This is a genomic window from Paenibacillus sp. Lou8.1 (genome assembly GCF_024213565.1).
Classification (GTDB): Bacteria; Bacillota; Bacilli; order Paenibacillales; family Paenibacillaceae; genus Paenibacillus; species Paenibacillus polymyxa_B.
Genome location: NZ_JANAVN010000001.1, coordinates 57,672 through 115,342 on the forward strand (window position 1 = coordinate 57,672; position 57,671 = coordinate 115,342).

A 57,671-nucleotide genomic window follows, 5' to 3' on the forward strand; every position below is an offset into this window, starting at 1 on the left:
CGGTGCGCCGCACCCGGCTGCTGGCCATGGCAGTGGGTGTGCTGCTGGCGGGTGGAGCGGTAGCCTGTGTGGGGACAATTGGCTTCATCGGGCTGATTGCTCCGCATATCGTGCGTACGTTGATTGGGCACCATGTACGCCGCTCCATTGTTCTGTCGAGCCTCTTGGGAGCAGTAATGCTGGTGCTGGCTGATACGATTGGCCGGACAGTGCTTGCGCCGACCGAAATTCCTTCCGGATTGCTGATTGCACTAATTGGTGCTCCGTATTTCCTGTACTTGATGTATCGCTCCAATAAGAGTAAGTCAGTGTAATTGAATATGTACTTGAACAGGCTGCTTCCCAACGGATTTTCCGTGGGGAAGCAGCCTTTATTATTTTTCTACGTAATCATTGGACTTTATATTTACAAATCTAATAAAATAGATATAATGTTTTATATGGAACCGTCACTGATTTATAAAGCATTGTCAAACGAAACTCGTCGTCTAATTATGCTGTGGTTAAAAAAACCAGAAGAGTTTTTTGATGAACAGGCTTATCTAAAGCAAGGACTTAATTTTCAAATTGGTGTATGTGTGGGAGATATTCAGGCTAAATCGGGACTTGCGCAGTCTGTGATTTCAAGTTATTTATTAACGATGCAAAAATCCGGTTTGTTAGAGTCTGAGCGTATTGGGAAGTGGACGTACTATCGTCGGAATGAAAAAACAATCCGGGAATTTGCCGAGTACGTTCAAAAGGAACTATAAACTGAAAGGAGGTTTTTTTTCACATAATATATCTACAAATCTATATATATAATTAAATTGGAGGCTTATACTTAAAATGAAAAAGGTTAACCCGTTACTTATTATCATTCTGGCTTTAGGCGTATTCGGCATTATTACAACGGAAATGGGGATTATAGGCGTTCTCCCTCAAGTAACCCAAAAATTCAATGTATCAGCTGCCCAGGCTGGTTGGCTCGTCAGTATTTTTTCTTTAGTTGTTGCCATTTCAGGTCCGTTCTTGACCTTACTCGTTTCCGGCATGAATCGTAAAGTCATTCTATTAACCGCTGTATTCAGTTTTGTCATTTCTAATATTGTCTATGCCTATACCACTCATTTTGAGGTCATGCTCATTTTTCGTGTTCTTCCTGCTATTTTTCATCCTGTCTTTTTTTCGGTCGCTCTCGTGACTGCATCTCATCTTGTCCCCCCTGAAAAGAGTAGTAAAGCCGTCACCAAGGTTTTCGCTGGAATTACAGTAGGATTTGCGTTTGGCGTGCCTTTGACTTCCTATCTTGCTGAAAAGATATCGTTAGAAGCTGCTTTCTTGTTTGGAGCTGTCGTAAGCATGATTGCATTTGTGGGAATACTCGTATGGCTTCCTTCCCTGCCCGTTCAGGAAAAGATGTCTTATGGCAAACAGTTTGGTATATTACGTAAACCTCAATTGTGGTTCAACATTGTGACTGTTATTTTTATCTTTGCAGCTATGTTTTCGGTGTATAGCTACTTTGCCGAATATCTTGGAGAAGTAACTCTTATGAACGGGTCATGGATCAGTATGATGTTGATGGTCTTTGGAATCGTCATGATTTTTGGAAACTTTTTATTTGGAGGATTATTACATAAAAATCTGACCAAGACCGTCATCATGTTCCCATTGCTATATATGGTCATTTACGTATTCACTTATGCTCTGGGAGCTTCTTTCCTGCCGATGATTGTGGTTGTGCTCATTTGGGGGACCGTGCATTCCGGGGGGCTTATTATTAGTCAAACATGGTTAACCACTGAAGCAAAAGAAGCTCCAGAGTTTGGTAACAGTCTATTTGTCTCATTTTCTAATCTGGGTATTACGATAGGGGCTGCTATGGGCGGGTGGTTTATCTCTCACTTGGGAATACACCAGCTCATCTGGAGCGGAATGATGTTTGCACTGCTGGCGTTTTTATCTATGATTATAAAAATAAAATTGTTCAATTCTAATGCAACGGAAGTCAACGTGCATTAAAATATGGAGAGATATTAGAAGAGTACTCTAGACGATGATGACCATAAAATGATGCATGGGGTGATGTTGATTGCATTTCGTATGGACTTCGATCTTAATGACATTCGTAATCGTTATCGGGATTTTGGTGTTGCTCATTTGGGGAGTGATATCCTTAATTAAGCGTTTTCGCTAATCGCAATGAAGGAGTAGACATCTCTATGTACAGGTGTAACCTTGCATCAATACGTTCAAATTCTCAATTATAACGGGCATACTCAGCGATCAGTAGAGCTTTTAAATGAGGAGATTTTAGATTTGGAAGGTGCAGGGTACCGGATTATACATGCTGAACCTTATATTCAGATGGCGGAAACACTTCTTCATCAGAGCAACCCTGTATTAGCTCATGAATATCTCCAGAAGGCATACTTGATTGGAAGTGCAAGAGCATTTCGGAACCAGCCCAAGCTTTATCAAGAAATGGCGAAAAGTAAAGCTCTGGATGAACAGGATATACTACTTCAATTTACGGCGTTATATGTGAATGCCAAACTTCTAACCGATTTAAAGGATAATTAATAACCAATGTAATGAACCTCATACAGTCTGAGATAAAATGCTGATCTGGATACGACGGACTAATGGGCTTCAATATTATTTATGGGGAGGACTAATGCATTGAAATTAAAAGAAGTGCTCTTAGGCACCCACAGTTTCGAAGCGATGAAAGCTTTTTACGGCTCTCTCTTGGATTTGCAGGTTGTGGAGGAAAGCTCTTTGCGGTTGTCGTTTCAAGTAGGAGAATCAGTTCTTGCTTTCCAGGAATCCCCCCATATGGAGAATGGATTTTATCATATTGCGGTTACGATTCCAACGAATAAATTCATAGAAGCAAAACAGTGGGTAATCGACCGTGGGATTTCATTGATTTCAAGACCCCAAGAAGATGATGAGTTTTTTTTCGAAAACTGGAATGCAACAGCGCTTTATTTCTATGATCCAGATCATAACCTTGTTGAATTCATTGCCCATCATACACTCGATAATGCAGTCGCTGAAGCTTTCGGACCCAACTCTATACTTCGTATAAGCGAGATTGGTCTTCCGGTCGATGATGTTCCAGAGGTATCTAGAATAATTACCGAAACGTTCCAACTTAATTCATGGGGAGGGGCTGGACAGAAATTCGCACCACTAGGGGATGTAGAAGGATCATTTATAGTCATAGATAAGCAACGGCCTTGGTTTCCTGATGATAGGCTTCCGACCGTGTTCAGCATCAGTGTCTTGTTTGAAGGTCCATACTCTGCCAGTCTTTCACTGCATAATGGTTTGTATGAATTGAGATCAGACGGATAGTGCTTCCCATACCCCCGGATTTCTGGAATAAAGCTTACGATGGGGTGGAAATCCGGGGATCATAATACATACAGGAGAGAATATATGAATATTAGACTACTTCATTCAAATGAAAAATATCCAATAGAGCTTTTGTTACTAGCTGATCCATCGCACCAACTTGTTGAGGAATATTTAAAAAGAGGGGAGTGTTATGTAGCAGAGATTGACCATCATATTGTTGGGGTCTATGTTCTTTTACCTACAAGACCTGAAACAGTTGAGTTAGTGAATATAGCAGTGTCAGAAGGTATGCATGGTAAAGGAATAGGCAGACAATTAGTAACACATGCAATTGAAACAGCCAGGGCACAAGGTTATAAAACGATGGAAATGGGTACAGGAAACTCTAGCATTGGGCAGTTAGCTCTCTACCAAAAATGTGGGTTCAGAATTGTTGGTGTAGATCTAGATTTCTTTGTCAGACACAACTATCTAGAAGAAATTTATGAGAATGGCATACAGTGTAGAGATATGATTCGTATGTCTCAGGATTTATAGAGCTTAAATTCTTTGCAAGCCCATCAAAGGTATCTTAAGTAAGGTTCTGAAAGGTATATGATATTGTGCCAAAAGATGGTACAATAAATTGCGGAAAGGCTATACAATCATTGGATTGCAATAGTCCTTTTTTAATAAGTTGATATCCTACTAAGTTCCTGATAAGGGGTGGTTACTTTGTACAACACAACAACCACGATACTCACAGAGATAACAAAACATATGAAAGATAATGATTTAATACTAAGTGATTTAGCTAGAGAGGCAGAAATGAATCCGGGCACCATGAGCAGTATTATTAATGGGAACCGCACTCTTTCAGTGGATCAGCTAGACCGAATTACACAGGCGATGGGGCATCCCGTTGGTTATTACTACGAACGGTATGTGTCTGAGTATTTAACAGAGGCTAATCCGAATTGGCGTCGAATGAGTCCTTTTATACATAATTGTGCGAAATTAAACAAACTGGACTGCATTCATGATGTGGTCAATCTATTGATGGACAAGTTGGGTTATTCAGAATCCTTATTTGAGCTTGCTGAAGAATTATTTCATGAAAAGATGTACCAAGCGGCAGCCATACTTTATGAAAATGTAGCTTTAAGTGAGAAAAAACAATACTCAGAACGCCTCGCTATGTGTCAGTACCGCTTGTTCCATACGAGACAAGGAGACAATCAAGAGAAAAATTATGAGGCGGCAGTTCAATTTGAAATATATGTTGAACGACTAGATGAGATAGATCAGTTAGAAGCGTTAAAAGATTTGGCGAATACATACCGTTCGTTACGTAAATGGGACAAAGTAGAACTGTTCGCTAAAGCTTTGGGAGACAAAGCTAAGATTCAATACAAACTGGAACAACAACGGCATCATATGAAAAAAGAAAATTCAAAGAAACCAAGTTTTCCTCTGTTTGCTTATTGGGCATTCTCACATTTACTTCGTGCAGAAGCTTGTGAAGCGAGGAAAGACTATGAGCAAGCACTCCAGCACACTTATGCTTATGCCGATTTAAGTTGGGTGAAAGATACGGATGAAACTGCTTTGAAGTGGAAGAGGCAGTATGAAGAGTGGGCTGTGGGGAATACCTATTTGAATAAGATTCTTGCAGGCGAGATAAACGTTCTATCTGATTATGTAGTTTATATTTCATCAAGAAAAGATGAGATTCTTCCGGCACTCGATATTATCGTCGATTCGGCTAATAGATACCACATTGATGTAGATGATATTTTAAAGCAATTCAATGAGGACATTTCATCTTTTCTGGAGCAACAGAAAGTTGAAAGCTTTTATACTAGACGATTCATAACAGAACGTTTTATGCATTTTTCCAAGGAATTATCAGTCTACTATTTGACCAAAGGAAGATTTTCTGATGGTTTTAAATTTTTAATAAGTTGTTTGGAAAAATCTACATTAATCAATAATAAATCGTATATAATTAAGTGTATGCGGCTGTATGAGTCTTATCGAGAGCATGCATCAACTGAGATAAAGACAGCGTACAGAAATTTGATTAATGAGGTGGAAAAGGATGAAACATAAAATAATTTTAACCGTACTGGTAACGAGTTTTATGTTATTGACAATAGTATTCCCTCGAGCAGGCTATCAAGACATTGAACATGACTATCAACCTGCACAGCATGGGGAAATGTAATTATTTCTAACAGGAAAAATATGTTTGGTATTTAAAGTGATTAAATGATATATATTGCTAAATTCAATGGATAATGGAACAGGTTAGATGGAATGATCCGTCTAGCCTTTTTATTGCGTGTTTTGCTGTATATAAGCAATATGAGGAAATCTTCTTTTGAGAAATATATGTAAAAAGTGCAAAAATGTTATGTGTGCTGTTGTAAACAACTGAAGGGTATATGACTTTGTTCCAACAGAAAATGATGGGCTAAAGTAATTCTTACTAACTGTTTCTCATTACATGGTTTAATTATGTATCATATGCCGAGTCTACGTTGAAAGGGTGGTTTATCTATGGAGATCACACCTACGATTAGAGCAGAAGTTCAAACCTATCTGATAAGAAAAAGCTTAACCATGACCGAGTTTGGTCACATTATTGATTTGAATGTAGGAACAGTTAGTGGCATTGTGACGGGCAACCGACCTATTTCTGTTCACCAGCTAGATCGGATCACTATGGGAATGAATTTACCATCGGATTATTTTTATGAACGTTATATTGATGAATGTATTGAAGAAGAACCGCTTAACTGGCGAAGAATCAGCCCTTTTTTGTACCGGTGCGCGGAGTTAGGGCGACTTGATTGCTTGCGAAGAGTTGTAGGTATGTTGCTAGATAATCCTGTTTATCTTCCTTCACTTTTTGAAGTAGCCGAGGATTCTTTTAAAAAGGGTAATACTAGAGCAGCGGCGTTCCTTTATGAAAACGTGTCAGAAGGGGAAAAGTATCAGTATTCAGAACGATTGGCGGTTTGCCAGTATCGATTGTTTACGATTCGTATGGGAGACGATCAAGAGAAAAACTATGATGCAGCCATTCAATTTGAGCCTTACGTTGATCGATTAGATGAGGTAGATCAGTTAGATGCCTTAAAAGACTTGGCGAATACATACCGCTCGTTACGAAAATGGGATAAAGTAGAACTATTCGCTAAAGCAATGGGAGACAAGGCAAAAATTCAATACAAACTGCAACAACAGCGGCATCATGTACACAAAGACAATTCGAAGAAACCTAATTTTCCTTTGTTTGCGTATTGGGCATTCTCGCATTTACTTCGTTCACAAGCATGTGGTGAGAGGAAAGACTATGAAAAGGGACTTCAACACATTAAAAAATACGCTGATTTAAGTTGGGTTACTGATACAGATGAAGAAGCTTTGAAATGGAGAAAAAAGTACGAAGACTGGGCAGTAGTAAACACGTATGTTAATAAGCTTCTTTCTGGTGATAAGAGCGTTCTTTCTGATTATGTAGCTTATATTTCTTCAAGAAAAGATGAGATTCTTCCCGCACTTGATATTATGATTGAGACAGCTAACCGATACCATTTTGATGTAGATAATATTTTAAAGCAATTCGAAGAAGAAATCATCTCCTTTCTGGAGCAGAAAAAAGTTGAAGGATTGTATACTCAACGATTCACAACGGAGCGATACACTCATTTCGCAAGGGAATTGGCGATCTATCTTTTGCGCAAGGGGAGGTTTTCAGAAGGCTTCACATTTTTGTGTAGCTGTTTGGAAAAGTCTGCTGAAGCTAATAATAGAATACAAGCAATCAGATGTATGAGGTTGTTTACACATTTTAAAGAACATGCATCTGCTCATACGAGAGCAGTCTATGGAAATCTGATTAAAGTGGTTAATGAAGATGAAGAGTAAGTTGATTCAACCCTCCTAGTATCCAGTTTTATGTCAGTAGCATTAGTAATTACGATCTAGCTGGACAATAAAGAGGAATGTTGGAATAAAATAGTTCAATTATAAGATCACAATAGACCTAGAAAATTAACTATGATCAAGAGGTTAGATGGAATTATCCGTCTAGCCTTTTTCATATCGTTTGTTTTGCTCTACATAAATAAGCTTCTAGAAGTGACTTAGCTTGGACTTTTATCTGTAAAAGGTTTATTCGACCATTGGAAGATTATATAATGTGGAAAGTAGTATTTAAATAACAAGACATATTGCCTATTCCCTTCATTTCCCTTATGATAATTGCACTACTACCTAAGAAGGAGATACATATGAAAAAAGCTATTCTACTATTATTAATGTTTGTTGTTTTAATTCCATCACAAGCATTGGCAGCAACATCTACAAAAGCAATGTCAACAAGTGAAATCGAAAAATTATACTTTGAGAATTACAAAGATCGTGTAAAAGAAATTAAAGTTGCACAAAAAAAACTTAATGTTGTTCTGGGGGCAGAGGTTCGTGAGCTAACTCAAAGATTAAATCAAGCATCTGCACGTTATAAAAATGAAGTGAAAAATAAGTCTAGTAAAGCGGTAATAGCTCAAGCCAAGGCTGAATGCGATAAATTAAAGAAGCAGCTCAGCGTGGCGAAGGTGGAACTAAGTAAAAGTATTAAAAATTACAAGCGAGAAAGTGACCAAGTTTTAAAGGATATTGCAAAGCAGAAAGCAGACCTTATAAAATTCATTAAGAATCACACAGCAGGAAAAGATAAACTTACAGAGTCTCAATTTAGCAAGCAAGTTAATGGAGGTATTATGTCGATTGACGGCTCATTTACTGGCATTTTAAAAATGTTGACGGAAGCTGAATAATGGTGAGTAAAGGCAGCAGGTATCACCTGTTGTCTTTTTAATTTAGGCTTAGAATGGAAGTTATTGTTGGAGACTTTGGATTGCTGTGAAATGGGGACAAAGAGGATATATGGATATGGATGAAATAAATTTGTTCGTTTTTATATAATGAAGTACGATTAACGAGGAGAAAAATGTATGAATCGTAAGTTTTTTATCATGGCTTTAATAAAAGGTATTTTCGGGTATTTCCCTTGTGGGCTGGGAGTTGCAGTATTATTGGAGGCTTATAGCAGATATAGTCTAAGAGGTTTTTTAATTGGAGCTACATTTTTCCTTATCGGGGGATTAGTGCTTTACTTCACAAGACGCTATGAATCATCAGATTGGTTACTTTAGATAAAGCAAATATTACATTAGAAGGAGTATATGATGTTATCACCAAAACAAGAAGAGAGCCTTAGTAAATTTATGAGTAAAATTCTTAGGCATACACCAGAACAGTTTGGAATTAAGTTGGACCATGAAGGTTATTGCCACGTGCAAGACTTAATTTCAGCAATTAAATCAGAGAATAGATGGTCGGATATAGGAGAAGCAGGGATTGATCAAGTCGTAACTAATTGTCCAAAGAAGCGGTACCACATGGTAAATGGATACATACGAGCGAACTACGGGCACAGTGCAGGAAGATTAGATTACAAAGAATCCATTCCGCCAACTGCTCTTTATCACGGAACAAATAGCAAAGTAGTTGATAAAATTATTACCGAGGGAATTAAACCAATGGGGAGAAAATATGTTCATCTATCTGAGACACTTGAATTTGCAACATTGGCAGGTAAGAGACGTGGTGAATTAGTCATTCTTGAAGTCGATACAGTAAAAGCGCTGGATAATAATGTGAAGTTCTATATCGCTAACAATGGTGTTTGGCTTGCCGATTTTGTGCCTCCACAATATTTTAAAAAAATTTAACACTGATATTTTCGTTTATATTAAAAAGTCAGTTGCATTACTTGAATCTGTTAGTGAATCTATTATTTCTATAAAATTGGATGCTATCAAAAGAGTGAAGTCAAATAATTTACTTTGCAAGGCATTTATACAATACTTATGACATAGTAAATCCGTTTATATCAGTTCATTTGTCACATAATATAAAAGGAAATTTCAGGATAACAGGTGGATATCCCTAAACATCTCCTTCTGATAAGATTATTTCCATCTAAATTAAAATGGACGTGATCAATTGGGGAGAATATTGGTTCCACCTGATAAGCTAATGGAAGTGGCTGACCAGTTCTTGCATGGTAAACACGAAATGGAACGTATGTTGAATTTACTGAATGGAAGAATTGATTTTGTCCAACAAGGTTGGTCTGGTGCTACCCGAGAGAGGTTTTTCCAAGATTTTCAGGTCTCTAGACAATCCATGGGCGTGACACTTGAACGACTTTCTACGGTTGCACAAGAACTCATTTTTATTTCAAAAAACTTCACACAGGTAGATGGAGAAAAAGTTGTACTGGATGTGCCAGGGAATGGTGTGCCTGTTAAAACGGCATCAAGCGGCGAAGGTTGGCTACATAAAATTTTTGAACAGATCGGAAAAGCGGAGATCACCAAGGCTGAAGCCCAGATGGAAGCTAGCAAGCTTCAAGGAGAAATTCTGTGGGATACTGCTCAGGGAGCGAAAGGTGCTATTCAGGAAGATTTAACCTTGGGGATGCTGCCTGACAAAGACCGTGACTATGATCATCCAATGGCAGCTAAAGTAGGTGAAATTCTTGGTCACGTAGCTACAACATTGCAGGGAGCTGGTGAGGTAATCGTTGGAACAGGTGGAGAAGGATTATCAGTTGCTGTTTCATCCACGGGAGTTGGTAGTATTATCGGAATACCTGGATTGATTGGCTCAGCAGCTTTAGCGGCACATGGAGGTACAACCGCAGTTAAAGGCGCAAGCGGAATAGGGAAGAGCTCAGCGGAATTGTGGCAGATGGCGAAAGGAGAAGGTGGAGGTTCATCTAATTCTACTCCATCTTCGGGAGCTAAGGCAGAAAAGGCTCCACATGTAATCGAGGGAACTCACAATAATAATATAGGGAGTATAATTAAGGAAGGAAATAAGACGAAATATACAAACCCTGCTGGCAATGAATTGACATGGGTTGATCAACATCCCAAAAATATTAACCGGGATATTGAGAACTTTATGAATAGCTCAGATGTAGGAAAGGCAACTGAAGCAAAAGTAGCTGGCTTTTTAAAAGAAGAACGGGAAGTCACTGGTTTTGGACAAAAAATTTTAAAGAAAGATGGTCAATTTGCAGGTGATTTAGATGTAGTTACAAAAAATGAATTAATTGAGGTTAAGGCTTCAATCAAAGCAGTTAAAGAAGGACAACTTGAGAAAATGACAATTACGACTGATAAGCTTTATTTTAATCCAGAACAGAAGAAAGTTATACTTTATATCGATAAGCCTTTGGGCAATCTATCTCAAAGTAATATAGAAAAATTAGATAATATCAAGAAGCTAGGAGTAACTGTTGTAAATTCCTTAGAGGAATTAAGAAAGGTGGTTAAGTGATGGGAAGTTCGGCTTTTATTTTAATAGAACGAGAAAAATATACACCTGAGAAATTACTAGGAGATGCAATCGTAGCTGCCTTTCATGCAGATGCTGGATTATATTTTGACAATGATAAAAAATATAAGAACGAACAGTTTTTTTCAACAACTCTAAATATATCTTATAACCCACTGGGTGCTGAAAATAACCAGCAGTTTATATTCTATATTGACGGAATTGATAATTACGAAATTAATTATGAGCATGATGAAGATATTAGTGGATTAGATTCAAGCTTGTCCTTGTATCAAGTAGGATGTATTGAAGATGTTTATGGTGTTGAAGAGCTGATTTTTCGATTTATATATGAATATCTCAAGCTAAATCCTACTGACTATTTTTGGATTCCTGATTACGATTGGGTCTACAGTTGGGAAGATATGCAGAAGTTCAGATCTCTGCCCTATGATCCAAACTGGTGCTATAAAAATCCTAAATCAATATAATTCACAACGATTAATGAATATCTATAAGCTTGCTCCTTTAACAATAAAATGGGAGTGAGCTTTTTTCATTTTTCATAGTAATTTATCTGATAAAGAAGATAATTTGCATGCACCTAAGAATTAAGAGGCGGGTTTAACAGGAGAGTCTTCAATCAGGCTACTAACTTAGTGATATGGGTAAAGTATACGGAAGGTGCGTGAATGTTATGAAGTATGATACATTCTTAAAATTATGGAAAGAACAAAATAGTCTAATGAGACTATTGTTCTGCGAAAATAAAGTGTTAGACTGAAAAACAAAGCATTAGACCGTGAAAAATAAAGTTGTAGACTGGCAGCCGGCATTAGCCAACGGGCAGGATAACGCAACCATTAGATGGACTTATGGTTCTCATATGATACAATTTATCCCAGAAGTATCTTCGCGGGTTCATGAAAAGCAGCGGTGATGAACTAATAGGAGACCAACACAAAAAAGTGGTAGTTTTATAGATATGCAATAGTCTACTATAGGATCTTATTCCTCGGTTCGTCTAGCCGATTGTAACGGAGATTCATGAAGTGCCTGGAGGGATGGAAATAAAAGTGTTGCCTGACAATGGACAGAGCGGGACTGGAAGAGCGAAAGTGGAGTGGCAAAGCCCATAAGCGTAGGTCACAGCTCATAATACGAACGGAGAACTATAGCTTAACCAAGAAATTACTGGAAAGTGCGGAAGATAATTTGGATCGCAATTCGCTGAAATCGAGCGGAGATTCACTTCGCAGACAACTGGTGGCACTACGCGCCGAATGGAACTTGGTACTAAAAGGAGGGGCAGGACACATGCAAGAAGAACAGGAAATATTCGCGGGCGACGGATATAACAGGTCGTACGCAATGGCTACGGGTATGCCGATTTTGAATCTTAGGGGTAGCATACCGCGTGAAAGTAACGGCCAACTACCGTTTCCGTGGGTGACAACGGGCATCAGGATTGATAAAGAACAGATGTTGGAAACCGTTATGAAGCAAAAGACACTCGAGTATTTGTTTAATATGCAATTCAGTAAGGAGGAAATGACCGACCGCAATTTGGTTGTAGGCTGTTATGAATACAGGAATCCAAATGACAAGGAACAAATAATGCTATATGCGCTGGTTTCGTTGAAGGAATTTCTCGCGAGATACGGCGATGAACGGGCATTGGAGATTCTGATGCGAGTTGGCTGCACATACGAGAAGATTATGGAGGAATGTGATGAAGCCATTAAAGAACACTTTGCAGTGTTGCGCCGGTCACTTCATTTAAATAATTTGAGGGACAAATATGATGTCGTTTACGAGTGGAGTGAAGAGGAAGGGGTAAAGACGTACATAATCAGATACACCAAATCGAGTTATACGAAGATTAAAGCTAAATCATTCGAAGAGTTGACCAAACTCTATGATGAGCAACGGAAGAAGGATGCGAAGAAGACGTTCGCGACTCTGGAACCGTTAGAAGCATTTATGCAAGCATAAGAAAACCGCCCCTTTACGGGGCGGTCAGAGTGTCGAAAAGTCCTCTGGACTTTCTCGACACTCTGAGGGGATGTAATTCATCCCCTCTTTTCTATGATAAATTGTGTAATATAAATCCTCCTGTGTTTTGCCAAAGTAAAATTATTTGACTTTGCCTCTTTTGCTGAATACTGGTTTCCCCTATCTCTTCCATGTTCAATCCCATAAGTTTTCTCTAGTTCAACAATACAGAAGCGAATGCTCATATGGCTTTATGCATTAATATGAGAATTATTAATGGCAAACAAGCCATATAAAGTTACCCGTATACATTTTATCATTGATCTTTTCCTGCAAACTTGGGATGGTCAATTAATTAGTCACAAAACATTAGCTCTGGTCAACAAAAAGGCTATGTAACATGAGTTCAGAGTGATATGTAAACGAATGTTGAAAGAGGCGGAAATGAATGTTATTTTTAACATGCAAGAGTACGCATTGAATGAGAACTAAATGAGAAAGACTACCTTATAAGTAAAGAAGGTAGTCTAGATTAAAGAAATGTTAATTGGAAGTTGTAATGTTCACATTTAATGTCCCATCTATTTTTTTAGCGTCAACTTTAGCTCCCAATACTTCAGAAACAATTCGCAGTGGAACTTGAATACGAGTTACCGGACTCTGTGGTGCAACAGACAAGGTTTTCTTTTCACCGTTGACATATGCAATTTTGCTACCGACCGCTAATTTAATTACAGTTCCATCTTTTGATTCGATGGTGACTTGTTGTAAAGATTTGTTCCAATCTATTACTTTTCCTCCTAAATTTTCAGAAACAAAACGAAGAGGAACAAAAACTGTTTCTGTAGCATTGTCAATATAGGGAGGCACATCTGAATTAGCTCCAAAATTGATAGGAACACTGTTTACCTCTACATTAATTGTATAACTATAAGGATGTTTGGCGCTAACTGGAATGCTTAATACAAGTGAAAAAATAAGAAATACAGAGACTGTAAAGAACCTTTTCATGATGTATTTCTCCTTTTTTAATTCGAAGTATAATCAATTTACTGAAAAGAAATATCTTTCTGACTGCCCCGATGTAGTATAATCTATTTTTCCTCCATTAGTCCATACATCATTGCTTTTAAGCTGAGACACTACTTGGGTAAACTGAACTGGAACTATTGTTAGTTAGAAATTTCATATTGTTCCAAATAGCAGGTGTAGTGTATCCAAAGTGGAATGGGCTGGTGGTTGAAGTAGGGGAACCCGTAGCTATTGTAGTTAGCTGTTTAACTGACCTACCTGTACTTCCTAACCCATTAAATCTAACAACATAAATCCGAGTTATTCACCATGGCTCCAATATCAATTTGAATATAATTGTTGGATGGATAAGGGAATCAAGCAGTTACAAAATGTCCATATAAAAGATATTTCAATTGGAGAAGAGGAATGACTTAAAGACTATAAAAGGCTACATGAAATATCCTGGGTGAACAAAGAGGAGGTGTATGTAATAACCATGATACACATGGAACCCGTACAAGTGGGTGAGCAAACATTTATCGGAGTCGAGGTCAAACTGCATAAAACAACGCTGCTGACTATCTCCAACTCCGTGGTTACTCATGTGTGGCGCGTCTAAGATATGGCTACTTCAGGGGATTTAAAATCTTCTTTATTTAAGCCTAAAATCAAGCAGGACAAGCTTTCATAAATATTTGCTTCGAACCGTTAATTAAGAAAAGCCGTTGCTTGGACGGCTTCTTTAACCTTGAAATTATTCAGGTAAAATCTACTTATTTCCTCTTATACATAAAAAAAGTAATTGTATACACCACTCCAGCAAAGAGGCTTAGTAGAAACGAGGTTGATAATGTTCTGAAAATAAAAGTAGAAGTGGGTACCGTATAAAATTCAAACATACCGTTGATCGGAGTACTCGTTGTTGTTGGCCCTTTAATAAAGGAATAGTATATTCCTACAAAAAAACCGTAAGACAAATACTTAATTAGATTTTTTTCAAATTTACTCATTTGTTAGCCTCCAATAATGTTTTTGGAAAAGTAGAATTCTTGTACTATGAAGCCATTCAAAGTAATGTAGGAAAAGTCTATAAATATAGCGATCTTAAAAATCTTTGGTAAGGATGTTTATTGATATTATGTCAATTATATTGTTTTAAATCAAGAAAAAGGAATAATGATGTAATCATTATTACTCAATCTTTGGTGTTAGCCCTATGGATAAAACCCCTGAAAATCTAGGTACACAGCGTCTAACATTAACATTACGTTAAATCCAGTCATAACAAGGCTTATGACAGTTTGTCAAAAGTATAAGGAAAAGAAAACTACTTATAATCAGGAATTTTATTCTTTTTTCTTCGTGATTCACTAAACCTGGAATGACGTTCAATAAAATGTACAACATATAAGCTTAAAAAATTGGTCTAGGCTCTTTGCATGTCTATGTGAAGCAAAGGTTACAAAGAGGAAGGCAAAACAAGAAGGAATGTGTATACAGGAGTCAAGAAGAGTCATCCCCCATGAATATGAAGCTATTCGCCTAGCAATAGACGTTTCTTTGTTAACAATTTACTATACTTATCCAAAATATATGGGAAATTATCCCTATATGTTGTATTATAAGATAGTGTGAAAAAGAGCCAAAGTAGCTAAGGAGGAACATTGTTGTCTATATTTGTGATAGTGTGTGTCGTTGTTGTATTGATTGCTTTGGTGTTGCTACGCTTATTTAAGAAGCCTAGAGTTCAGGAACCGTATAAAGTAACGCAGAATATTGACCCTTATAAAATTGGCATTAACGAAATAGACCGTATGGAGGATGGCAAGGACTTTGAAATGTATCTGTTCAGGCTGTTCCAGTGTTTAGGCTATGGTGATGCGTATAAAACACAAGACAGTAGAGATTTTGGAACAGATTTGGTATTTACGGACAGAGAGGGCTACCGTAATGTCATTCAGGCTAAACGGTATGCAATAAGCAATCCTGTTGGTTTGAGCGCAGTTCAGGAAGTGTATAGTTCTATGCGATTTTACAGAGCTAAGAAATCTATTGTCATTACTTCAAGCAAATACACAACTTCGTGTGAACAGTTAGCCAGTTATAATGGAGTAAAGCTGTTGGATCGCAACGATTTAATTAAAATGATTGAGCTATTCAAAGAACAACAGCACAGCAAGGTAAAAGATATTATTGAAGCAGAGCCATACTTGAGTTTGGATTCATGGGATGATTATAGGAATAAGGATAAGATTAAGGATCGTAAGGCTGAAAAGCTTATCGCTTCAGGTAACTAGATACTGGTGACTCTTGTAGTAAAACCATGATTTTATTAGGGTGCATAAGAAAGAAATCTAGTGGAGGATTAAGCGTGGAAATTATAACTAAATATTTGCCTTTAGTCGGAGCTGGATCTGTAGTCGCACTAGCCGTACTAATTTTCAAAGCTATTGCGTTAATTAACTCAACTCCTCTTGAAAAGCTATTGTACAAGAGTAACAAGAAATATATGATAACACCACTGTCGATTGCTCTAACTGTTGCTTCTACTGCTATACTAATTGTCATCATGGGTTTTTTTACAGGTGATATCAAAACTATAAAAGACTTCAAGGGGATAATAGGGACTGACCCCCGTTTGTGAGACAGGGATCAAAACACCTTTCAAGTTTAAGCAGCCCGTCGCTGTAATCTACCGGCGACTGGTTATTTAGTTTCGTTTGAATCCGAATTGAGTTATAGTAGGTGACGTAGTCTCGAACGGTCTGTACAACGATTGCAGTCGTTGTACAGATGAGATATTCAAGGTAGAACGTTTCAGACTTTAGTGTGGAATGAAACGATTCGATGGGGGCATTATCAGCGGGCGTTCCTTTTCGGGACATGCTCATGGTAATGCCTTTTCCCTTTACTGCAGCTTGATAAGCCTGTGACGTATATACGCTTCCTTGGTCGCTATGAAGCAGCATGCTTGTCCGTTTTGGAAGTTGATTCAGCGTATCCAAAACCAAGGACGTGTCTTGCTTGTCCGCTATACTGTAAGCCACAATCTCCCCATTGTACAGATCTAGAATGCTAGAGAAGTACAACATTTTTCCGCCAAACGGTAAATAGGTGATGTCCGTGACGAGCTTTTGCAGGGGCGCCTCTGCATGGAATTGCCGCTTCAGCAGATTTTCTGCCGGATAAGCGGGCTGCCCAGTGATCTTTCGTTTTTTCATCCTCACGCGGCACTGTAGCCCCTCACGCTGCATAATCCGCTGAACCCGTTTGTGATTCATTCTTTGCTCTGCCCGAAGGAGTGCGGTGATTTTCCGGTAACCATACCGAAATTTATGATGGATGCAAAGCCCCCGGATTTTCTCCACCGTAGCATCTGTGTGCTCTGTCTTCACGGCTGCTTTCCAGCGGTAGTAGGTCGCTCTTGCGATCCCGAGCCATGTACAAGCCTCAGACACCATCACTTCGTCTCGAATGGATTCGACCCAAGCAACGGCAACTTCTGGTTCCACCTCCTTTCCAGTTCCTTGTACTTTTTTAGTAGGTCCAATTGCTGCTTCAGGAATCGGTTCTCCGCCTTTACTTTTTCAAGCTCCGAAGAGTGCTCCGGACCTTTTCCGTAGCTGTATTGTTTACCCACAGGTTGCTCCAGACGATGTACTTCGCCTTTTCGATACCACCTCATCCATGTTTTTAGTTGTGTCTTATTCCGTATTCCCAACTGCTCCATAACCTCTCTTACCGGAACTCTTGCCAATCTCATTTCAATAGCTTTCATCTTCACTTCTACTGGATAGCTAACTCTCGTTGCCAACGTAAAAACACCTCCAAGGTTATCTCCATATCTTACGACATGGCTTGATTCTCTTGAAGGTGTTTTGATGTGTCTCACGTTATGGGGTCAGTTCCATATTAGGAGCTTTAATTCTTAGCTTTTTATTATGTTTAATTATTTATGTGACTTTATATTTTGTAGCAAAGAGGATAGGAAGAGTATACTATTTCACAGATAATATAAACGGGACAGATATTGAGCTTTACTTATTAAAAACTACTGATGAGGGTTATATTTTATTGTCTGATAAACCAGACATTTATTCTAGGGATGGATTTAAGATATTAAAGAAACAAGAAGACATACTCAATAAGAAGATTTATTCAAAGACAATCAATTCATAGTATTGGAGATGATGATCTAAAAATGAATCAAAACCAGCATTACACAATGACCTACACTCTGAACAGCGGCATCAAAGGAAGTGTAAACCTATTCACCAAACAAATATAGGACTGGATAGAATCTTATCGTGTAGGCAGTAAATATGTAACAACAGTAGGCAGAGAGCATTTTGGATTGAATCCTGAGCTTGTAGCAGATTTTAAGGTACATAATGAATATTCTGAGCAAAGGGAACATGTAACAGCATTACAATCTACAGTAACAAGTAAGGCCAGTGAACAGTTAACAAATGCATATAGTCAGCATAAGGTATTGATTCAAGTAGAGTGTAAATGTGGAGCTTCCTATATAGAGAAATCAACATACAGAAAGAACAAATGGGGCTGTAAAGAATGTGGTGATATTGTATTCTTGGATAGCAAAAAGGGTATGGTGGATACGAATAAAGGAAAAGCATGGTATATGACAAATAAGTATTTCGTTGAGAGGTAAGGAGGCTTCTTTGAATTTGAGAGGTTAGATTTGAGTTTCTTCTATTATATATATGACATGAACCAACTTGATAGAGTGAAAACTGATGAAAATAACACTTCCATTCCGCGATTCTTGTTACGATTACGATACGTGTTTGCTGTTTTTAAAAACATAGATATTTAAAGGATTTCTTAAATTTTAATTGCACACAATTTATTAGGTGAAAGTCTTAAAATCCCTTGATGTACCAATCTTTTTTGAAGATTTTTCTCCGATACCAACGATTGAAACCACGATGCAAAGTAATTCTCCACAATTCCCTTTATTTATCTGTATTTTCACTGTTTTCTCGATACGGCAACGATGTAAATATATTCAGGCATAATTTTGAACCATAATGGCTCAAAAAGTCATATGGAATATAGTATTTATGCACATATGAGTAATTTTCACGATTGAACTTCGATACGGGTGTAGTTACAGGCTATCTCTACAGTGCCTCCAAAGTTGGTGAAACCCTCATATGGTTGACACAGCGTCAACTTCCTATCCACTTTACTGAGAACATCAAAATATTACTTTCAAACTATGATTACAAGTAGCTTGAAAAAAGTAGATCAAATTGACTTTTGTTGAATCTATGTATATAATTTGAATATATTGGATAGGGATTTTTATCCAAAAGCTTAGAATATACATTTTTAATCAAAATTAGAGATTATAGCACATGTATAGATCGCTCAAATCTATATTTACCATTACATACTTTTTTAACATAAAGCTCTGTATTTAGCCTTAAAAAAATTGATTGTTATTGGACGGTTACTCTGCCGGACATAAACAATATATTCGCAATTGCTACTTCTTACTTAGAAGGTGATTGCGTAAGCTCGTATTTCTATTTGACTTATGGAGCTAACTAACTAAATTTAACATACATCATCCTCCAAAAAATAGACATACGAGACTCTGTCATATGGAGGGACAAGAAATGAAGTATGGATAAACATGTAGACAAACTTTGAACGGAGTATTCTCTTATATCAATTAAATCCCATTTGGAGGTATAATCATGAAAAAAGTTCTTAGTTTAGCTTTTTCCGCTAGTCTTGCTCTAAGTATCCTTCTTCTTCCCAGTGCAAACATTTATGCAGCCGATGAAACATCGCCTTCCTTCAGTGTTAATGACAATTCTTATCAGAAAATGAAAGATGCTGGAATGAGTGATAATGATATTGAGTTACTCCGTAAACATAATGAAAATGATCTTCGTATCATAAAAAGCGGGGAATTGGAAGAGAAGGCATTGAATGACCAAAAAACTAGCCAATCGCTCACTGATAGCTCGGAGAATCCTAGGTTAGCAGCATCAAGTTTAGGAACAGTTGGTGATATTTTGGTTGCCTATAACGCAAGTTCGTGGGGTATTGATTTCGGATATCCAGGACATGCTGCTATTGTTTCCTTACTAAGTGGTAAAACAGTAGAATCGTTCCCAGCTGATGGAGTTCAATATCACACAAATGATTGGAGAGGTCGCTCAAATGTTTATGGAATGAGCGTTAAAGGGGCTTCGGGTTCCCAATATAGAGCAGCTGCACAATATGCAGCTAATCAAATTGGAAAACCCTATAACTGGAATTTTGTTAATCCATGGACAGAAGCTAAATTTTATTGTTCACAGTTGGTATGGAAGGCTTGGAAAACTCAGGGGATTGATGTTGATTATATAACAATTGATCCTATTGTTACCCCAATGGAAATAGCTAAATCCGGTAATACTTCAATTTACTATAGTAACTAACAAACCTAATCACTCACAGGAATATATATTTTTTCCTGTGAGTGATTTCACTAAGGGGGGACATTATGCTCTTTAAAAAAAGAATAAGAATTATTGTTGCAACTTTATTTTTACTTGGATTAGCAGTTTCAACGTTTTGGTTTACTACAACACATCATTCATTGAAAAATATAACAAAATCAGAGACATTTACTGTTGTTTATTCTAATGCAATGGATGACGGTGCAGAAATTGTGAAATACAGCAATAAAGGCGAGATTTTAGACAAAAAAAACTTAGTTAATGCCCAGTCACTTTATTATTTTGCCAAAGTAAAGAATGACTATTATTTAATGTCTGAACGAAAAAATAGACATTACATACTTAATCAAAATGGAATTCTTCAACCATTTTTTGGACCTAATAAGTATGGAAAAGATAGGAATATCGGAACTTCATTTTTAAAAGAAAGCGACAATCATCTATTTTTCTCCATGAACGTGGGTATTAATCCGAGTTATTCTCCCACACAGTACACCAATGAATTGGTTTATTTCGATAAAAAAAATTTGAAATATAGAAATATTCTTTTGAATGGATATTTATTATCAACCGTTGAATACAATAATATGGCATACACTTTATATGTGAACAATAATGATAATTCTGTAGGTATTTATGTCATTGATTTAAAAACATCAAAGAAGATCAAACAATTCACTATAGAAAATCGTTTACATGGTTTAAAAGAATACTTTCCGGTAGGCCAAAATGGAGCATCACTACAAATATTTAAAGGCAAGCTTATTGTATTTCTTGATGGCAATACATCTGATACACAATTTCATCCTATAATGCAGATAATTGACCCTAAAAATGGTAAGTTAGAAAATGAAACATCATTGTCAGATACTTCATTTTTGTTTTATGACAGCCAAATTTACAACGATAAATTATATATTCTCTCTGAAGACTTAAATTATACTATTTTCAATGACCTCAACAAAAATCCTAAAAAGTTGAGATTAAAACAAAGCAATTCCGTCTCCGAAAAAATACAAAATGAGAAAGGAGTAATATCTGGAGTACACTATCTTGCAGGATCTGTTTTTGTCCTATATGATTATGTCAAAAATTCTCCTGCTGATAGAATAAGGGAAATAAGAGAATATGACTTATTGACAGGCAAAGAATTACATGTCATTCCTCTAGCATTTAAATCAAACAAGGAAATGATTCGTTTTTTTCTGACTAATTAACTTTAAGGAGTGATTATTATGATTTATTGGTTATTTCCAAAACTTAATCCCCTCCTCCCTACTTTTATATTTTGCCCCATTCTGGCAATCTTGATCGGAGTATGTTTCGCCTATTTCAAAGGAAACATCTACTTAGGATTAATACTAGCCTTGTTACTGCCTCTTATATTTATTGCCACTAATTTAGAAACCATTGCAGTTAATATAGATGCTTGGCTTCTATATGGTTTTATCTACGCAATTATTACGTTTGTGGCTTATAAGATGGCGTTTTCACAGTTAGGAAAAACGAGTTAATTTTTTCACACTATTATCAATAGTCACCACGACCAACTTTTCGCACACTAACTTAGGTATAACAGGCAACGATGCATCTCTAGAGTTCAATCCAGTTTATTTGCTAATTGGAAATCATTCCGGAAATGATGGGTCTGGTTACCCGATTAAAATTTCTGGGAATGGATATGCAAATTAATTAATGAAGGGTTAGGGAAGAAGTGAAGGCTAAATTGAAATTTTTGGGGTTGGCTGCCCTTACTGTTACGTTTGCTGTAGTTATTGGTAATAATATTTTTGCTAGTGACGATGCTTCTGAAGAAATGAAGGGCGTTACAAAAGCAATAGTCCCTGATAGTGTATTAGAAGAACTTAATCATCCTGATAAAATTTATACTAAAGATGGATTATTTATAAAAAAACCGCAATCTCTCCATGATGAAGATAAATTCAATCAAGATGAAGTAGTCTACGACGTTTCAAAGGCTACTGATGAAACTAAAGCAATCATTCAATATGACGCTACTTACATCAAGGAAGAAGACAGTAAATAGATTTGTGTACTAAAGCATTTGAAAAGTTAAGTTGTATAATTGGAATATCTAGGGCGACTTCGGTTGCCCTTTTTATTATGCTCAATTTAGCCAAGGTCTTTTTCAACACTATGTCATAAAGTATACCTTTTGCAATAGAGGTCTATTATATGTCATAAGTGGTAATGGTACATGTCAAATAGTATATAAAATATTTTGAAATGTTTCATATGTATTCATATACATTTTGACATACTTTTGCTATAATATAATCAGTGAAATAGCAAAGGATGATCCATATGAGTGAGATTAGACACTATGGTTACATAAGAGTATCGACGAAAGATCAGAACGAAGCTAGACAATTGGAAGCAATGCAAGGTTTAGGTATCATGGAACGAGATTACTTTATTGATAAGAAAAGCGGCAAGAATTTTGATAGACCACAATATCAAGCATTGAAGAGTGTACTTAGAAAAGGCGACATTCTGTTCATCAAGGAACTAGACAGACTTGGACGGAATGCAGAAGAAATCAAACGTGAATGGCAAGATATTACGCACGAGATAGGCGCACACATTGTTATTCTTGATATGCCTATCCTTGATACTAGACAATACCATAATGGCTTGGAGAAAGTTATATCCAGTATTGTGCTTGAATTACTCAGCTACATGGCAGAACGTGAACGTGAGAAGATAAACGGTAGACAATCTGAAGGTATAGCAGCAGCAAAAAATAATGGTGTGGTATTTGGTCGGCCTAAACAGGCAATAAGTAATGACTTCATTGCGGTTTATAAGGAATGGAAGGACGGGAGCATAACAGCAGTTGAAGCAATGAAGCGTGTAGAAATGAAGCCTAACACATTTTATCGTAGGGTAAAGGAATATGAGCAACAGAAACAAGTAGGATAAAATAATAATCATGTGTACACTACGTACACACTCACAAGCCTAGTGTAAGCATGCTAGGTTTCTTTGTTTATTAATAACCACATATTAGGATATGTAATTTGAATAAGGGGGGATAGTTTACACCTAAAACGCCTATTAAATTACCTAATAATGCAGCAGCACATCTCCCCCCACACTGAAGTTACTTTGCTTATGATGGTTAGGCTTATGAACAATTTTCTCCGATGTCGGGGAATTTAAGTAGCGCAATCACGATATATTCTAAATTTATCTCTAGATGAAGTCAAAGTGGAGTATCGAAATTTAGTGGAAATGGGGTAATGGTATGAAACGCATAATCAAAGGGTTGTTCGCGAGTACCTTCTTATTGGTGTTAGTAGCAAGCACACAAATAATGCACATTCAAGATTTTAGTATGTCACAGCCAATTTCTAAAGGTGGTATCTCAGTATTTGGTTGGCATATTGGAAGTTAGTACATTTTAAATAGTGTGAAGCGTTTGTTCAAATGAAGAATATTAAGTCACATTTAAGGGTTGGACGGGATTATCCGTTTAGCCTTTTTTGTGTGTAAACAATTGATTGGAGGTGTGCTGGATGGATATAGGTGAATTAGTACAGTATTTAAATCGGATGAGTTCTAGCATTAGTGAAATAGGGGATAAAACTAGTTCAGGTTTACAGGACATTGAAACTAGATTGAGCAACTTAGATAGCACTCTTACTATGACTAATGTTTTACTCATCATTCTAATTATTGTTGTTGCCCTAAATACATTTCTAAAATGGAAAAACTCAAAGAATTAGTCATCAGCTCATTAAATATGTTCATTCATGAATGCCCCTATAGATGCCAGAAAGCTGCGGCGATCTGGTTAGGGGCATATTCTTATAGATTGAGTATAGAAGCTACTAGTACATGAAAAAGACTGCGAGCCTTAAATACAATCCAGTATTTCTCAAAAAATTAGAATAACCAAGCAACACCTACATAATTGTAAAAACTTCTAACGTCCATAGAGGGATAAGGTGCTACGTTGATTCATGTAACTTATAACAAGGGATTATAATACTTTTGACATAGTAACCTGTCTATTGCAGCCCATTGGTCACATAATATAAAAGGAAATATCAGGATGATAGATGGATTTCCCTAAATCAACCCTTCTGATAAGATTATTTCCATCAAAATTAAAGTGGGCGTGATAGAATGGGGAGAATATTAGTTCCACCTGACAAACTGATGGAAGTTGCTGATCAGTTCTTACACGGAAAGCATGAAATGGAACGTATGCTGAATTTTTTGAGTGGACGAATTGATTTTGTCCAACAAGGTTGGTCTGGTGCTACCCGAGAGAGGTTTTTCCAAGATTTTCAGGTTTCTCGACAATCCATGAGTGTGACGCTTGAGCGACTATCAACAGTAGCACAAGAACTTATTTTTATTTCAAAAAACTTTACACAGGTGGACGGGGAGAAAGTCGTATTGGATGTGCCGTGGCTTGGTACCCCTGTTAAAACGGCATCCACAGGTGAAGGTTGGTTACATAAAATCTTTGAACAAATTGGACAAGCTGAGATCACCAAGGCTGAAGCTCAATTGGAAGCTAGCAAACTTCAAGGAGAAATCCTTTGGGATACTGCACAGGGAGCAAAAGGAGCTATTCAGGGGAATTTGACATTGGGGATGCTGCCTGATAAAGAACGAGTTTATGATCATCCCATGGCAGCTAAAGTAGGAGAAATTCTCGGGAATGTAGCTACAACATTGCAAGGGGCTGGTGAGGTAGTAGCTGGATTGGGTGGAGAAGGATTATCAGTTGCTATATCATCTACAGGCGTAGGGAGTATAATCGGAGTACCCGGATTAATTGGATCGGCAGCGTTGGCGGCGCATGGAGCTACAACTGCGGTTAAAAGTGCAAAAGGAGTAGGAGAAAGCTCAGCAGAATTGTGGCAGATGGCGAAGGGAGAAGGTGGAGGCTCAGCTAAATCTACTCCATCTTCGGGAGCTAAGGCAGAAAGTGCGACTCCTACTGAAAGTAAGGGGAGAAATCAGGAAGAACTAAAGCAAAGATTGTCGCATGAACGTGAATTGAAAGCAGACAAGAAACCCGAAAATCGTATGGAAACATTAGCTCAAGCTGAAAAGAAAATTGCTGAACATAAAATGCAGATGGAAAAACTAATCGACAGTGATGGGAACTTTAATCTTAGTAATGGAGTAATAGAAAATGGAAAAATAAGCGAACACCAACTACAATCTTGGGTTCCATCAGGAGCAAGTAATAATTTTAGACCTGATCCTGGTATTATTGAGAGTGGTTATAAGTATAATTTTAATTATAATGGGACAAAGGTTGAAATAAAATGGCATTCACCACAGCTTAACCTGAGCAGCAAGCTTTCTCCATCTGAGCTTGCTACAAGCAATTCCTATAACGGATGGAGCGCACAAATTAAAATAGGAAGAAAGTATTTGGGTACTGACGGGAATTTGTATAGAAATAATCAGCAAAATATTACCCATATACCAGTTGATCTTGGGAGGTAAACAATGAATTTGAATGAAATTAAACAGTTGCCTGATACTATGTCTAAAGAACAGTTAGAGTCCTATATTATTCAATATTTAGACTCCATTGAAAATTTAGGGAAGATAAATATTCTTGAAGCGTTGGAATGTTTTTCAGAATTTGCTGACAGGAAGACTTATACTTACGAATTGTTAAGTGATTCGTTGAGAAAAAGATTAGACAGCTTTGTCCAGAAAATATGGGATGATACATCTTCAGAGTTAGTAGATGTATATTCTTCAGTTGTTGTCAATCTGAACTTAAAAAGTAGCTATAACTTGATGAAAGAATCTTTAAACAAAGATTTGGATGAAGATGTAAGGGAAATCATCGAGGAAACTGTAAATGAAATTGGTGAAGATATAGAGGTTCCATTTAAAATGAACTAATATATGAGTTCAGAGCTAGATATACATGATCTCAGACGACATTGATTTGCCTCCAAGCTTGCTCGTTAAACATAGGGAGTGAGCTTTTTTCATAGCTAGCCTATTTGCTACACCTTGCTCCAATATCAATCTGAATTTGGTCAGTAATTATTTCAAGGAAGGATGAGGAAGGAAAAGTATGAGAAAAGCAGTTATATTTTTATTGTCTTTTTCATTATTTTTTGTTTTTGGAGGAATCATACAAGCAGCAAGTGTTAGTGATTCAATAGCCAAAAAAGCAGACCATGCGTACAACTCAAACCTTAAAAACACTGCTTTAACAATCTCATATAAGCAAAAAGGGAAACAATTTAATTATAAGTTCCGATATATACCTATAAAAGATTTGTTTGGTGGTTATGTCGATTCAGTTTCATGGGATGCTAAGAAGAAGGTAGCGCTTGTAGGAAATCAAGGTAAAGTGTTTGTATTGAATGTCTCGGGGAAAGAAATAACTCCTTTAAGTAACCAAATAGTTGCACCGAGAGAATGGACACGTATTTCAAAGGGGAGCGTTGAAATAAAAGCATCAGTTATCGCTTATGTTTTTGATAGATACGGTAACACTTATAAAGATAAAGAAAGAGAAGCTTGGAGAGAAAAACTTGATTTTTTAGATATAAAGGAAACGGATGGTTTACCTGGTATAAGAGATGGCTATCTTCATGTTTCTCTAACATACAATGACAAATGATATCAAAAAAGGTGTAGTCAACTTAATGACTACACCTTTTTTGATATTTGTGGAATATTTTTCCCCACAGTTATACACATCTTTAATTGTACATATAGTCTGGTTACAATTTTATCAAATAGGTTACATCTGAAAGACAACTGTAGACAGTTTCGAACTCTGGTATTCAAGCTAAGGGCTGACATGTAGGAAGTTTGCACGTTTGTATAAATAGTATGGGATGCTTGTTCGTCTTTAATCTTGAAAAGATGTGGTTATGAATGTTACAAAAATGGTACTTCTAATCATTGCGGCTAGTTTTTTGTTTATCGTTATTATACCTGTCCAGTCGAATAGCCATCAGGTTAATCCATACTATGACCCAATTGGTGGAGCATTAACGTAAATGAAATTTGAATGAAAAAGTTTTGAAATAATGCAATCCTAAAATGGGTCTAATTACAAACTCAACAGGTTTACCGTAGAGGATTTTAATAATTCCTAATACGAGTTAATGGGAAGCAAGGCAGATCATTAAATCAAAAAAAATTAAGTGAAGGTTAGACGAGACTGTCCTTCTAGCCTTTTTTGTATGTATGGTTGAAACGTATTTATGTTTTCCTCGAAAATATCTCAAAAATAAAGCCCTCCTTTTATAAGGAAGGCTCTTGCCTTTAGAAAGCTGTGATACAGCATTCACAACAATCCAATTGTATAGAATAGAGTGCATAGTCAAGGTCTTACGTTACTGATAAATTGATAATATCCCACAATAGCAAAAAAAACATAAAATAAAACAATCGCTAAGACGGAAAAGCCAGCTATCTTCCAAGCCTTCTTCTTATTCATGTTACCTCCTTGATTATTGAATTATTGGGAAGGCACATGCAGATTATTGACCGCCCACAGGTTTAAAAGGAAAAAGACGATAAAAATCGCTAAAATAACTCCAATTATGATGAAAATAGTTTTCTTTTTCATTGGTTTAAGTTGATTACCCAACCATCAAGTTGAGCCTTGCTATTACCATAGGTAAAAGGCAATTTACCAGTAAGAATAACTACTGTATTTTTCAACTTCAATAAAAACACATCCTTTACCATGTTTTTTAATCACCATCTAACCGTAACATAAAAAAGGAACTATTTGTATGTTTTTATAAATAAAATTGGTTGCCATGATAAGAGGAAAACCAAAATAATTTTGGTTTGGCAAAAACTCAAGAGGATATTGCCAATGATTTGAACATAACAACTCAGCAGCTACATAACTATAAAAAACTCCTAACGTTGATCCCTGAGTTGCAGGATATGGTTGTCGTTACGCACTATAAGGCCTTTAGACATAGGTAGAAAGGTTAATTCTTCACATAACAATTAGGAATTAAGATGGTTTTCCATAAATTTGAATAGTGTTGTTATGTCATAACGAACTCAAACAGATGTATATTATGACAACAATTAAAGTGACACCTGAGCAGCTTATGACTGTCTCCAATCAGTTTGAGTTAGCACAGCAAACGGCAACTCAAATGAATAGTCAATTGATGCAGCAAATTTCTTTTATGGAGCAGTCATGGGATGGTACAACTAAACAACAATTTTATAGTCAATTTCAAGTCTCTCAGAAGAATATGAATGACTTTGTTACCCTGACGGATTCTATTGCTAGGGAATTACGTCACCATGCAGATAAATTCAGATTAGCAGATCTGATGGAAGCAGGTAACATTGACGCAAGTTGTTTACCACCTCCACCTAATTCATGTGCTGTTCATGGAATGACATGCTCAATTTCGGTACATTTGGAGTAACAGGTATGATTCAAGGGGCATTTAATCCAAACAATGCGTGGTCAAAGGAACACTGGGCTAATATGATCGGTACTGCTGGATTACTTGGAGGAGTTAGTTCAGTAATTAAACCTAAAATTGGGTTATCGGGGTCTGTAAAATATACTCCGTTAAAAGATGGAACTACCCGAATAATAGAAGGTGCGGACAATACAAGAAAAATTATAGATACTAATGGCCTGCGTAATGAAGTGCCTTTAACTGAAGCACAAATTGGAAGTTTAACTCAGTATGCAAAAAAAATAGGAATGCCAGAAGAAAATATCCGTGTAGCGGGGCCTAATGATACTTCTCCTACAGGATTATTATTCGATACGATTCTTAATATAAATAATGATGTACTTCCTTCTAATGCCACAGGTAAATTAGCAGCTAATAGCCGGATTACTGGTCATGGAACAATAGCTCATGAAGTTGTCGGGCATTATGAAGCAGGACTAGCCGGAAAATCCTTTCAAGTTATGGATGATGAATTTAATGTTATAACTAGGAACTTTGCACTTGACGAAGCTCAAGCAAGTATCCGAGCTGCAAGATTTGCTCCTGACTTGACTCAATTAGAAAGAATCATGCTTTTAAGAGATGGAATTACTAGATTAAAAAACGAAGGTATCAAAATTAGGGAAGTTAAAGATATACTGTTCATACATGAACGTTAGTTAGAATGGAGATGTTCTTTTGGAGATTATGAAGTTAGAAGAGATTATTAAAACACCCAATAAAGGAATCATTTTAATTGGAACAAATATTGAATTAGATAAGCCGGATTATACCAATTTGAAAAGTTTGATAGGTTCAAAAATACAAGTAGATAAGTTAGATGGGACGAAATGTGAACTGGACGTATTGGATATTAGCATTTCTTTTTCCATTGCTAACCTTCCACTCATTGGTATTAGTGTAAAGGATTCGGAAAATATTAAAGATATAAAAAAGGGGACAAAAGTAGTGCAATTACTGTAGATTTATAATGTATTGCGATTTTCATAAAATAAATTAAGGCATCTGAAAAAGTGGAGTATGCGAATCGCATACTCCTATCTTTATTTATAGTGTTGTAAATATAAACAATGAACTTACGCCTACAAAATATTTAAACAACTAAACGAAAAGAACATTGTACTGAATTTTGCCCAAAGTTAGGAGGCCCCCTCGAGTTATAGTTATTCACCATGATATTTTGAACGTATCCACGGGCGTCCACACTTACCCGGAAATGCTGCATAAAATATCCCGGGTGAACAAAGAGGAGGTGCATGTAATAACCATGATACACATGGAACCCGTACAAGTGGGTGAGCATACATTTATCGGAGTCGAAGTCAAACTGCCTAAAACAACGCTGCTGACTATCTCCAACTCCCGTGGTTACATCATGTGTGGTGCACTGGATGTTGGACTGCTCAATGAGCGGCTGGCGGATCGGAAAATTCTTGCCGCACGAGCTGTGGGGGTAAAAACGCTGAAAGAATTGTTGGAAGCGCCGATGGAATCGGTGACGACAGAAGCGGAGCAACTGGGGATTAAGCCAGGTATGCCAGGATACGAAGCACTTTTGAAACTGGTGTAATGAAGCCTATGTGCATATGTTGCATAAAAGTAGAGGAACAAGAACCGAAAAAAACCGGACTTTTTGGCTCCGGTTTTTTTCTATGAGAAGTTCTATTCTATCGAGAAGAATTCTTTGAATTATATACGAACTATATGATCTGCAAGAACAATTATTCGGCAAACAAATTGGTCAGGCTCTCGCTAAAGGGTGCTTGTACAATTCCTTTTTCGGTAATGATGGCGGTAATGTACTCATGAGGTGTAACATCGAAAGCTGGGTTGTAGACTTTGATGCCCTGCGGGGCGGTCCTTTTACCAAAGCTTTCGGTAACTTCCTCCGCAGAACGCTCCTCGATCGGAATATCTGCGCCTGTTGCGGTCTGCAAATCAATGGTAGATAGTGGGGAAGCGACATAAAAAGGAATGCCATGCGCCTTCGCTAGCACAGCTAGACTGTATGTGCCGATTTTGTTGGCCACATCGCCATTAGCAGCGACTCTATCTGTGCCGACAATAACGGCCTGTACCCATCCTTTGGACATCACCATGCCCGCCATATTGTCGCAGAGCAGGGTGACATCAATGCCTGCCTGCTGAAGCTCGAAAGCGGTCAGGCGCGCACCCTGCAGCACGGGGCGGGTTTCGTCAGCAAATACTTTGAGGTGGATGCCGTTCTCCTGCGCAAGGTACATCGGCGCGAGCGCTGTTCCGTATTTGGCTGTCGCCAATCCGCCTGCATTGCAGTGAGTGAGTACGCCCATCCCGTCCTCGAACAGAGGTAAAGCATGGATGCCGATCTGGCGACATACTTCTTCATCCTCTGCCTGAATGGCTATGGCTTCACGCTCCAGCCCGGCATTCCAGTCTTCGACCTGGCCTCCGCCAGCTTCAACGATGAGTTCCCCGGCCCGCTTCTTCATGCGGTCCAGAGCCCAGAAGAGGTTCACGGCTGTCGGCCGTGAGGTAGCCAAATGTCCGCACACGGCATGTACATGCTCCAGCCACCCAGCAGCGTCGGTGCCGTCGTAGGCGGTAGCTCCTAGCACAACGCCGTAGGCCGCTGCCATCCCGATGGCGGGCGCACCGCGTACCTTCATGGCATGTATGCCATCCCATACTTCATCGGCCGTGAATAAATCCAGCATGACAATCGTTTCGGGCAGCAGACGCTGATCCAGCATGGACAAATGGTTACCTTTCCACACCAGCGAAGATAGAGCCTGCCTGGACACTGCAGCTTTCCCGGAGGTTAGGGGTGCCGAATCTTTCTTTTCACTCATATTCATTAAGCTCCTTTAGTTTGGGCAGCTGTTGCTGTCCGAACAATGTCTCCCAGTTTCCGAATCGAATGAAGCTCGCGATTGCGAAGAACCAAGGATTTACCGATAGATAACGCCAGACGTTCCGCAGCTTCCTTGATAGCAGGATCGGCAATGGTGTCGATATCTGCCACATGCGACAGGCTGATGATACGGCGAATCACTTTGCACCCTGCAAAACCAATCGTATCTTGCAGTACTTTCTGGAGATACAAGTCCTGATATCCCGCTGTACGTGCCATATGATCGGTGACATGCTCGTCCCACAGTTTACGGAACCTACCCTCAAACTGCTCCCATACCTGAATGGCAGTCTCCAGAAGCCAGTCACGTCTTTCCTTTAGAGCTTTCTCGCCAGAAGTCCATCCGGGCTGAGCTGCGTAGTTCAACAGCAGATTGGCGATCACCGCTCCGATGTCAAAGCCCATGGGGCCGTAGTAGGCAAATTCAGGATCAATGACTTTAGTCGATTCGGTCGTTACGAAAATGCTGCCAGTATGAAGGTCACCGTGCAGAAGCGCTTCGGTTCGTGTCAAAAACTTTTCTCGCAGCAAAGCCACTTCCAAGTGAAGCACTTGATCTGTACGTAGCACCTCTGCTTCGTCTTCGATGTAGGCACCATAGTTGTTATTATCTGAGAACCGATACGGTTCATCCAGAATCAGATCTTCAGTTATTTTGCAGAGATCTGGGTTGATAAAGCGTTTAACCAGGTCTTTTTTGTCCTGCTGATTCATGCCCAAATCTGAGGTGAAGAAGAGCGTGCGTGACAGAAACTCCCCAATATGATTAGCGAAATATGGATAGGTGTTTCCTTCTATTAGTCCCTTGCGCATGATGGTGTGTGAGCTAAGATCCTCCATCACGGTCAACGCAAGCTCATCGTCATACGCCAGTACCGCAGGAACCAATTCGGGGCAAATATGGTGTTCCTGCTGAAGGGCCTCGCGTTCAATACGGGCACGATCCAGTGAAAGCGGCCAGGATTCACCCACAATTTTTACATAGGGAAGTGCCTGCTTGGCAATGATACTCTTGTTAGATTCAGAATCCGTAATATGAAAAACCAGATTTAAGTTACCATCACCGATTTCTCGGCATTCCAGACGGGCTTCCTGACTAAAAAATCCGGGGATGTTCTTCACGAATTCGATTGCTTCTTCAGTCGTTAAAGGATGATATTGGGACAACGAAGTCACCTCCATAAATTGTGCGCATGTAAATAGTTAAAAAATATCACAAGATTAAACCAAGTATTTTGATAGGATAGAGAAAGTATAACGAAAATCATTGAATTTTTGTACATTTTTTTTATGGGGATTGAAAGAGGAAGAAAGGAGTACTCTTCTTTTTGTTTCGACTCCGTATAGAGAGGGTAAATATGAGACAGACGTCCGGCAGGTGATATTAGGATGCCCGCTGGAGTCTTACCGTCAGCAATGACGGTGATGGATACGTAAACGTTCCTGAAAATCAATTTGATGAAAAAGGAAGGGATTATGATGGCTAAAACAACAAGTAACTCGAAAAATACGCAAACCAAATCGGTGGAGGAACTTTTAAACCGTCAAGTCGCTAACCTCAATGTGTTATATGTAAAAATTCATAACTATCACTGGTATGTGAAAGGCTCCAGTTTCTACACACTCCATGTTAAATTTGAAGAGTTATACAATGAAGTGACATTGAAAATGGATGAAATCGCCGAGCGTTTGCTCGCGTTGAAAGGTTCTCCTTCCGCAACGTTGAAGGAATACCTGGAGCTGTCGTCGATTCAGGAAGCAAACGGCAACGAAGATGCTCCCAAGATGGTACAAACCTTGATCGAGGATTTTGCAACTGTATGCGAGGAGTTTCAGGAAGGTATCGAACTGGCGGAAAGCAATTCCGACCAGCCAACTGCAGATTTGCTGATCGGTTATAAAGCGGATCTGGAAAAACATATGTGGATGCTTCGCTCTTATTTGGGCTAATTGTCAGAATTTCGATTCATCACTTATGCCTAGTTCGGTGAATTTAATTCCACTCCATAGTGATGGGGTTACGCTCTGAAATAAACCCTTTACATGTAAAACGCTACTGACGTCATGCTGTCAGTAGCGTTTTTATGGCTGAAAAGAGATCATGCATCTCATGTTTTTTGTACAAATTTATAATTATAAAGACATTCGCAGGATGTATTTTGCCATTTGTGTGCTGGTAGGTGAACATTTTATGAAGAAAGTTGGATAACGTGTGTCTGTTGGTTGCACCCTTCAAGATATTTATTATAAAATAACTTGAGAATCATTGAGAATCAGTTTAGAATGATTATAAATAAATTTTTAAATATTACTTGAAATCAGGGGGCTCCCCTGTTTAGATATACTTTCTGATTTCGACACCACACTACATTTTTTGGAGGGTATTGCGAATATGGCTACAAACTTTAAGATTGAAGGTCTCAAGGCGACCATTGAAGGCAAGGAAATTTTGAAAGGTATTAACCTCGAAATGAAGGGCGGAGAAATCCATGCCATTATGGGTCCTAACGGTACGGGTAAAAGTACACTCGCGTCTGCTTTGATGGGTCATCCTAAATATGAAGTCACAGATGGTAAAGTAACTTTGGATGGAGAAGACGTGCTGGATATGGAAGTGGATGAGCGTGCACGTGCAGGATTGTTCTTGGCGATGCAGTATCCGAGTGAAATTGCAGGGGTAACGAACTCTGACTTTTTGCGTAGTGCAATCAACGCTCGCCGTGAAGAAGGACAAGAAATCTCCCTGATTAAGTTTATCCGTCAAATGGAAAGCAAAATGAAAGAGCTTGAAATGAACCCAGAGTTTGCTCACCGTTACCTGAACGAAGGCTTCTCTGGTGGTGAGAAAAAACGGAATGAAATTTTGCAAATGATGATGATTGATCCGAAAATTGTCATTCTTGATGAAATCGACTCCGGTCTGGATATCGATGCTTTGAGAATCGTGGCTAACGGTGTGAACGCTATGCGTTCCGAAGATCGTGGTTTCCTCGTGATCACTCACTACCAACGTCTGTTAAACTATGTTAAACCAGATTATGTACATGTGATGATGCAAGGACGTATCGTTAAATCCGGTGGTCCTGAGCTTGCTGAGCGTCTGGAAGCGGACGGTTACGATTGGATCAAGGAAGAGCTGGGTATCGTTGATGAAACTGTAGGACAAGAGGCGTAAGCCGGAAGCGAGGAGGAAAACTAATGACTACACAAACAATCCTTCCGGTAGATTCCGAGCAACTGCGTGTTCTGTCCGAACGTAACGGCGAACCATCTTGGCTGGCCGAAGACAGACAAAAAGCACTTGAGCTTGCAGGCAAACTGGAGCTTCCGGTATTTGAAAAAACAAAAATCGAACGTTGGAAATTAAACGATTACGGTCAACATAAACAGAGCGAGGTCATTGCATCGGTAGGGCAAGTTCCTGCAGCCATTGCTGATCTGGTCAAAGAGCAACAGGAGGGCGGTCTGATTATTCAGCGCAACTCCGGCGCGGTATATGTGAAGCTGAGCGAGGAATTGGCGGCGCAAGGCGTCATTTTCACGGATTTGCAAACAGCGGTTAAAGAGCATGCTGATTTGGTTAAAGCTCATCTGAACACAGTTATTAAGGCTGAAGAAAATTCATTATCTGCATTGCACGCAGCACTCTGGAACGGTGGAGTATTTGCTTATGTGCCTAAAAATGTAGAGCTGAACGTTCCGCTTCAAGCTGTATTCCTGACGGACGATGCGACTGCAACATTTGCACCGCATGTGCTGCTCATTGTCGAAAGCCACAGTTCTGTGACGTACGTAGACAACTATGTATCTGCGGATTTGGCGGCACCTGTTCTTCATAACGGTGCGGTAGAAGTTGTTGCAAATGCAGGAGCTAAAGTACGTTATGCGACAGTCCATCAGTTTGGAGAGCAAGTAACGGATATTTCGATTCGTCGTGCCACGTTGGGAAATGACGCAGCTATCGAATGGATTGTGGGCGAAATGAACAACGGTAATACAGCAAGCAATACCATGTCTGTGCTCAAAGGCAATGGCTCCAATTCGGATGCCAAGATCATTGCTGTAGGTTCTGGCTCACAAAAGCTGAACTATACGACACAAGCACAGCATTTTGGTAAAAATTCCGCCAGTCAGATGATTACGCGCGCAGTGATGCGTGAAGAAGCGTCTTCCATCATTAACGGAATTACAAAAATTGAAAAAGGTGCTACCAAAGCAGACGGTCAGCAAACAGAACGTGTTCTGATGCTCAGTCCGAAAGCGCGTGGTGACGCTAACCCGATCCTGCTGATTGATGAAGATGATGTAACGGCAGGTCACGCAGCATCGGTTGGTCAGGTAAACCGTGAACAAGTGTATTACTTGATGTCCCGCGGGATTAGCCGTGCAGAAGCTGAACGTCTGATTATTTATGGCTTCTTGGCACCTGTCGTATCTGAAATTCCGCTTGAAGGACTTCAACATCAGCTGCAAAGCCTTGTTGAAAGGAAGTTAGGCCAATGAATACTGCATTGATCCGTGAACAGTTCCCGATTTTACATCAGGAGATTAACGGTCATCCGCTGGTTTATTTGGATAATGCGGCCACTTCGCAAAAACCGCTGGCGGTCATCGAGGCGATCAAGCACTACTACGAATATGATAATTCAAATGTTCACCGTGGTGTGCATACCTTGGGTAGCCGCGCAACGGATGCTTATGAAGGTGCGCGGGAGAAGGTAGCCCGCTTTCTGAATGCAAAGCGCAGTCAGGAAATTATTTTTACAAGAGGAACAACAACGGCGCTGAATCTGGTCGCTTCTTCCTATGGCAGATCTAATTGCCAGGCAGGTGATGAAATTGTCATCACACAAATGGAGCATCACAGTAATCTGATTCCGTGGCAACAGGTAGCCAAAGCCACAGGCGCGACTTTGAAATATATTCCACTTCAAGAGGATGGTAGCGTTGATCTTGCTGATGTGGAGAATACCATTACAGAGAACACGAAAATTGTAGCGATTGCGCATGTCTCCAATGTGCTTGGTGTTGTGAACCCTGTCAAAGAGATTGCAGCTATTGCGCATCGCAAAGGCGCAGTCATCGTTATAGACGGTGCACAAAGCACACCACATATGAAAGTAGACGTGCAAGACATCGATGCTGACTTTTATGCCTTTTCGGGTCACAAAATGTGTGCTCCTACTGGGATCGGAGCACTGTACGGCAAGAAGACGCTGCTGGAAAACATGGAGCCGATTGAGTTCGGCGGTGAAATGATCGACGATGTGGGATTGTATGAATCCACATGGAAGGAGCTGCCTTGGAAATTCGAAGGTGGAACCCCGATTATAGCCGGAGCGGTTGGCTTGGGAGCTGCCATTGATTTTCTGGAAAGCATCGGACTGGATGCCATTGCGCAGCATGAAAGCCGTCTGGTCGACTATGCTCTCAAACGTCTCCGTGAAGTGGAGGGGTTGACGATATACGGACCGGCTGAACGTCATGTCGGGCTCGTAACATTCAACCTGGATGATGTGCATCCGCATGATGTAGCTACTGTACTGGATAGCAAAGGGGTGGCTGTACGTGCAGGCCATCATTGCTGCCAGCCATTGATGCGCTGGTTGAAAGCCAGTGCGACTGCACGTGCCAGCTTTTACCTCTATAACACGGAAGAGGAAGTCGACGCTTTGGTCAGCGCCTTAATCCAAACAAAGGAGTATTTTGGCGATGCAACTTGATGACTTGTACCGACGCGTGATTATGGATCATTATAAAAATCCGCGCAATCGCGGACGTTTTGAGGACGATGCCGTTACGGTGGATTTGAATAATCCTACATGTGGTGACCGGATTTCTCTTCAACTCAAAACGAAAGACGGCGTGGTCGAAGATGCCCGTTTTACTGGCGAAGGCTGCTCGATTAGTATGTCCTCAGCTTCGATGATGACAGAAGCGGTCAAAGGAAAAACGATTGATCAGGCACTGGATATGGCGAGCCGCTTCTCTTCTTTAATGAAGGGAGAAGCCGTCGAATTCGATGATTATGAAGAATTGGAAGCTTTGTCAGGCGTAAATAAGTTCCCGGCCCGCATCAAATGTGCGACACTGGCTTGGAACGCGCTGCGCAAAGGGATTGATGAAGATAAATAATTTAAATAGAACAGAGGAGGTTTGAGAAACATGGCCAAGAAAGCACCGGAAATGGAAGAGTATAAATATGGCTTTCGTGACGAGCACAAGTCCATTTTCCAAACAGGTAAGGGTCTCACTCCGGAAATTGTAAAGGAAATCTCCAAAATTAAGGATGAGCCAGAATGGATGCTGGAGTTCCGTCTGAAAGCACTGAAACAGTTTGAAAAAATGCCAATGCCAAACTGGGGCGGAGATATGGATGAACTGGATTTCAACGATATCCAGTACTATGTAAGACCTTCCGAGAAACAAGGGAAGACATGGGAAGAAGTTCCGACGGAAATTAAAGAAACCTTTGATAAACTGGGTATTCCTGAGGCGGAGCAAAAGTTTTTGGCTGGTGTATCCGCACAGTATGAATCGGAAGTTGTCTACCACAGTATGCAAAAGGAACTGGAAGATCAGGGCGTTATTTTCATGGATACCGATACGGCGTTGCGTGAGCATCCTGAGATTCTGAAAGAGTATTTTGCAACTGTTGTACCTCCTGCGGACAATAAGTTTGCAGCACTGAACAGTGCGGTATGGTCAGGCGGGAGCTTCATCTATGTACCAAAAGGTGTGAAATGTGAAGTTCCATTGCAGGCTTACTTCCGTATTAACTCGGAAAACATGGGTCAATTTGAGCGTACGCTCATTATTGCTGACGAAGACAGCTTTGTGCATTATGTAGAAGGCTGTACGGCTCCAATTTACAGCACGAACTCGCTGCATAGTGCGGTGGTCGAAATTATTTGTAAGAAGAACGCACGTGTTCGTTATACAACGATCCAGAACTGGGCACCAAACATCTATAACCTGGTAACCAAACGTGCGGTTGCGGAAGAAAATGCAACGATGGAATGGGTCGATGGTAACATCGGTTCCAAGTTAACGATGAAGTATCCAGCCGTTGTATTGAAAGGCCGTGGGGCGAAAGGGATGGTCCTGTCCATCGCTGTTGCAGGCAAAGGCCAGCATCAGGATGCAGGTGCGAAAATGATCCACTTGGCACCAGACACCACCTCCACAATTGTATCCAAGTCGATCAGTAAGCACGGCGGTAAAGTAACGTATCGCGGATTAGCTTCATTCGGTCGTCAGGCTCAAGGTGCAAAATCGAATATCAAGTGTGATACGCTGATTTTGGATAATCAATCAACTTCAGATACTATTCCTTATAATGAAATTATGAATGACGACATCACGCTTGAGCATGAAGCAACAGTTTCCAAGGTATCGGAAGATCAGCTGTTCTATCTGATGAGCCGTGGTTTGACTGAAGCAGAGGCAACGCAAATGATCGTTATGGGCTTTATTGAGCCGTTCACCAAAGAACTGCCGATGGAATATGCGGTAGAGATGAATCGTTTGATCAAGTTCGAGATGGAAGGTTCCATCGGTTAAAACGCAGTAATCCTTGGCGTGACAAGGTACTTGAGGTAATTAAAGGTAATTAAAGCTGTTAGATCGGAGTCGTGCCGATTTATGCTGACTCGGATTTTCTCTAGTATAGAAGGCGAACTTTTTAAGTTCGTCTTCTTTTATTTTTTCTGTGATGCCTAAGTCCATAAGCCTTTTTTCTACTACATAAAAAAATTTATGCTTAGGACCGGAGATACTTGCCTAGCACTTATGTATGTTTGCTTAATAGGATGTTGTGAGTGACATAAACATAAGGAGGCATGCCAACAGATGCAGAAGAATAAAGCTGGAGTGAAGAAGAAACCCCTCTCTTCTAAACAGACACAGAGACATGTACATGAATTTGAAGGTAGCACCAAACTGGCTGAAGAAGGTGCAGACCGACATAACCACCGCTTTGCAGGTGTTACTGGGCAAGCGATTCGAGTTGGAAGAAGTCATGTCCATGAAATCGATCTTACAAAAACTGATTTCGTGAACCACTTTCATAATCTGAAAAAAATTAGAACAGGACCAGCTATTCCAGTCGGAAATGGAAAACACGTACATTTTGTAACGGGCCAAACTACATTAAATGATGGTCATGTACACCAGTTTAATTTTGCAACATTAATTCAGGCACCTCTTATTTAATGAACGGTGGTTTGACCGAAGCTGAGGTAACACAAATGATTGTTATAGACAGCTGCTCATAAAGAATGAGAGCATCGTCTTCGATTTTTCGGTGATGTGTAAATTACTCGAAATAAATCAAAAAGCTCTGCTAACCATAAATGGTCGGCAGGGCTTTTTAGTATTACATTGATTCTGTACTTCTTGATTAATGACCGGCTATGATTTTATGCCTTATGATAAGCCGCCTTATTCGAATTTTAAGTATATATTTTTTGTTTCATTTTTATGGTCAGTGTCACCAACTAGCAATCTTTAATGTTGGGACAGCTCGTCTGCTACTTGTTTATTTATCTGAAGTTTTATGGTCTAAGTCATGATGTAATTCGGTTGCTGGTATTTTGGCACTGTAGATTTGACCTTTGGCAACAGGGTTAGAGATGTATACATAGCTCCCGCTTCCATCCGGCGCACTTCCTGTTGCCCACAAACCTTCACTGGATTCTTCGCCTTCAGACAAATTCCAAAACTCATAAGCTTCAGGCTGAGACTCTTGCTCTGCTTCAGGAGGAAAAGAAGCGGGGACCACAACACCGTTTTTTTCTTCCAATTCTTGGATTGCCGCCATCCATTGATATTGGTGATAGCGGTCACGTGCTAGCATTTTCCGTAGTGTAGCTCTGACGCTTTCATCTTGTGTCATATGATATAGCCTTGCTACCTGCAATCGACCCTGACTCTCTGCGTGCAAATTGGACCGCATATCCGCCAATAGGTTGCCACTTGCAACGATATAAGAGCCGTTCCATGGAACTCCATTAGAATTACTAGGTAATCCGCCAAGACCGCTGACCAGCAAGTGCTGCGGGTTAATTCCCCCCATAATGGCAGCTGTAACAGGGTCTTTTGCAGCTTGTTCTTGATCTTCTGGTTTAGCTCCATCAAGTAGTTGACTAATTAAAGCACACAGCATCTCCACATGCCCTACTTCTTCAGTTCCAATGTCCATTAGCATATCTTTATATTTTTCCTCACCGCGGCAGTTAAACCCTTGAAATAAGTATTGCATCATCACGGTCATTTCTCCAAATTGCCCTCCCAAAACTTCTTGTACCTGCCGGGCAAAAAGAGGATCAGGACGCTCCACTTTCACTTCAAACTGCAGCTCTTTTTGATGTCTAAACATAATTACTCCTCCTATAGTTAAAGCAGCTTAGTGAATTCTAACTGTATTTAACCTTTTCAAGATGTAATAAAACGAGGATCAGCATAACAACAATCTGATAGGAGTCTTTACATTTAACTATCTGTTTGTTTGGTTTGTATAAAAATTATTAAGGAGGGAAGCATATGTTCACGTTTAAAAAAAAGTTTAAGGAGGTTTTTTACATTGTATTTTTATAAAGAAGATCTAATTAACATAATAGTACCCGATAAGCCCGACCCGGCTGCTGCTAAAGTGATTCAAGAAGTATTAGGTGGTCGATTCGGAGAAATGCGTACCATGATGCAGTTTTTCTTTCAAAGTAATAATTTTCGTGGTAATGCTGTGCAGTTTAGGGATTTGATACGCGGAGTTTTTCTAGAGGAGCTTAGTCATGTTGAACTGGTCCAACATACTATTAATCAACTTCTGACTGGCTCAGGCGCAGACCAAGCCGGCGATGCTGGAATTGATCATGCTCCTTTAGATGAGGCGATAAAACACGCAAATCCTCATCATTTTATTATGGGAGCTCAAAGTTCCTTACCTGTTGATGCAAGTGGAAACCCTTGGCTAGGTAGTTATGTTTATTCCCACGGCAATCTGATTAGTGATTTGCTTGATAATCTCGTACTCGAATCTACAGGGGTTCTGCAAAAATCCCGAATTTACGAAATGAGCTCGAACAAAACATTCCGGGAAACGTTGGCTTTTTTGATTGTGCGGGATAATGCTCATCAAAATGCGTTTGCTAAAGCTTTAGAGACACTTGGAGTTGATTGGGGAAAATTGTTCCCGGTTCCAAACTACGATATTAACAAGTATCCAGAATGCCGGAAGTATGTTGAAATGGGCTTTCACAATGCACAGTTTAATTTTCGATTGGATTCTACCCGTATTGGAGAAATATTCAATGGACAAACTCCAAGCAGAAACGGTGGAGATTTGAGTGTGGTGGATCCTCCAGAAGGTTTTCCTCTTCCGTATATGCCTGAATTGCCTAATGAACATAGCCCAGGTCTGCATGATCTTAACACTTAGGTTTAAACAAATAAGTAAGGATAGTAACTAGGTTAATGTCCGTAACATAAAAAGAGGCTGTCCTTCGTAAAGAACCTACGAATCAAGGACAGTCTCTTTTTATTCGCGTAGCCTGTAATTCGGCATAACATTTCGTTCTACCGAAGTAACGCCGGGAGGCAGTAATAGCGGATCAGGATTCCAAATAAATTTCATCAATGGATACATGGCGTTCTCTAGACAAATCTACATATTCATCATCGTTAATTCTCACTAAGGGTCTGAAGTAATCAGCAGGATTGTTCAGAATAATCGTTCCTGTCTGACCTGTAGTCAGCAGAACCTGCTTATTAATGAAATTAGGAAGCATGTGTCTAATGAACACTTGGGTAGCTTCTGGGTTTAGATGTCCAAAACTCATGCTGTGCAGCTCACGTAATACGGTGAGCAGCTCCTGCTTCGTCTGGTACACACGATTGGAAATCATCGCGCTATACACGTCGGCAATAGCTGTTATGCTGGCAAAAGGATGAATATCTTCCTTGAACAGTCCATGGGGATATCCACTTCCATCTTCACGCTCGTGATGCTGCAAGGCGACAATTGCAGAAATCTCATCGCTGGTTGAATTGCGAATAATATCATAGCCATATAGCGAATGTTTTTTCATCTCATGGAATTCTTCGGGTGTCAGTTTATCCGGTTTGTTCAAAATTTCATCCGGTATCATGGACTTGCCTATATCATGTAAGTACCCAGCTTTACCAGCGGCATATGCTTCTTCTTCCGTATATCCAAGCCATGTGGCAATGTAATATGACAGTACACCTACTTGGAGAGAATGATTATAGGTATAGTGATCTCCCCGTTCCATAATTAATAGCAGAGATACGACATCTTTTTGACGAGCCAGCTCTGAAACGAGAGGGCCGAACAGCTCATCCACTCGATATTCATCAAATTTTCCAGTTGAAGAGGCTTCGAGAAACATGCTTTCAAAGCCACTGATCGTCTGCTCCATGAGAGGAACGGCACGTTTGAGGGACTCGGGGGAAGCTGGGACATCGGGGGCAAAGTCAACCGGAATGCTCGCTGAACCGGCATCAATGTCGATATAATCGACACCATGCATAATGAGTTTGGAAATATCGTCATGCTGTAGCTCGGTGCCCTGAATCATGACAGGTACACCGTGCCCATTGTATGTATCGGATTTGAGGCGATCTCCCGGCTTGGCATCGGTAACGTGTACTCTCATGCGCTAACCTCCTTATTGTCGTAAATTTGTCGAAAATACGAAACAAACTTAATATATCAAGAATTAAATGGGATGACAACGACTAATTTACTATTATTCCAAGCTGTAAAATAGGTCCCAGGAACCCGTTTCCTATCAGATACCTACAGTAGATAACGTCAATACTTTTCACTATGTTTATGATATGAGATTGCCCAGAGACTACAGCGAAGCTTAAGGACTATGTCCACTCATATGTACCATATTGCTAAATAACATGGTATGCTTAAACATTAGAAGCTCCAAAGTCGATATATATAAAGTATAGAGGAGGGCGGTTATGGAGATGACGACTCGGCAAACGTTGACCATTTTGCATACCAATGATATCCATAGTCATTTTGGCAGTATGCCTTCGATAGCCGCGATGATCGATGAACGAAGAGCCGCATCACGGGATGCGCTGCTTGTGCTCGACATAGGAGACCACATGGACCGGATGGCCCCCGAAACGGAAGGAACGCTCGGTGGGGCAAATGTGGATGTGATTAATCTAACAGGATACGATGCAATTACGATCGGTAACAATGAGGGACTGACTTTTACCCCGGATATGATTGAACAGGCATATGCGGGGATTCATTGTCCGGTCGTATGCGGCAATATGACAGAGCGTGCCACGGGGATGAGCCCTTCGTGGATGAAGGAATCCCTTATCGTAGATAAAGCAGGAATTAAGGTGGGTTTACTTGGTGTGACGGCTCCTTTTGTAGAGTTTTATCAATTGCTGGGTTGGGATGTGCTCAATCCGTTTGAGGTGCTGGGGAAGCAGATCGCGGCACTGAGAAAGCAGGTTGATGTTTTGGTTGTGATGTCGCACCTGGGTCTACCTTCCGATAAAAAATTAGCGTCGCAGTTTCCTGAAATTGACGTTATCCTTGGAGGTCACACCCATCATGTGCTGGAGGAACCGCTTTGGATCGGAAAAACAGCTTTATGTGGGGCGGGTAAGTTCGGAACGCTGCTGGGTGAAGTGACACTAAGTCGTAACGATAGCCTCGAACCGTTTCGAGTCACGTCGGGCGGCGTAGTTCCTGTGGATCAGACACTACTGGACGAAAAAGTGGCATCGGCCATTGTGGTGCATCGCAGACAAGCAGAGCGCGCCATGGAGAACACAGTTGCGGTGACGGATCGGAAACTGGAGATCGCATATGATCAGGAATCCCCTTTCGGCAATATGCTGGCACAAGCGGTGTCCCATTTTACAGGAACAGAAATTGCCCTCGTCAATGCGGGACAACTGCTCGGCCCATTACCTCAAGGGGATATCAGCAAAGGAATATTACATTCCTTATGCCCTTCGCCGATTAATGCCTGTGTTATGAAGTTGCGGGGAAGAGATATTCGGTTGGCGCTGGAGCAGTCCTTGCTGCCTGAATTTACAGACAAGCCCATGACGGGTTTTGGCTTCAGAGGCAAAGTGCTTGGCACGATGTGTGTGGAAGGCTTGGCCATTCAGTATGACCCTGGCCGTGCTCCTTATGAAAAAGTGACGGACATTCGTGTAGCGGGTCAACCTTTGGAAGAGCATGAGGAATACACAGTGGGCACGTTGGATATGTTCACTTTCAAAGCAGGTTATGAGGTGCTTGCGAACGGAACAGATCTCCGATTTATGCTTCCAGAATTTTTACGGGATATGATTGAAATGGAGTTGAAGCGTCCGGGCGCGATGGAAGAATGTTTTGCAGCTAGGTGGCTTCAGGTATCAAAACAATCGGGAGAGGATTAAGCTGCGACTGGTACCTGTTACATTATTGAGAGCCGGCATGAAGCTTGGCAAGAAAATTTACAATGAAAACGGAATGGTGCTGCTCTCGGAAGGTGTTGAGCTTACTTCGCGATTGATTGAACGTCTAGGCCAAGTCGGTATTGGATATGTATACATTGAGGATGCTGTGACAGAAGATATCGTCATTCCTGAGTTGATCCATGAACAGACAAGGGCCGCGGCGCTACAGGAAATCAAAAAGCAGTTTCAAGGTTTATCATCCTACTCCGTAGATCATAAGCACAAATATTTTGGCAAGTCATTTTATAAGGTGATGGAATCCATTCTGGACGATATTGGAGGCCGTCAGGACGCCGTCATTATGTTGATGGATATCGGGGCCGCGGATCAGGATTTGTATCATCATTCTTTGAACGTATGTTTATATTCACTAGTACTTGGGATATCCAATGGCTACGATAATAACCAGCTCATGGAGCTGGGGATAGGTTCATTACTGCACGATATCGGTAAAATGAAAATTTCACCTCAAGTGCTCTATAAGCCGGGTAAATTGACGGATGAGGAATATGAGCATATGAAAACACACACGGTGATCGGCTACAAGCTGCTCAAAGACGAACCTGGTATTCCCTTATTGTCGGCTCATTGTGCATTACAGCACCATGAGCGTATCGACGGCAGTGGATACCCACACGGTTGGAAAAAGGACCAGATCCACGAATATGCGAAATGGATCGGTCTGGCCGACTCGTACGACGCAATGACAGCAAGTCGGATATACAAACAGGCTTTGTTGCCCTATGAAGCGATGGAAGTGCTGTACGCCGGGGCAGGAACGTTATATGAGCAGCGAATGCTGGAAGCCTTTCGTGACTGTGTAGCTATTTACCCCCTGGGACTCTCTGTGATGCTCAACACGGGGGAAGAGGGGGTCGTAGTGCGTATACATCCCAAAATCCCGCAAAGACCCGTCATTCGCATTGTAAGGGACCGGGATGGGCAGGAAGTGAAGGCACCTTATGATGTGGATTTGTCCGTATCCCTCTCGGTTATGATTACAAACACATTGGGTGCTACTGTCGCCCCTTTCGGAGGAGTACACGTAGATTAGCAGATGATGTGGAAGAAAGTATGCAGACACTTTACACATCATGATATGATAATTATACGTCTTTTGAGGTTAATAACAGAAATAAGGTGAAAACATAATGACAGTTCTACAAAATAACACGCTACCCCAAATATCGCCAACCTATGATCCGTGGGACCCGATTGTCTCACTGCGTACACATGGTCGTCATTTGCTTACGAGTGTGGAGATGACCGTAACGCATCTATGTAATATGCGCTGTGAGCATTGCGCTGTTGGCGATATGCTGGTTATGAAGGAGGCCCCTTTCCTTCCGCTAGACCTAATGCTGAAGCGTTTGGATGAAGTCGAGCATCTGGAGACGATCAGTATTACAGGCGGTGAACCTGCCTTACTCGATAAAACAGTGGATGAAGTGATCGTTCCACTGTTGAAATATGCCAAAGAGCGCGGTATTCGCTCGCAAATCAACTCCAATCTGACGTTAGATATTCGCAGATATGAGAAGATGCTTCCTTATCTGGATGTGATGCATATTTCATTTAACTATTTGAATGCGGACGATTTTTATGAAGTGGGTTTTGCAAATACCGGCCGACCGACTCCACGTGCGGGTGCTGTTCGCCTGTATGAAAAAATGATGGAAAATGCCCGCAGATTGAGTGAAATGGGGATGTTCATTTCAGCTGAATCCATGATTAACTATCGGACACATACGAAGCTGGAGGGCATTCATCAATTAATCAACGAAATGGGATGCCGACGGCATGAGGTTCATCCAATGTACGCGTCGAATTTTGCCTCTGCTTTGCCTGTGCTTTCACTCGACGACATGCGGAACTCTATCCATAAGCTGCTGGATGTACGTAATCAGGACATGTGGATGTTGTTTGGCACATTACCGTTCTTTGCTTGTTCGGATCGGGAAGAAGACCGCAAACTGCTTCGACGCTTGCGTCAGGAACCGAATATTACGGTGCGTAATGATCCGGACGGAAGAAACCGTGTGAATGTGAATATGTTCACGGGTAGCGTGTATGTGACAGATTTTGCAGACATACCGGCTTTCGGAAATATTCAGGAAGATAGTCTGGACGATATTTTTGGTGAATGGCTGAATGAGCATCCGCTGAATCAGACTGTGAACTGTCATTGTGATGCCGCTGCCTGTTGTGGACCAAATCTGCTCGTGGCGGATATGTATTACAAAGGAATAGACTTTAAATCAAGAAAAGCATTACAACTATAGAAATGGGGAGTTCGTATTGGATGGTCATACCGAGTTTCATTGGGGATTGCTAGCTGTGAATCTCCTCTTGGTACTGCTGCTTGTCTTTCTAAATGGTGTATTTGTGGCCGCAGAATTTTCGCTGGTCAAAATGCGCCAATCCCGATTGACGCAGCTCCAAAGCGAGGGTCATCGCCTGGCAGGCTATGCGCTGAAGGTGAACCAAAAGTTGGATGCTTATCTGTCCGCCACCCAATTGGGCATTACGCTGGCTTCATTGGGCTTGGGTTGGATTGGAGAGCCAGCAATATCCGGCTACCTGATAGAGCCACTCATGCACAAACTCGGTGTAACTGACGGTACACTGATTACAACGGTATCTGTTATCGTCGGATTTTGCGTAATTACCTTTTTGCATATCGTATTGGGGGAACTGGCGCCAAAGTCCTTAGCGATTCAGAAGACCGAAGGTGTGGCGTTGTTTTTATCGGCGCCTTTGCTGCTTTTTTATAAGGTCTTTCTGCCTGTGATCTGGGTATTGAATGCTGCGGCAAACTTACTGTTGCGTGCATTCGGCATTCAGCCGGCGAGTGAAGCCGAAGCGGCTCATTCGGAGGAAGAGATTCGTATATTGATGAATCAGAGCGCCAAAAGCGGTGTGATTGATAAGGACGAAATTAAGCTGATGGATAATATTTTTGATTTTTCCGACTTGCTTGCCCGTGAAATCATGCTGCCGCGTACAGATATGGATTGTTTGTATACGAATTTGTCGTTTAAGGAAAATCTCAAGATCATCAGCGAGACCAAGCATTCCCGTTACCCGGTAGCGGTTGAGGATAAAGACCAGATTATCGGTTTTGTCCATATTACAGATCTTCTGCTAGCTGAGCAGGGAGAGCAACTGGATCTGGCTTCGGTGGTACGTCCTATTTTGAATGTGCCGGAGTCCATGGAAGTGAGTCACGTGCTACGCCTTATGCAGAAAAAACATTCCCAAATGACTCTCGTGGTAGATGAGTACGGCGGAACGGCCGGGCTGCTGACAGCGGAGGAAATTTTGGAGGAAATCGTCGGGGATCTCTATGATGAATTTGAGGATGAACGCCCGAGTGTGGAAATGAAGGAGAACTTCATCTCTGTGGACGGTCGTATGCTCATTGAGGATGTCAATGATTTGACTGGAGTGAACATTGAAGACGACGAGGTGGATTCCATCGGGGGATGGCTGTTCAAGGAATTGGAGGGCATTCCGGTGAAAGGGAAGAAAATTGAGTTTTATAACCTTACCTTTGAGGTGGAGGAAGCAACAAGGCTTCGCATAATGAGAGTGAAGATTCACCGCAAGCCTGAGTCTGTGATTGAAGATGAGCTTTCTACCGATTGATTCCTAATCCACAGATATAGGTAAGATCAGTTCAGGTATGTAAGTTATTATAGAGTGCTGAAGAAAGAGCTTTTAGATCCACGTACCGTGGTTTTAAAGGCTCTTTTTTGATTAGAAACAGTTCTATGGTTATTTTCTTGAACAATTATTTTTATCTGTGATTTTTTGTTCGAGACTTGGGCGATGCGGCATATGTTGAATAGTAAAACAGATGGATCAATCAAAGGAGGTCCCGGCCCGTGAAATTTCCACAGCAAGGTGAGTATGCCCCGTTTGTCGGCCCGTTCGATCCGTGTCCGCCCGTTCTGTGTAAGACTTATGTGCTTCCGCCAAACTTGTTTATACAATTTCAGCCCCCTGGTCTACCACAATTCAGTCCAGATGAGGCGCTGACGAAGGGAACGCTATGGCCTTTGCTTTACAGCCCTTATGAGCCTAGGAGAAACCAGGGGGGAGGCGAATAGAATGGAGAATCCAAATCAGGGTCAGTCCCCATTCCAATTCCAGCAGCAAAATCAGCATGAGAGCGGGCAGCAACAGCCGAATCCATATCAAAGCCCTTATTCAAATCCGTATCCATACCAGAACCAGTATCAGAACCAAACTCAGGGCTATAGTCAAGCCGGAAACCCGGCCCAAGGCTGCACACCCCAAACCAAGCCAGTTGATGCCCAGTTTTATGCGTTGCTGGAGAAGCTCCAAGCGGTGGATTTTGTGTTGGTGGAGCTGAATTTGTATCTGGATACGCACCCAGATGATTTACAGGCTATCGAACAGTTCAATAAACTGACGCAGGAAAGAACGGCGATTGCTAACGAGTATCAGATGCTATATGGGCCTTTACAAAATTTTGGCCGTGCCTATTCCAAGTATCCTTGGGAGTGGAGTCAATCCCCTTGGCCGTGGCAGGTCTAGGTAGGTATAACCTTTTATAAAGGAGGAACATGAATGTGGGTATATGAGAAAAAACTGCAATATCCCGTACGTGTCAGCAAATGTGATCCTCATATGGCCAAACTGCTTATGGAGCAGTATGGTGGAGCGGATGGCGAACTGGCAGCGGCATTGCGCTATCTGAATCAGCGCTATACGATTCCCGATAAGGTAATTGGCGTACTGAACGACATAGGCACGGAAGAATTTGCGCATCTCGAGATGATTGCGACTATGATTTATAAGCTGACCAAGGATGCGAGCGTGGAGCAAATGAAGGCAGCTGGGCTAGGGGAATATTACGCGGCGCACGATCATGCGCTATATTATCAAAACGCAGGCGGGGTTCCTTTTACAGCGGCCTATATTCAAGCCAAAGGCGACCCGATTGCCGATCTATATGAGGACATAGCGGCAGAGGAAAAGGCTCGAGCTACATATCAGTGGCTGATTGATCTGACAGACGATGTGGATTTGCAGGATAGTCTGAAGTTTCTGCGTGAACGTGAAGTGATTCATTCGCTGCGTTTTCGTGAATCAGTGGAAATTTTGAAGGGGGAAAGAGACCGGAAGAAAGTCTTTTAAGGTATTTTGTAAGGAGGGCCATCTGCAAATGCAGGTGGCCTTTTTTTTAGGGTTAAATCTACATAGAAGCACCTGTCAGAGACAGGACAGGCGATATAGCTGTTCATAACCTCAAACAATCAACTCAAACCTATCCCCTAATATTAGTTGCTTGGAACGATGGATTTTTTGGCCGTCTGGACTACAAACTGTGCTTTTAATACAAAGTAGAGGATAACCTTCCTCAATATTTAAATAGGTGGCTACATCAAAGGAAGCAAACTCCATAAATATATATTTTCTTGATATTCCAAATGTAATCTTGTGTTTATTTTTTAAAATATCATAAAGAGATATATTATTTAAATCTTCTTGTAATAAAAAAGAAAAAGAAGAAGGGAAACGTGAATACTCTACAGATACCGGCACATTGTCAGCATACCTGATTCTTTCTATATTGATTACTTTATCCCCTGGCATTAAATCTAAATGTTCCTGGTCTGATGCTGTAGCATCTTCAATCACGCATTTTATTACTTTTGCACCAGGCACTTTATTTTGTAATTTACAAGTATCGCTAAATCCAATGGTCTCTACGACATTTTTTTTGATTTTATCTTTTGTAATAAATGTTCCTTTTCCCGGAATCCGTACCAAGTAACCTTCAGAGGTAAGTGAATCAAGTGCCGCACGGACAGTTACACGACTCACATTATTGGTTTCACTTAATTCTAATTCTGTAGGGAGTTTGTCTCCTGGTTTTAGGGTACCGTTGTGGATGGAATCTAAAATTCTTTCTTGCAGCTGTCTATATAACGGCGAAGATTCTGAATGATCAATCATGCGGTCAACCTCCAAATCAAGTTTTTATAAATGTATTATATTGTTTTATATCGGGATGCTTATATTATAACAGTATATACAATTTATGAATAGCTTGTAAGCCCTTGCAACTAGGGGTCCTCCCTTTAAAAATCGGGGATAGTTGAAGCGATGCTCTAGAAAAAGTAGCAAAGTGTTATTGCTTCATGTATTGTTTTGTGTTATTGTTTCCTTATAACATTCCAATACATACACCGTTGTGGAATGGAAAATAAGGAAATGTATCATACAAGGAGGAAATGGTAATGGAAATCAAAAAAATTATTGAAGAAATTGTAGCAAATAAACAAGAGGCTGGCGGTATTAAGCAGGTATATTATGTAGCTTGCGGTGGTTCTTATGGTGCTTTTTATCCTGCAAAAACATTTCTTGAAAAAGAAGCAAAGGAAGTTAAGGTAGGTCTTTATACCAGTAATGAGTTTGTGCATAACACACCTAAGGCATTTGGAGAAAATTCAGTACTGGTAGTGGCATCACATAAAGGTAATACACCAGAGACTGTGAAAGCCGCAGAATTAGGTAGAACAGCAGGAGTTCCAGTTATTGCATTAACATGGGTTGAAGATTCTCCTATTACGGAACAAGCAGACTATGTGGTGAAGTACACATTTGGGGATGGTAAAGATATTGCCCGCGAAAAAACCATGAAAGCACTAATGACGGCAGTAGAGGTATTAAATCAGACCGAGGGATATGAGCAATATGATAAATTCCTGGACGGAGTAGGAAAAATAGATCGAATTGTTAAAAATGCATGCAAACACGTGGAAAAGCGTGCTCTGGCTTTTGCGAAAAACCATAAAGATGATTCCGTAATCTACACCATGGCAAGCGGAGCTGGCTACGGGGCTGCCTATATGCAAAGCATCTGCATTTTTATGGAGATGCAATGGATTAACTCTTCCAGCATACATTCAGGTGAATATTTCCATGGACCATTTGAGATTACTGATGCTGAAATACCATTTGTCATTCAGGTCTCTGAAGGAAGTACCCGGCCTTTAGATGAAAGAGCGTTAAAGTTCCTTAATCGTTATACCCAGAGAGTAGAGGTTTTAGACGCAAAGGATTTAGGACTGTCTACCATTGACAGCTCTGTGGTTGATTACTTCAATCATTCCCTATTTAATAATGTTTACCCCGTTTATAACCAAGCTTTGGCCATTGAAAGAGCGCATCCGCTTACAACTCGTAGATATATGTGGAAGGTTGAATATTAATCTTTTAGCAACCTTTAGAGGGGATATTCTTATGGAACAATATAAGGTTATTGGCATTGGTGACAATGTAGTGGATAAATATGTCCACCAGGGTATGATGTACCCTGGTGGAAATGCCTTGAACTTTTGTGCGTATGCCAGAATGTGTGGTATGGAGGCATCTTATTTAGGAAAGTTTGGTAATGATTATATAGCTCAGTATATTCAAAAGGTTATAGACGATTTAGAGATAGAACATAACCATTGCCGGATTTTTGAAGGGGAAAATGGGTATGCACGGGTTACATTGGAAGACGGTGATCGTGTATTTCTGGGTTCCAATAAAGGCGGTATTGCAAAGGAAAATGCCTGGGATTTTACAGAAAATGACTTGAACTACATTAAAAATTTCTCCGTGATTCATACCAGTCTAAACAGCTATATAGAGCAGGATCTCGCAACATTTAAAAAAACGAATGTGCCTATCTCCTATGATTTCTCGGTACGCTGGAATGATGAATATTTAGAACAAATATGCCGGTATGCGGACATTTCATTCCTTTCATGCAGTCATTTAACGGAAAGTGAAAGAAAAAGAGAAATGCTAAAAGCACAGAAATTCGGTTCTAAAATAGTGATTGGTACTGAGGGAGAAAATGGATCAGTTGCTCTCTATAAAGATCAATGGATGCACCAGCCGGCAGTATTAACGGATACCGTGGATACGATGGGAGCGGGTGACTCTTATATAACCGCTTTTATTGTAGAGATGATTAAAAGCTCTAAAGCCGGTAAGATTTTCTACGGTGAAGATGAGGATATGCTTCGGAGTATCAAAGCAAGCATGGAAAAAGGAGCGGTTTTTGCGGCTAAAATATGCCAGATAAACGGAGCTTTTGGCCACGGCACACCAATTCGTTGTTCTGACTCGAAAGAATAAGCATGATAAGAATTTTGTAAGCGTATTCAGTGAAGGGCGGCTACGCCCTTGTAGATAATGAAAGATCGGTAAAGTTCGTAAAATCAAAAAAAGGGAGAATTCTTATGTTTTGGTTTGAGCTATTGATCATCTTTTTACTCATTTTCTTCGGCGCTAGAGTTGGCGATGTTTTTATGGGCTTGCTCGGTGGAGTGGGCGTAGCGATTTTTGTATTTATCTTTCATGTCCAACCAGCGGCCCCTCCCATTGATGTAATGCTGATCATTTTAGCGGTTGTATTGGCTGCCTCTGCGCTGCAGTCTTCAGGTGGACTTAACTTACTCGTCCAGATTGCAGAGAAAATGCTTAGTAAGTCACCTAAGAATATTACAATAATAGCTCCAATCATATCCTGGTTATTTACCTTCTTATCAGGAACCGGGCATGTCGTATATAGTTTATTGCCTATTATCAATAAGCTTGCCATTGATAATGATATCAGACCGGAAAGACCCATTTCAAATAGTATCATCGCTTCCCAGCAGGCAATAACTTGCTCACCGGTTTCAGCGGCCACTGCTGCTATGATTGGATTTATGTCACCCCTTGGAGTAAGTTTGGGGACCATATTGGTCATTTCCATACCTGCTACACTCTTAGGTGTCATTACAAGTGCGGTGTGCACGTTGCGTAAAGGGAAAGAATTGTCTGAAGATTCGGAATATTTGCATAGATTGGCAGAAGGCTTAATTGAAAAATCAGAAAAGAAGGCTGAGAAAAAAGAAACTTCAAAAGGAGCGAAAGCCGCTGTTGTTATCTTTTTGATGGGAGTTTTAGCCATTGTTATTATGGGCATGTTTACTCAACTGCGTCCATCCTGGGAGCTAAATGGAGAGGTTACTAGTCTATCAATGCCGCATACCATTGAAATGATTATGCTAGTTTGCGCTACTATGATTATTATCGTATGCCGCCCGACGATTGAAACAATTCTTAACGGACCCATATTCAGGGCAGGGGCGCTGGCTATGGTCTGTGCCTTTGGGTTAGCCTGGATGAGCAGTACCTTTATAAACGGACAAACCGCTTTTATCCAAGATCATGTTGCTACGATTGTAAATAGCCATCCGTGGATGCTTGCCGTTATCATGTTTATCGTTGCTGCTTTAACTACGAGTCAAGGTGTTACGACATTAATTATGATACCTATTGCTATTGCCCTTGATCTGCCTACCTACATCATAATTGGAGCGTGGATGGCTGTAAATGCGAACTTCTTTTTACCAGTATCTGCTCAGTGCCTTGCTGCCATATCTTTTGATACAGCGGGTACGACTAAAATTGGTAAATATGTATTGAACCACAGTTTTATGATACCTGGAATGATTAATATTATTTTATCTGTAATATTAGCTACTTTAATTGGAAGCGTTTTAATATAGAGCGTCGTGTAAAAAGGAGGTATCTAATTATTATGGTACAGATATCACAAGTTGCGGCTGCAAACTATCATTATAAAAGATATTCTTTGGAGTATTTTTTAGAATCTGTTGCAAGGCTAGGATTCCATAATATTGAATTGTGGGCTTCAGGTCCACATCTCCATTTAGACTATTTGACGTATCAGGATATAAAAAAATTAAATAAAAAAGTAAAAGAAAGAGGGTTAAAGACGATCTGCTTTACCCCTGAGCAGTATGTCTACCCGGTAAGCATCAGTCATCCTGATCCAGAGTATAGAAAGAGAAGTGTTGAGTTTTTTTGCCGGCATATTGAAGCTGCATCTTTGCTGGAATGTGACAAAGTGTTAGTGACCACAGGCATCGCATACTTGGATGTTGATGAGACAGAAATGTGGAAATGGTGCAGAGAATCTTTAGGCGAAATCTGTAAAACAGCAGAAAAAGAGGGGATTTACCTTCCTATGGAGGCTTTTACCTCTTTTACTACACAGGTGTTTAATAGAGTCGAGCACATTTCCAAGATGATAAAAGAAGTTGGGAGTCCTTATTTAAAAGGTTTAGCGGATACAGATGTGATGGAAACTACAGGAAAGGATACCATTCATGATTTTATAAGGGAACTGGGAAATAATTTAATGCATGTACATTTTGTGGATGGTAATCCTGGAGGACATCTGGTTCCCGGAGAAGGCCAATTAGCAATGGCGGAAGTGTTAAAGGAGCTTAACAATATAGATTATAAGGGATATCTAGGTCTGGAATTATTGGATAGAAGGTATGTTATGAATCCAGAAAAAGCCCTAAGGGATTCGCTCACGTGGTTCGAAAAACACCTGGAATGATTGAAAGAGGAGCGACTTTCTACTATTTTATATCACGAATTTTAAATCAAGAAAGTCGATTCCCTATAGGAGGAATCGACTTTCTTAAGTACGCCTAGCATGGGTGTTAATTCCAGAGTGGGAAATCCCGAACGGGAACTGGCAAGTCCCTGCCCTTAGCCAGTGTTCGTCTTCCTTATTTCTGTTGCTCTAGCTGTGCAAAATATTGCTCGTTATATAAAACACTTGGATGAGTAGGATGGTGCAACTGAGCTATGCGATGATGCGATTTTGCCTTTTCAATGTCGCCGATTCGGTCGTAACACAGGCATAATTGCAAGTGTGGAAACCAGGTATAGTACGACGAATTGGTTAAGGCCATCACATCTTGTGGGGGCTCGATCAGCGTCGCCTGACGAAACCAGTAAATGGCTTGAGTATACTGCTCATCTTCAATGAACAAATTGCCAAAGGCACAGCAGAACTGGGCGCGTGGTACATCGAGGTTGAGTGTGCGAAGCAGTGCCATACGCTGCTCCTGTTTTTGACCCTGGTGAGCGTAGCAATCTGCTAGCTTAAAGCAAGCAGCAATCCGATCCTCAATCCATCCTTGATCGAGCCCCAGATAGTGTTCGTACTGCTGGATGGCTTCTAGTATGCGTCCGTTATCATATAGTTCATTAGCGAAGTAGTAGTGATCTCGCTCAGAAAATGCAGTGCCTTTCTCCCGGTGCTGGAGATAAATATGTAAATTACGGTCAGTGTAGGCACGTGTCTTTTTATGAGTCACTGCCATATTGCTGTGAAAGGTGCTGCCAGTCACATTCAGGAATTCGTGCACAAAGCCGATCCATCTGAATCTACGATCACGCCGCACCATTCGGTTTCTTTTGAGCTTATGCAGCGGCTGCCCCTGTTCATCTACAGATAGTACATAATCCATCGTAATGCTGTCATACGAGACGGTGGCTTGTTTTTTCCAGTCGAGAAATGCCAGTCGATCTTGCTCCTCTAGGATGTCATCAGCATCCAGCCAAAATTGATATTCCTGTGTTGCCTGATCAAACGCATAATTGCGGGCTGCGGAGAAATCATCGCACCATTCAAAATTGTATACCCGAGCATTGAACGATGCAGCGACCTCTTGGGTTCTGTCGGTAGAACCAGTATCAACGATAATGATTTCATCTACTAGGTCATGGACTGATTTCAGACAGGTATGAAGGGCTTCTTCTTCATTTTTGACAATCATACATAAGCTGACAGTTACCATGCTCTTTGTCCCCCCAAAAAACTTGGTATAATCTCCATTTTATTAGGATAGCTTGCTCATTATGTAGTAATTCCTATGGATCGTTTAGAGGATGTGCGATGATCATAAATTCAATCTTGCTCTAATAAATTAGAAAATCAAAGTCTGATATGAAGAGGAGGAGATTGTGCAAAATTCGATATTATCAAGTGCGACCGGGAAATAAATTTGATGGCTAAATGTAGTTAGAAAACCGGTAACAGAAAAAAAGGCAGTTAACTGGAGGGTAAGATTGTATTTTTGTATTGATGTCGTTTTCATTGATATTTCCAGGTGTAAGTCCATTCATACCACGCTCACTCCCATATCGCTTGGCCGCAATTACGGTATGTCTTAGGACATGGAGGGAGAACGGTTTATGAGGCTTCTACCTGATGGAGGCGTTGAATCATGCGTATACTAATCGGTAGCCCGGTGCACCAGAAGCCGGAAATATTGTCTTTATTTCTTCAAGCTTTGGAGCGACTGGAGGCACCTGATGTGCTGCCGGATTATTTATTTGTCGATGATAATGACAATCCGACTTCAAGCCAATGGCTTGCCGATTTTTCCAATCGGCTGCCGGGCAGGGTTTTACCCTTGTTGACAGGCTCACAGCAAGTAGAGAACCGAAGTGATGAGCACACTCATTATTGGCCGCCTGCCCTCGTCTGGAAAGTGGCTGGCTTTAAAAATCGTCTTATAGATTATGCACTTCAGCATAATTATGACGCGCTGTTTTTGGTCGATTCTGACCTGATTCTCCATTCCCGTACCTTATGTAAGCTGGTGGAGGCGGAGAAGGATATTGTATCTGAGATTTTCTGGACACGCTGGCAGCCGG

55 protein-coding genes and 3 pseudogenes (2 of these 58 cut by a window edge) are annotated in these 57,671 nt (G+C 40.4%); 50 read left to right on the top strand and 8 right to left on the bottom strand.

The genetic code is table 11. The annotated features are described in order from the left end of the window. The 14 genes from NLX78_RS00250 to NLX78_RS00315 all read left to right on the top strand — a co-directional run. Positions 1–314, top strand: partial view of an iron ABC transporter permease gene (locus NLX78_RS00250; RefSeq protein WP_254349333.1) — the final stretch only. The gene continues 1,735 nt to the left of window position 1, outside the view; the window shows 314 of its 2,049 coding nt (coding positions 1,736–2,049); the start codon falls outside the window, past its left edge; the stop codon is at positions 312–314. 126 nt (positions 315–440) lie between these two features. Then, positions 441–752 carry an ArsR/SmtB family transcription factor gene (locus NLX78_RS00255; protein WP_061831898.1) on the top strand — a complete coding sequence of 104 codons (312 nt, stop codon included), beginning with the start codon at positions 441–443 and terminating at the stop codon, positions 750–752. 76 nt (positions 753–828) lie between these two features. Further along, the gene (locus tag NLX78_RS00260; protein ID WP_254349334.1) at positions 829–2,004 is read left to right on the top strand and encodes an MFS transporter; all 1,176 of its coding nucleotides are present in this window, start codon (positions 829–831) and stop codon (positions 2,002–2,004) included. Between the two features lie 216 nt (positions 2,005–2,220). Next, a complete protein-coding gene (locus NLX78_RS00265; protein WP_254349335.1) occupies positions 2,221–2,565 on the top strand; it encodes a hypothetical protein in 345 nt (114 codons plus the stop codon). A gap of 99 nt (positions 2,566–2,664) precedes the next feature. Then, complete coding sequence (locus NLX78_RS00270; RefSeq protein ID WP_254349336.1) at positions 2,665–3,345, top strand: VOC family protein; 681 nt, start codon at positions 2,665–2,667, stop codon at positions 3,343–3,345. A gap of 84 nt (positions 3,346–3,429) precedes the next feature. Further along, positions 3,430–3,885, top strand: coding sequence for a GNAT family N-acetyltransferase (locus NLX78_RS00275; protein ID WP_254349337.1), 456 nt, complete (start codon positions 3,430–3,432; stop codon positions 3,883–3,885). Positions 3,886–4,107: 222 nt separating this feature from the next. After that, positions 4,108–5,439: a transcriptional regulator gene (locus NLX78_RS00280; protein WP_254349535.1), complete on the top strand. Its 1,332-nt coding sequence runs from the start codon at positions 4,108–4,110 to the stop codon at positions 5,437–5,439. A 450-nt stretch (positions 5,440–5,889) separates the two neighbouring features. Further along, complete coding sequence (locus NLX78_RS00285; RefSeq protein WP_254349338.1) at positions 5,890–7,263, top strand: transcriptional regulator; 1,374 nt, start codon at positions 5,890–5,892, stop codon at positions 7,261–7,263. A gap of 365 nt (positions 7,264–7,628) precedes the next feature. Beyond that, on the top strand, positions 7,629–8,174 hold the full coding sequence (locus tag NLX78_RS00290) for a hypothetical protein (protein ID WP_254349339.1): 546 nt from the start codon (positions 7,629–7,631) through the stop codon (positions 8,172–8,174). A gap of 177 nt (positions 8,175–8,351) precedes the next feature. Continuing rightward, the gene (locus NLX78_RS00295; protein ID WP_254349340.1) at positions 8,352–8,552 is read left to right on the top strand and encodes a hypothetical protein; all 201 of its coding nucleotides are present in this window, start codon (positions 8,352–8,354) and stop codon (positions 8,550–8,552) included. A gap of 33 nt (positions 8,553–8,585) precedes the next feature. Then, positions 8,586–9,131, top strand: coding sequence for an RNA 2'-phosphotransferase (locus NLX78_RS00300; RefSeq protein ID WP_254326058.1), 546 nt, complete (start codon positions 8,586–8,588; stop codon positions 9,129–9,131). 274 nt (positions 9,132–9,405) lie between these two features. Beyond that, a complete protein-coding gene (locus NLX78_RS00305) occupies positions 9,406–10,749 on the top strand; it encodes a WXG100 family type VII secretion target (protein WP_254349341.1) in 1,344 nt (447 codons plus the stop codon). Beyond that, positions 10,749–11,237 (top strand): hypothetical protein, encoded by a 489-nt coding sequence (locus tag NLX78_RS00310; RefSeq protein WP_250267935.1) that lies wholly within the window; start codon positions 10,749–10,751, stop codon positions 11,235–11,237. Before NLX78_RS00305 ends, NLX78_RS00310 begins: the two co-directional genes overlap by 1 nt. 598 nt (positions 11,238–11,835) lie before the next feature. Beyond that, positions 11,836–12,741 (top strand): hypothetical protein, encoded by a 906-nt coding sequence (locus NLX78_RS00315; RefSeq protein WP_254349342.1) that lies wholly within the window; start codon positions 11,836–11,838, stop codon positions 12,739–12,741. 543 nt (positions 12,742–13,284) lie between these two features. On the opposite strand, the gene NLX78_RS00320 is transcribed toward NLX78_RS00315, so the two are convergent. Further along, positions 13,285–13,752 carry a copper amine oxidase N-terminal domain-containing protein gene (locus NLX78_RS00320; protein WP_254349343.1) on the bottom strand — a complete coding sequence of 156 codons (468 nt, stop codon included), beginning with the start codon at positions 13,750–13,752 and terminating at the stop codon, positions 13,285–13,287. A 499-nt stretch (positions 13,753–14,251) separates the two neighbouring features. Between NLX78_RS00320 and NLX78_RS26410 the strand changes: the two genes are divergently transcribed. The 3 genes from NLX78_RS26410 (at position 14,252) to NLX78_RS00330 (ending at position 16,399) form a co-directional block, all read left to right on the top strand. Beyond that, positions 14,252–14,374 carry a hypothetical protein gene (locus NLX78_RS26410; protein WP_302057232.1) on the top strand — a complete coding sequence of 41 codons (123 nt, stop codon included), beginning with the start codon at positions 14,252–14,254 and terminating at the stop codon, positions 14,372–14,374. 1,048 nt (positions 14,375–15,422) lie between these two features. Then, positions 15,423–16,052, top strand: a complete 630-nt coding sequence (locus NLX78_RS00325) for a restriction endonuclease (RefSeq protein ID WP_254349344.1) — start codon at positions 15,423–15,425, stop codon at positions 16,050–16,052. 74 nt (positions 16,053–16,126) lie between these two features. After that, positions 16,127–16,399 (top strand): hypothetical protein, encoded by a 273-nt coding sequence (locus tag NLX78_RS00330; RefSeq protein ID WP_254349345.1) that lies wholly within the window; start codon positions 16,127–16,129, stop codon positions 16,397–16,399. A gap of 43 nt (positions 16,400–16,442) precedes the next feature. Here the strand turns inward: NLX78_RS00330 and NLX78_RS00335 are convergent. After that, a pseudogene (locus NLX78_RS00335) lies at positions 16,443–17,569 on the bottom strand (IS3 family transposase); the annotation flags it as partial. Positions 17,570–17,956: 387 nt separating this feature from the next. Between NLX78_RS00335 and NLX78_RS00340 the strand changes: the two are divergent. The 13 genes and pseudogenes from NLX78_RS00340 (at position 17,957) to NLX78_RS00400 (ending at position 30,275) form a co-directional block, all read left to right on the top strand. Then, a pseudogene (locus NLX78_RS00340) lies at positions 17,957–18,427 on the top strand (hypothetical protein). A 1,054-nt stretch (positions 18,428–19,481) separates the two neighbouring features. Continuing rightward, positions 19,482–20,213 (top strand): YiiX/YebB-like N1pC/P60 family cysteine hydrolase, encoded by a 732-nt coding sequence (locus NLX78_RS00345; RefSeq protein ID WP_052452867.1) that lies wholly within the window; start codon positions 19,482–19,484, stop codon positions 20,211–20,213. A gap of 65 nt (positions 20,214–20,278) precedes the next feature. Further along, positions 20,279–21,451, top strand: coding sequence for a YncE family protein (locus NLX78_RS00350; RefSeq protein ID WP_254349346.1), 1,173 nt, complete (start codon positions 20,279–20,281; stop codon positions 21,449–21,451). A gap of 18 nt (positions 21,452–21,469) precedes the next feature. Further along, positions 21,470–21,748 (top strand): hypothetical protein, encoded by a 279-nt coding sequence (locus tag NLX78_RS00355; RefSeq protein WP_103744415.1) that lies wholly within the window; start codon positions 21,470–21,472, stop codon positions 21,746–21,748. A gap of 212 nt (positions 21,749–21,960) precedes the next feature. Continuing rightward, positions 21,961–22,281, top strand: coding sequence for a hypothetical protein (locus NLX78_RS00360; protein ID WP_254349347.1), 321 nt, complete (start codon positions 21,961–21,963; stop codon positions 22,279–22,281). Positions 22,282–22,559: 278 nt separating this feature from the next. Continuing rightward, a complete protein-coding gene (locus NLX78_RS00365) occupies positions 22,560–23,177 on the top strand; it encodes a recombinase family protein (protein ID WP_254349348.1) in 618 nt (205 codons plus the stop codon). Positions 23,178–23,773: 596 nt separating this feature from the next. After that, on the top strand, positions 23,774–23,983 hold the full coding sequence (locus NLX78_RS00370) for a hypothetical protein (protein ID WP_254327760.1): 210 nt from the start codon (positions 23,774–23,776) through the stop codon (positions 23,981–23,983). Positions 23,984–24,386: 403 nt separating this feature from the next. After that, positions 24,387–25,730 carry a WXG100 family type VII secretion target gene (locus NLX78_RS00375; RefSeq protein ID WP_254349349.1) on the top strand — a complete coding sequence of 448 codons (1,344 nt, stop codon included), beginning with the start codon at positions 24,387–24,389 and terminating at the stop codon, positions 25,728–25,730. A 3-nt stretch (positions 25,731–25,733) separates the two neighbouring features. Next, a complete protein-coding gene (locus tag NLX78_RS00380; protein ID WP_254349350.1) occupies positions 25,734–26,141 on the top strand; it encodes a hypothetical protein in 408 nt (135 codons plus the stop codon). A 178-nt stretch (positions 26,142–26,319) separates the two neighbouring features. Beyond that, positions 26,320–26,874, top strand: coding sequence for a hypothetical protein (locus tag NLX78_RS00385; RefSeq protein WP_254349351.1), 555 nt, complete (start codon positions 26,320–26,322; stop codon positions 26,872–26,874). A gap of 1,429 nt (positions 26,875–28,303) precedes the next feature. Beyond that, positions 28,304–29,364 (top strand): annotated as a pseudogene (locus NLX78_RS00390) (WXG100 family type VII secretion target). Positions 29,365–29,392: 28 nt separating this feature from the next. Further along, positions 29,393–29,668, top strand: a complete 276-nt coding sequence (locus tag NLX78_RS00395) for a hypothetical protein (protein ID WP_254349352.1) — start codon at positions 29,393–29,395, stop codon at positions 29,666–29,668. Positions 29,669–29,972: 304 nt separating this feature from the next. Beyond that, entirely contained in the window at positions 29,973–30,275 is a 303-nt protein-coding gene (locus NLX78_RS00400) for a YunC family protein (protein WP_061831876.1), read from the top strand. Positions 30,276–30,426: 151 nt separating this feature from the next. Here the strand turns inward: NLX78_RS00400 and mtnA are convergent, their stop codons facing one another. Both mtnA and mtnK read right to left on the bottom strand, forming a co-directional pair. Then, positions 30,427–31,536 (bottom strand): S-methyl-5-thioribose-1-phosphate isomerase, encoded by a 1,110-nt coding sequence (gene mtnA, locus NLX78_RS00405; RefSeq protein WP_254349353.1) that lies wholly within the window; start codon positions 31,534–31,536, stop codon positions 30,427–30,429. Between the two features lie 5 nt (positions 31,537–31,541). Beyond that, entirely contained in the window at positions 31,542–32,765 is a 1,224-nt protein-coding gene (mtnK, locus tag NLX78_RS00410; protein WP_254349354.1) for an S-methyl-5-thioribose kinase, read from the bottom strand. 312 nt (positions 32,766–33,077) lie between these two features. Between mtnK and NLX78_RS00415 the strand changes: the two genes are divergently transcribed. The 7 genes from NLX78_RS00415 (at position 33,078) to NLX78_RS00445 (ending at position 39,812) form a co-directional block, all read left to right on the top strand. Further along, positions 33,078–33,548 (top strand): Dps family protein, encoded by a 471-nt coding sequence (locus tag NLX78_RS00415; RefSeq protein ID WP_069291579.1) that lies wholly within the window; start codon positions 33,078–33,080, stop codon positions 33,546–33,548. A 442-nt stretch (positions 33,549–33,990) separates the two neighbouring features. Then, on the top strand, positions 33,991–34,773 hold the full coding sequence (gene sufC / locus NLX78_RS00420) for a Fe-S cluster assembly ATPase SufC (RefSeq protein ID WP_029516585.1): 783 nt from the start codon (positions 33,991–33,993) through the stop codon (positions 34,771–34,773). A 23-nt stretch (positions 34,774–34,796) separates the two neighbouring features. Then, the gene (sufD, locus tag NLX78_RS00425) at positions 34,797–36,101 is read left to right on the top strand and encodes a Fe-S cluster assembly protein SufD (RefSeq protein WP_025719242.1); all 1,305 of its coding nucleotides are present in this window, start codon (positions 34,797–34,799) and stop codon (positions 36,099–36,101) included. Then, positions 36,098–37,321, top strand: a complete 1,224-nt coding sequence (locus NLX78_RS00430) for a cysteine desulfurase (RefSeq protein ID WP_254349355.1) — start codon at positions 36,098–36,100, stop codon at positions 37,319–37,321. Before sufD ends, NLX78_RS00430 begins: the two co-directional genes overlap by 4 nt. Next, positions 37,311–37,733, top strand: a complete 423-nt coding sequence (gene sufU, locus NLX78_RS00435) for a Fe-S cluster assembly sulfur transfer protein SufU (protein WP_013309555.1) — start codon at positions 37,311–37,313, stop codon at positions 37,731–37,733. Before NLX78_RS00430 ends, sufU begins: the two co-directional genes overlap by 11 nt. A gap of 30 nt (positions 37,734–37,763) precedes the next feature. Further along, on the top strand, positions 37,764–39,161 hold the full coding sequence (sufB, locus tag NLX78_RS00440) for a Fe-S cluster assembly protein SufB (RefSeq protein WP_013309556.1): 1,398 nt from the start codon (positions 37,764–37,766) through the stop codon (positions 39,159–39,161). Between the two features lie 288 nt (positions 39,162–39,449). After that, positions 39,450–39,812, top strand: a complete 363-nt coding sequence (locus NLX78_RS00445) for a YmaF family protein (RefSeq protein WP_254349356.1) — start codon at positions 39,450–39,452, stop codon at positions 39,810–39,812. A 325-nt stretch (positions 39,813–40,137) separates the two neighbouring features. Here the strand turns inward: NLX78_RS00445 and NLX78_RS00450 are convergent, their stop codons facing one another. Further along, positions 40,138–40,977 carry a manganese catalase gene (locus tag NLX78_RS00450; RefSeq protein ID WP_165176021.1) on the bottom strand — a complete coding sequence of 280 codons (840 nt, stop codon included), beginning with the start codon at positions 40,975–40,977 and terminating at the stop codon, positions 40,138–40,140. Between the two features lie 204 nt (positions 40,978–41,181). Between NLX78_RS00450 and NLX78_RS00455 the strand changes: the two genes are divergently transcribed. Further along, positions 41,182–42,036, top strand: a complete 855-nt coding sequence (locus NLX78_RS00455; protein WP_061831689.1) for a manganese catalase family protein — start codon at positions 41,182–41,184, stop codon at positions 42,034–42,036. A 172-nt stretch (positions 42,037–42,208) separates the two neighbouring features. Here the strand turns inward: NLX78_RS00455 and NLX78_RS00460 are convergent, their stop codons facing one another. Next, positions 42,209–43,273 (bottom strand): HD-GYP domain-containing protein, encoded by a 1,065-nt coding sequence (locus NLX78_RS00460; RefSeq protein ID WP_254325998.1) that lies wholly within the window; start codon positions 43,271–43,273, stop codon positions 42,209–42,211. A 319-nt stretch (positions 43,274–43,592) separates the two neighbouring features. Between NLX78_RS00460 and NLX78_RS00465 the strand changes: the two genes are divergently transcribed. From NLX78_RS00465 to NLX78_RS00495, 7 genes are all read left to right on the top strand, one after another. Then, positions 43,593–45,047 carry a bifunctional metallophosphatase/5'-nucleotidase gene (locus tag NLX78_RS00465; protein WP_254349357.1) on the top strand — a complete coding sequence of 485 codons (1,455 nt, stop codon included), beginning with the start codon at positions 43,593–43,595 and terminating at the stop codon, positions 45,045–45,047. After that, positions 45,001–46,161, top strand: a complete 1,161-nt coding sequence (locus tag NLX78_RS00470; protein WP_254349358.1) for an HD-GYP domain-containing protein — start codon at positions 45,001–45,003, stop codon at positions 46,159–46,161. The genes NLX78_RS00465 and NLX78_RS00470 overlap by 47 nt, the downstream gene beginning before the upstream one ends. A gap of 97 nt (positions 46,162–46,258) precedes the next feature. After that, complete coding sequence (yfkAB, locus tag NLX78_RS00475) at positions 46,259–47,389, top strand: radical SAM/CxCxxxxC motif protein YfkAB (protein WP_023987890.1); 1,131 nt, start codon at positions 46,259–46,261, stop codon at positions 47,387–47,389. 16 nt (positions 47,390–47,405) lie between these two features. Next, positions 47,406–48,755: a hemolysin family protein gene (locus tag NLX78_RS00480; protein ID WP_254349359.1), complete on the top strand. Its 1,350-nt coding sequence runs from the start codon at positions 47,406–47,408 to the stop codon at positions 48,753–48,755. Between the two features lie 239 nt (positions 48,756–48,994). Next, entirely contained in the window at positions 48,995–49,219 is a 225-nt protein-coding gene (locus NLX78_RS00485) for a spore coat associated protein CotJA (protein ID WP_061831695.1), read from the top strand. A 1-nt stretch (position 49,220) separates the two neighbouring features. Next, positions 49,221–49,670: a spore coat protein CotJB gene (locus tag NLX78_RS26415; protein WP_269465968.1), complete on the top strand. Its 450-nt coding sequence runs from the start codon at positions 49,221–49,223 to the stop codon at positions 49,668–49,670. Between the two features lie 33 nt (positions 49,671–49,703). After that, positions 49,704–50,273 (top strand): manganese catalase family protein, encoded by a 570-nt coding sequence (locus NLX78_RS00495; protein ID WP_061831696.1) that lies wholly within the window; start codon positions 49,704–49,706, stop codon positions 50,271–50,273. 111 nt (positions 50,274–50,384) lie between these two features. Here NLX78_RS00495 and NLX78_RS00500 read toward each other — a convergent pair whose 3' ends face one another. Beyond that, a complete protein-coding gene (locus tag NLX78_RS00500; RefSeq protein ID WP_254349360.1) occupies positions 50,385–51,095 on the bottom strand; it encodes a GntR family transcriptional regulator in 711 nt (236 codons plus the stop codon). Positions 51,096–51,379: 284 nt separating this feature from the next. Between NLX78_RS00500 and NLX78_RS00505 the strand changes: the two genes are divergently transcribed. The 4 genes from NLX78_RS00505 (at position 51,380) to NLX78_RS00520 (ending at position 55,557) form a co-directional block, all read left to right on the top strand. Further along, a complete protein-coding gene (locus tag NLX78_RS00505; protein WP_302057233.1) occupies positions 51,380–52,354 on the top strand; it encodes an SIS domain-containing protein in 975 nt (324 codons plus the stop codon). Between the two features lie 31 nt (positions 52,355–52,385). Continuing rightward, complete coding sequence (locus NLX78_RS00510; protein ID WP_254349361.1) at positions 52,386–53,273, top strand: fructoselysine 6-kinase; 888 nt, start codon at positions 52,386–52,388, stop codon at positions 53,271–53,273. A gap of 104 nt (positions 53,274–53,377) precedes the next feature. Continuing rightward, complete coding sequence (locus NLX78_RS00515) at positions 53,378–54,694, top strand: anaerobic C4-dicarboxylate transporter family protein (RefSeq protein WP_250261862.1); 1,317 nt, start codon at positions 53,378–53,380, stop codon at positions 54,692–54,694. Positions 54,695–54,726: 32 nt separating this feature from the next. Then, a complete protein-coding gene (locus tag NLX78_RS00520; RefSeq protein WP_254349362.1) occupies positions 54,727–55,557 on the top strand; it encodes a sugar phosphate isomerase/epimerase family protein in 831 nt (276 codons plus the stop codon). Between the two features lie 175 nt (positions 55,558–55,732). Here NLX78_RS00520 and NLX78_RS00525 read toward each other — a convergent pair whose 3' ends face one another. After that, positions 55,733–56,809, bottom strand: coding sequence for a glycosyltransferase (locus tag NLX78_RS00525; protein WP_254349363.1), 1,077 nt, complete (start codon positions 56,807–56,809; stop codon positions 55,733–55,735). A 429-nt stretch (positions 56,810–57,238) separates the two neighbouring features. Here NLX78_RS00525 and NLX78_RS00530 point away from each other — a divergent pair, with 429 nt between their 5' ends. Continuing rightward, on the top strand, positions 57,239–57,671 hold the start of the coding sequence (locus NLX78_RS00530) for a bifunctional glycosyltransferase/class I SAM-dependent methyltransferase (protein ID WP_254349364.1). Its footprint extends 2,369 nt past the window's final position; the window shows 433 of its 2,802 coding nt (coding positions 1–433); its start codon is at positions 57,239–57,241; its stop codon lies off the right edge, out of view.

Bases quoted from the DNA above. Each gene is read 5' to 3' on its own strand.
- NLX78_RS00255 (WP_061831898.1), top strand. From the start codon at position 441: ATGGAACCGTCACTGATTTATAAAGCATTGTCAAACGAAACTCGTCGT.
- NLX78_RS00260 (WP_254349334.1), top strand. From the start codon at position 829: ATGAAAAAGGTTAACCCGTTACTTATTATCATTCTGGCTTTAGGCGTA.
- NLX78_RS00275 (WP_254349337.1), top strand. From the start codon at position 3,430: ATGAATATTAGACTACTTCATTCAAATGAAAAATATCCAATAGAGCTT.
- NLX78_RS00280 (WP_254349535.1), top strand. From the start codon at position 4,108: ATGAAAGATAATGATTTAATACTAAGTGATTTAGCTAGAGAGGCAGAA.
- NLX78_RS00285 (WP_254349338.1), top strand. From the start codon at position 5,890: ATGGAGATCACACCTACGATTAGAGCAGAAGTTCAAACCTATCTGATA.
- NLX78_RS00290 (WP_254349339.1), top strand. From the start codon at position 7,629: ATGAAAAAAGCTATTCTACTATTATTAATGTTTGTTGTTTTAATTCCA.
- NLX78_RS00295 (WP_254349340.1), top strand. From the start codon at position 8,352: ATGAATCGTAAGTTTTTTATCATGGCTTTAATAAAAGGTATTTTCGGG.
- NLX78_RS00300 (WP_254326058.1), top strand. From the start codon at position 8,586: ATGTTATCACCAAAACAAGAAGAGAGCCTTAGTAAATTTATGAGTAAA.
- NLX78_RS00310 (WP_250267935.1), top strand. From the start codon at position 10,749: ATGGGAAGTTCGGCTTTTATTTTAATAGAACGAGAAAAATATACACCT.
- NLX78_RS00315 (WP_254349342.1), top strand. From the start codon at position 11,836: ATGGACAGAGCGGGACTGGAAGAGCGAAAGTGGAGTGGCAAAGCCCAT.
- NLX78_RS00320 (WP_254349343.1), bottom strand. From the start codon at position 13,752: ATGAAAAGGTTCTTTACAGTCTCTGTATTTCTTATTTTTTCACTTGTA.
- NLX78_RS26410 (WP_302057232.1), top strand. From the start codon at position 14,252: ATGATACACATGGAACCCGTACAAGTGGGTGAGCAAACATTTATCGGA.
- NLX78_RS00345 (WP_052452867.1), top strand. From the start codon at position 19,482: ATGAAAAAAGTTCTTAGTTTAGCTTTTTCCGCTAGTCTTGCTCTAAGT.
- NLX78_RS00350 (WP_254349346.1), top strand. From the start codon at position 20,279: ATGCTCTTTAAAAAAAGAATAAGAATTATTGTTGCAACTTTATTTTTA.
- NLX78_RS00355 (WP_103744415.1), top strand. From the start codon at position 21,470: ATGATTTATTGGTTATTTCCAAAACTTAATCCCCTCCTCCCTACTTTT.
- NLX78_RS00365 (WP_254349348.1), top strand. From the start codon at position 22,560: ATGAGTGAGATTAGACACTATGGTTACATAAGAGTATCGACGAAAGAT.
- NLX78_RS00370 (WP_254327760.1), top strand. From the start codon at position 23,774: ATGGATATAGGTGAATTAGTACAGTATTTAAATCGGATGAGTTCTAGC.
- NLX78_RS00375 (WP_254349349.1), top strand. From the start codon at position 24,387: ATGGGGAGAATATTAGTTCCACCTGACAAACTGATGGAAGTTGCTGAT.
- NLX78_RS00380 (WP_254349350.1), top strand. From the start codon at position 25,734: ATGAATTTGAATGAAATTAAACAGTTGCCTGATACTATGTCTAAAGAA.
- NLX78_RS00385 (WP_254349351.1), top strand. From the start codon at position 26,320: ATGAGAAAAGCAGTTATATTTTTATTGTCTTTTTCATTATTTTTTGTT.
- NLX78_RS00395 (WP_254349352.1), top strand. From the start codon at position 29,393: ATGAAGTTAGAAGAGATTATTAAAACACCCAATAAAGGAATCATTTTA.
- NLX78_RS00400 (WP_061831876.1), top strand. From the start codon at position 29,973: ATGATACACATGGAACCCGTACAAGTGGGTGAGCATACATTTATCGGA.
- mtnA (WP_254349353.1), bottom strand. From the start codon at position 31,536: ATGAGTGAAAAGAAAGATTCGGCACCCCTAACCTCCGGGAAAGCTGCA.
- NLX78_RS00415 (WP_069291579.1), top strand. From the start codon at position 33,078: ATGGCTAAAACAACAAGTAACTCGAAAAATACGCAAACCAAATCGGTG.
- sufC (WP_029516585.1), top strand. From the start codon at position 33,991: ATGGCTACAAACTTTAAGATTGAAGGTCTCAAGGCGACCATTGAAGGC.
- sufD (WP_025719242.1), top strand. From the start codon at position 34,797: ATGACTACACAAACAATCCTTCCGGTAGATTCCGAGCAACTGCGTGTT.
- NLX78_RS00430 (WP_254349355.1), top strand. From the start codon at position 36,098: ATGAATACTGCATTGATCCGTGAACAGTTCCCGATTTTACATCAGGAG.
- sufU (WP_013309555.1), top strand. From the start codon at position 37,311: ATGCAACTTGATGACTTGTACCGACGCGTGATTATGGATCATTATAAA.
- sufB (WP_013309556.1), top strand. From the start codon at position 37,764: ATGGCCAAGAAAGCACCGGAAATGGAAGAGTATAAATATGGCTTTCGT.
- NLX78_RS00445 (WP_254349356.1), top strand. From the start codon at position 39,450: ATGCAGAAGAATAAAGCTGGAGTGAAGAAGAAACCCCTCTCTTCTAAA.
- NLX78_RS00450 (WP_165176021.1), bottom strand. From the start codon at position 40,977: ATGTTTAGACATCAAAAAGAGCTGCAGTTTGAAGTGAAAGTGGAGCGT.
- NLX78_RS00460 (WP_254325998.1), bottom strand. From the start codon at position 43,273: ATGAGAGTACACGTTACCGATGCCAAGCCGGGAGATCGCCTCAAATCC.
- NLX78_RS00465 (WP_254349357.1), top strand. From the start codon at position 43,593: ATGGAGATGACGACTCGGCAAACGTTGACCATTTTGCATACCAATGAT.
- yfkAB (WP_023987890.1), top strand. From the start codon at position 46,259: ATGACAGTTCTACAAAATAACACGCTACCCCAAATATCGCCAACCTAT.
- NLX78_RS26415 (WP_269465968.1), top strand. From the start codon at position 49,221: ATGGAGAATCCAAATCAGGGTCAGTCCCCATTCCAATTCCAGCAGCAA.
- NLX78_RS00495 (WP_061831696.1), top strand. From the start codon at position 49,704: ATGTGGGTATATGAGAAAAAACTGCAATATCCCGTACGTGTCAGCAAA.
- NLX78_RS00500 (WP_254349360.1), bottom strand. From the start codon at position 51,095: ATGATTGATCATTCAGAATCTTCGCCGTTATATAGACAGCTGCAAGAA.
- NLX78_RS00505 (WP_302057233.1), top strand. From the start codon at position 51,380: ATGGAAATCAAAAAAATTATTGAAGAAATTGTAGCAAATAAACAAGAG.
- NLX78_RS00510 (WP_254349361.1), top strand. From the start codon at position 52,386: ATGGAACAATATAAGGTTATTGGCATTGGTGACAATGTAGTGGATAAA.
- NLX78_RS00515 (WP_250261862.1), top strand. From the start codon at position 53,378: ATGTTTTGGTTTGAGCTATTGATCATCTTTTTACTCATTTTCTTCGGC.
- NLX78_RS00520 (WP_254349362.1), top strand. From the start codon at position 54,727: ATGGTACAGATATCACAAGTTGCGGCTGCAAACTATCATTATAAAAGA.
- NLX78_RS00525 (WP_254349363.1), bottom strand. From the start codon at position 56,809: ATGGTAACTGTCAGCTTATGTATGATTGTCAAAAATGAAGAAGAAGCC.